The sequence below is a fragment of the Candidatus Methylobacter favarea genome, from assembly GCF_902806695.1.
GTDB classification, from domain to species: Bacteria; Pseudomonadota; Gammaproteobacteria; order Methylococcales; family Methylomonadaceae; genus Methylobacter_B; species Methylobacter_B favarea.
On sequence record NZ_CADCXN010000058.1, the window covers coordinates 1 to 57671 of the forward strand.

The 57671-nt window shown below is 46.4% G+C and carries 45 protein-coding genes, 1 tRNA gene and 1 pseudogene (1 of these 47 running past the window's edge); 22 read left to right on the forward strand and 25 right to left on the reverse strand.

Going from position 1 to position 57671, the window contains the following annotated elements; all coding sequences use genetic code 11:
* Positions 1 to 114, forward strand: a pseudogene (locus HUX64_RS19655) (IS1 family transposase); the annotation flags it as partial.
* Here HUX64_RS19655 and HUX64_RS07990 read toward each other — a convergent pair.
* A complete protein-coding gene (locus HUX64_RS07990) occupies positions 111 to 365 on the reverse strand; it encodes a hypothetical protein (RefSeq protein WP_174625711.1) in 255 nt (84 codons plus the stop codon). The pseudogene HUX64_RS19655 and the gene HUX64_RS07990 overlap by 4 nt on opposite strands.
* A 654-nt stretch (positions 366 to 1019) precedes the next feature.
* Between HUX64_RS07990 and HUX64_RS07995 the strand changes: the two genes are divergently transcribed.
* From HUX64_RS07995 to HUX64_RS08050, 12 genes are all read left to right on the forward strand, one after another.
* The gene (locus HUX64_RS07995; RefSeq protein WP_174625712.1) at positions 1020 to 1991 is read left to right on the forward strand and encodes a glycosyltransferase family 2 protein; all 972 of its coding nucleotides are present in this window, start codon (positions 1020 to 1022) and stop codon (positions 1989 to 1991) included.
* A gap of 318 nt (positions 1992 to 2309) precedes the next feature.
* Positions 2310 to 3743 carry a UbiA family prenyltransferase gene (locus tag HUX64_RS08000; RefSeq protein WP_174625713.1) on the forward strand — a complete coding sequence of 478 codons (1434 nt, stop codon included), beginning with the start codon at positions 2310 to 2312 and terminating at the stop codon, positions 3741 to 3743.
* On the forward strand, positions 3737 to 5035 hold the full coding sequence (locus tag HUX64_RS08005; RefSeq protein WP_174625714.1) for an FAD-binding oxidoreductase: 1299 nt from the start codon (positions 3737 to 3739) through the stop codon (positions 5033 to 5035). The genes HUX64_RS08000 and HUX64_RS08005 overlap by 7 nt, the downstream gene beginning before the upstream one ends.
* 2 nt (positions 5036 to 5037) lie before the next feature.
* Positions 5038 to 5793 carry an SDR family NAD(P)-dependent oxidoreductase gene (locus HUX64_RS08010; protein WP_174625715.1) on the forward strand — a complete coding sequence of 252 codons (756 nt, stop codon included), beginning with the start codon at positions 5038 to 5040 and terminating at the stop codon, positions 5791 to 5793.
* Position 5794: 1 nt separating this feature from the next.
* A complete protein-coding gene (locus HUX64_RS08015; protein WP_174625716.1) occupies positions 5795 to 7945 on the forward strand; it encodes a hypothetical protein in 2151 nt (716 codons plus the stop codon).
* Positions 7946 to 8263: 318 nt separating this feature from the next.
* Positions 8264 to 10264, forward strand: coding sequence for a phospholipid carrier-dependent glycosyltransferase (locus HUX64_RS08020; protein ID WP_174625717.1), 2001 nt, complete (start codon positions 8264 to 8266; stop codon positions 10262 to 10264).
* Complete coding sequence (locus HUX64_RS08025; RefSeq protein WP_174625718.1) at positions 10257 to 11195, forward strand: NAD-dependent epimerase/dehydratase family protein; 939 nt, start codon at positions 10257 to 10259, stop codon at positions 11193 to 11195. Before HUX64_RS08020 ends, HUX64_RS08025 begins: the two co-directional genes overlap by 8 nt.
* A 2-nt stretch (positions 11196 to 11197) precedes the next feature.
* A complete protein-coding gene (locus HUX64_RS08030; protein WP_174625719.1) occupies positions 11198 to 12484 on the forward strand; it encodes an NAD(P)/FAD-dependent oxidoreductase in 1287 nt (428 codons plus the stop codon).
* Positions 12481 to 12882, forward strand: coding sequence for a GtrA family protein (locus tag HUX64_RS08035; protein WP_174625720.1), 402 nt, complete (start codon positions 12481 to 12483; stop codon positions 12880 to 12882). Before HUX64_RS08030 ends, HUX64_RS08035 begins: the two co-directional genes overlap by 4 nt.
* Before the next feature lie 100 nt (positions 12883 to 12982).
* Complete coding sequence (locus HUX64_RS08040; RefSeq protein ID WP_281355261.1) at positions 12983 to 13366, forward strand: GtrA family protein; 384 nt, start codon at positions 12983 to 12985, stop codon at positions 13364 to 13366.
* The gene (locus HUX64_RS08045) at positions 13359 to 14024 is read left to right on the forward strand and encodes a class I SAM-dependent methyltransferase (RefSeq protein WP_174625721.1); all 666 of its coding nucleotides are present in this window, start codon (positions 13359 to 13361) and stop codon (positions 14022 to 14024) included. Before HUX64_RS08040 ends, HUX64_RS08045 begins: the two co-directional genes overlap by 8 nt.
* 203 nt (positions 14025 to 14227) lie before the next feature.
* Positions 14228 to 14587, forward strand: coding sequence for a hypothetical protein (locus tag HUX64_RS08050; protein ID WP_174625722.1), 360 nt, complete (start codon positions 14228 to 14230; stop codon positions 14585 to 14587).
* Positions 14588 to 14698: 111 nt separating this feature from the next.
* Here the strand turns inward: HUX64_RS08050 and HUX64_RS08055 are convergent, their stop codons facing one another.
* Complete coding sequence (locus tag HUX64_RS08055; RefSeq protein ID WP_217426470.1) at positions 14699 to 14947, reverse strand: hypothetical protein; 249 nt, start codon at positions 14945 to 14947, stop codon at positions 14699 to 14701.
* 452 nt (positions 14948 to 15399) lie between these two features.
* Between HUX64_RS08055 and HUX64_RS08060 the strand changes: the two genes are divergently transcribed.
* Genes HUX64_RS08060 through thiE form a run of 3 tightly spaced genes read left to right on the forward strand, consistent with a single transcriptional unit; the run spans position 15400 to position 18439 of the window.
* Complete coding sequence (locus HUX64_RS08060; protein WP_174625723.1) at positions 15400 to 16986, forward strand: peptide chain release factor 3; 1587 nt, start codon at positions 15400 to 15402, stop codon at positions 16984 to 16986.
* Between the two features lie 47 nt (positions 16987 to 17033).
* Complete coding sequence (gene thiD / locus HUX64_RS08065) at positions 17034 to 17825, forward strand: bifunctional hydroxymethylpyrimidine kinase/phosphomethylpyrimidine kinase (protein WP_174625724.1); 792 nt, start codon at positions 17034 to 17036, stop codon at positions 17823 to 17825.
* Positions 17822 to 18439 carry a thiamine phosphate synthase gene (thiE, locus tag HUX64_RS08070; RefSeq protein ID WP_174625725.1) on the forward strand — a complete coding sequence of 206 codons (618 nt, stop codon included), beginning with the start codon at positions 17822 to 17824 and terminating at the stop codon, positions 18437 to 18439. The genes thiD and thiE overlap by 4 nt, the downstream gene beginning before the upstream one ends.
* Positions 18440 to 18472: 33 nt before the next feature.
* Here the strand turns inward: thiE and HUX64_RS08075 are convergent, their stop codons facing one another.
* From HUX64_RS08075 to HUX64_RS20240, 5 genes are all read right to left on the reverse strand, one after another.
* On the reverse strand, positions 18473 to 20209 hold the full coding sequence (locus HUX64_RS08075) for a phosphohexomutase domain-containing protein (RefSeq protein ID WP_174625726.1): 1737 nt from the start codon (positions 20207 to 20209) through the stop codon (positions 18473 to 18475).
* A gap of 253 nt (positions 20210 to 20462) precedes the next feature.
* Complete coding sequence (fcl, locus tag HUX64_RS08080; RefSeq protein WP_281355260.1) at positions 20463 to 21434, reverse strand: GDP-L-fucose synthase; 972 nt, start codon at positions 21432 to 21434, stop codon at positions 20463 to 20465.
* Positions 21435 to 21438: 4 nt separating this feature from the next.
* A complete protein-coding gene (gene gmd, locus HUX64_RS08085) occupies positions 21439 to 22563 on the reverse strand; it encodes a GDP-mannose 4,6-dehydratase (RefSeq protein ID WP_174625727.1) in 1125 nt (374 codons plus the stop codon).
* Between the two features lie 72 nt (positions 22564 to 22635).
* Positions 22636 to 22824, reverse strand: a complete 189-nt coding sequence (locus HUX64_RS08090; RefSeq protein ID WP_174625728.1) for a hypothetical protein — start codon at positions 22822 to 22824, stop codon at positions 22636 to 22638.
* Positions 22825 to 22836: 12 nt separating this feature from the next.
* A complete protein-coding gene (locus HUX64_RS20240; protein WP_343034387.1) occupies positions 22837 to 22959 on the reverse strand; it encodes a hypothetical protein in 123 nt (40 codons plus the stop codon).
* A gap of 1081 nt (positions 22960 to 24040) precedes the next feature.
* Here HUX64_RS20240 and HUX64_RS08100 point away from each other — a divergent pair.
* The 5 genes from HUX64_RS08100 to HUX64_RS08120 all read left to right on the forward strand — a co-directional run bounded on the left by HUX64_RS08100 (position 24041) and on the right by HUX64_RS08120 (position 32877).
* Positions 24041 to 27436: a transglutaminase family protein gene (locus tag HUX64_RS08100; RefSeq protein WP_174625729.1), complete on the forward strand. Its 3396-nt coding sequence runs from the start codon at positions 24041 to 24043 to the stop codon at positions 27434 to 27436.
* 124 nt (positions 27437 to 27560) lie between these two features.
* A complete protein-coding gene (locus HUX64_RS08105; RefSeq protein ID WP_246246958.1) occupies positions 27561 to 30131 on the forward strand; it encodes a circularly permuted type 2 ATP-grasp protein in 2571 nt (856 codons plus the stop codon).
* A complete protein-coding gene (locus HUX64_RS08110) occupies positions 30128 to 31054 on the forward strand; it encodes a transglutaminase family protein (RefSeq protein WP_174625730.1) in 927 nt (308 codons plus the stop codon). Before HUX64_RS08105 ends, HUX64_RS08110 begins: the two co-directional genes overlap by 4 nt.
* An 85-nt stretch (positions 31055 to 31139) precedes the next feature.
* On the forward strand, positions 31140 to 31835 hold the full coding sequence (locus tag HUX64_RS08115) for a P-loop NTPase family protein (RefSeq protein ID WP_174625731.1): 696 nt from the start codon (positions 31140 to 31142) through the stop codon (positions 31833 to 31835).
* Between the two features lie 286 nt (positions 31836 to 32121).
* The gene (locus tag HUX64_RS08120; protein ID WP_174625732.1) at positions 32122 to 32877 is read left to right on the forward strand and encodes a proteasome-type protease; all 756 of its coding nucleotides are present in this window, start codon (positions 32122 to 32124) and stop codon (positions 32875 to 32877) included.
* Positions 32878 to 32939: 62 nt separating this feature from the next.
* On the opposite strand, the gene glk is transcribed toward HUX64_RS08120, so the two are convergent.
* From glk to HUX64_RS08210, 18 genes are all read right to left on the reverse strand, one after another.
* Positions 32940 to 33917: a glucokinase gene (gene glk, locus HUX64_RS08125; protein WP_174625733.1), complete on the reverse strand. Its 978-nt coding sequence runs from the start codon at positions 33915 to 33917 to the stop codon at positions 32940 to 32942.
* The gene (locus tag HUX64_RS08130) at positions 33901 to 37143 is read right to left on the reverse strand and encodes a glycoside hydrolase family 15 protein (protein ID WP_174625734.1); all 3243 of its coding nucleotides are present in this window, start codon (positions 37141 to 37143) and stop codon (positions 33901 to 33903) included. The genes glk and HUX64_RS08130 overlap by 17 nt, the downstream gene beginning before the upstream one ends.
* Before the next feature lie 70 nt (positions 37144 to 37213).
* Complete coding sequence (locus HUX64_RS08135) at positions 37214 to 38161, reverse strand: alpha-E domain-containing protein (RefSeq protein WP_174625735.1); 948 nt, start codon at positions 38159 to 38161, stop codon at positions 37214 to 37216.
* A complete protein-coding gene (locus HUX64_RS08140; RefSeq protein ID WP_174625736.1) occupies positions 38161 to 39612 on the reverse strand; it encodes a circularly permuted type 2 ATP-grasp protein in 1452 nt (483 codons plus the stop codon). Before HUX64_RS08140 ends, HUX64_RS08135 begins: the two co-directional genes overlap by 1 nt.
* 703 nt (positions 39613 to 40315) lie before the next feature.
* The gene (locus tag HUX64_RS08145) at positions 40316 to 41488 is read right to left on the reverse strand and encodes an EAL domain-containing protein (protein WP_174625737.1); all 1173 of its coding nucleotides are present in this window, start codon (positions 41486 to 41488) and stop codon (positions 40316 to 40318) included.
* Positions 41489 to 41875: 387 nt separating this feature from the next.
* Complete coding sequence (fusA, locus tag HUX64_RS08150; RefSeq protein WP_174625738.1) at positions 41876 to 43960, reverse strand: elongation factor G; 2085 nt, start codon at positions 43958 to 43960, stop codon at positions 41876 to 41878.
* Positions 43961 to 44688: 728 nt separating this feature from the next.
* Positions 44689 to 44952, reverse strand: a complete 264-nt coding sequence (locus HUX64_RS08155) for a hypothetical protein (RefSeq protein ID WP_217426471.1) — start codon at positions 44950 to 44952, stop codon at positions 44689 to 44691.
* 38 nt (positions 44953 to 44990) lie between these two features.
* A complete protein-coding gene (locus HUX64_RS08160; RefSeq protein WP_174625740.1) occupies positions 44991 to 48206 on the reverse strand; it encodes a type I restriction endonuclease subunit R in 3216 nt (1071 codons plus the stop codon).
* 97 nt (positions 48207 to 48303) lie between these two features.
* Positions 48304 to 48633: a DUF5615 family PIN-like protein gene (locus HUX64_RS08165; RefSeq protein WP_246246966.1), complete on the reverse strand. Its 330-nt coding sequence runs from the start codon at positions 48631 to 48633 to the stop codon at positions 48304 to 48306.
* A 1-nt stretch (position 48634) separates the two neighbouring features.
* Positions 48635 to 48859 carry a DUF433 domain-containing protein gene (locus tag HUX64_RS08170; RefSeq protein WP_174625742.1) on the reverse strand — a complete coding sequence of 75 codons (225 nt, stop codon included), beginning with the start codon at positions 48857 to 48859 and terminating at the stop codon, positions 48635 to 48637.
* A 94-nt stretch (positions 48860 to 48953) separates the two neighbouring features.
* Entirely contained in the window at positions 48954 to 49175 is a 222-nt protein-coding gene (locus HUX64_RS08175; RefSeq protein ID WP_174625743.1) for a CopG family transcriptional regulator, read from the reverse strand.
* A gap of 99 nt (positions 49176 to 49274) precedes the next feature.
* Positions 49275 to 50351 (reverse strand): restriction endonuclease subunit S, encoded by a 1077-nt coding sequence (locus HUX64_RS08180; RefSeq protein ID WP_174625744.1) that lies wholly within the window; start codon positions 50349 to 50351, stop codon positions 49275 to 49277.
* Positions 50348 to 52420, reverse strand: a complete 2073-nt coding sequence (locus HUX64_RS08185; RefSeq protein ID WP_174625745.1) for a type I restriction-modification system subunit M — start codon at positions 52418 to 52420, stop codon at positions 50348 to 50350. The genes HUX64_RS08180 and HUX64_RS08185 overlap by 4 nt, the downstream gene beginning before the upstream one ends.
* Positions 52421 to 52789: 369 nt before the next feature.
* Positions 52790 to 52867 (reverse strand) — tRNA-Met (locus tag HUX64_RS08190).
* 52 nt (positions 52868 to 52919) lie between these two features.
* Positions 52920 to 54011, reverse strand: a complete 1092-nt coding sequence (ychF, locus tag HUX64_RS08195) for a redox-regulated ATPase YchF (RefSeq protein WP_174625746.1) — start codon at positions 54009 to 54011, stop codon at positions 52920 to 52922.
* 104 nt (positions 54012 to 54115) lie between these two features.
* Positions 54116 to 55306 (reverse strand): sensor domain-containing diguanylate cyclase, encoded by a 1191-nt coding sequence (locus HUX64_RS08200; RefSeq protein WP_174625747.1) that lies wholly within the window; start codon positions 55304 to 55306, stop codon positions 54116 to 54118.
* Positions 55293 to 56171: an HDOD domain-containing protein gene (locus HUX64_RS08205; protein WP_174625748.1), complete on the reverse strand. Its 879-nt coding sequence runs from the start codon at positions 56169 to 56171 to the stop codon at positions 55293 to 55295. The genes HUX64_RS08200 and HUX64_RS08205 overlap by 14 nt, the downstream gene beginning before the upstream one ends.
* Positions 56172 to 56179: 8 nt before the next feature.
* Positions 56180 to 56602, reverse strand: coding sequence for a protein YgfX (locus HUX64_RS08210; protein WP_174625749.1), 423 nt, complete (start codon positions 56600 to 56602; stop codon positions 56180 to 56182).
* A gap of 205 nt (positions 56603 to 56807) precedes the next feature.
* Between HUX64_RS08210 and ygfZ the strand changes: the two genes are divergently transcribed.
* Positions 56808 to 57671, forward strand: partial view of a CAF17-like 4Fe-4S cluster assembly/insertion protein YgfZ gene (gene ygfZ / locus HUX64_RS08215; RefSeq protein ID WP_246246959.1) — the 5' portion only. Its footprint extends 90 nt past the window's final position; 864 of the gene's 954 nt are visible here — the first part of the coding sequence; it begins with the start codon at positions 56808 to 56810; its stop codon lies beyond the right edge, outside the window.

Sequence of the window (57671 nt, forward strand, 5' to 3'; positions counted from 1 at the left end):
TTCCTTGCCAGGTTGCGCCGCAAGTCAAAATGCTACAGCAAGTGCCAAAAGATGTTGGAATATTCCGTAAGGCTTCTGATGGCTAAAAGAAATAATGAGATTATCTATAGTTAATTAGCAATACCTGCCTTATTATTAAGGAATCCCTGATTAAGTCCTTCGACAGGCTTCCTTCGACAGGCTTCCTTCGACAGGCTCAGGACGAACGGTTTGTGTTGATTCGGCTCGTAGCAAGTCTTTTGTCTACGCTCAGAATAGCCCTGTCGAAGCCGTTCGCGGTGAGCCTGTCGAAGCCGTTCGTGGTGAGGCTGTCGAAGCCGTTCGTGGTGAGCCTGTCGAACCATGAGTAGAATCAACTTATTCATAGATTCCTTAAAGGCCTCAGACAGGATAGCCTGGCCTGGCGGATTAGCTGAAACTCCCTGCTAATCAGGAATTGGTATGAGCCGGAGCAAAACAATGGTGCAGCTTTCTTTCGCTGGAGCGGCCCGAATGACTTATCAAGTATTGAATGGCCGATTAGCAGCGAAGAGGGAAGCTTTCTCATGCTGGAACTGTTGCCGCGACAGGGCGATAATTTGCTGGAGTCGCTGACGGTTGAGGTGGATGGACAGTCAGTGCCTTTGGTTAGTGGTAGTAACTGCATAAGTCTCTCAATCCCCTTGAAAAAAACAAAGTAAGTGAAATCAAGAGATTTCATCAGATTTTATTTCACCATAGAAATAACAACTTGCCTGTTAGTGAATCAGGGGATTTGCGTGGCCTTCGCTTTTTGCCTGGGTCTATCAGAGTGGAAAAGCATATAAACAATGATTGAAAAGAAAGAGGATGTAATAATCTTCAGCAATAAAAATGCTCCGATTGAGCAGTCAGCGATGAAATACGGGATCGCATTATGAGCCAATCCAGGAGGGAAAAGCTGGGAACCGAATGCCTATATAATTGATGCGCCTTGGCATTGCCAACACAAAAACAGGTCATATATGCCGCTTGACCCCAAAACCTGATTCTTCGGTCTTTTGAACACGTCTATATCACTGATTATCGTCAACTGGAACTCCTGGGATATGCTATCGCATTGCCTGGAAAAGCTTCAGAACCAGACATTCCGGGATTTCAAGGTGCTGGTCATTGATAATGCCAGCGATCAACCGCCCCTCCTTGATCTATGTGTGCGTTATACGAATGTAACGCTGGTTCAGAATCAGGCTAATCTAGGTTTTGCCGCGGCGAACAACCAGGCCATAAAGTTGCTTGATGAATCTGATTGGGTGGGCTTGCTTAATCCTGATGCTTTCCCCGATCCGGATTGGCTGGAGCAATTAATAAACGCCGTTAAAAACTATCCGGGCTATACGATGTTTGCGAGCCGGCAGTTAATGGAGGGGAACAGTAAGCTTTTGGATGGTGATGGCGATATCTACCATATCAGCGGTTTGGTTTGGCGCAAAGGGCATGGCCAGCCTGTTTATGAGGCCGCACTTGAGCCGCAAGAAGTTTTCTCACCCTGTGCGGCGGCGGCGCTTTATAAAAGAGAAGCACTTCTATCAGTCGGAGGTTTTGACGAGGATTTCTTTTGTTATGTCGAAGATGTTGATTTAAGCTTTCGCTTGCGGTTACTGGGTCATCGCTGTTTGTTAGTGCCTGATGCCGTGGTGCATCATGTCGGATCAGGGACGACGGGCGGCCGGCACAGTGATTTTTCAGTCTATCACGGCCATCGCAATCTGGTCTGGACTTTTGTAAAGAATATGCCGGGCGCCTTGTTCTGGATGCTGCTGCCTCTGCAATTGCTGCTTAACGTAGTCACTATCGTGGTATTCATGGCGCGCGGACAAGGCGGCGTGATTCTGCGCGCCAAGAAGGATGCGGTAAAAGGCTTGCCTCAGGCGTGGGCAAAGCGCCAACAGATCCAGAACAGCCGGAAAGCATCCGTAAGCGAGATTTGGCGGGTGCTGGATAAGCGCCTGTTCCGGAGTATGCGCCGGTAGACTGGCGGGCGCGGATAATTTACGCCGGGTTCGCTTCAAAAATGAGGTAGACTGGATAAATAATACCTTAAGAATGCTTTAGAAAAATTTCATCTGGAGACGGCGGCTGATTTTTGATCCGCTTGCCTGATTATTCTTGGGCCAGGACCTGTTTTTACCGTTTTTGATCCAATTCAGCACTTTAATTAATTAGGGCAAGCAGGAAGGAAGTACCTATTAGGTTTTTAAACAGCGGGGAGTTTTTGCTATGATGGTTTGTGGATTTTATGTAGCGGCAGTCAAAAAGAGTGATATTCACTTGCTATGCGGGAGGGAATTTTGAGCTTGCATCCTCTTGTGGTTGACCTGGATGGAACGCTGATCCACACAGACATGCTGCATGAATCCGCATTGAGAGCCCTGCGCGATAACCCGTTTGACACCTTGCGCATTCCCTTTTGGTTATTGAAAGGCAAGGCATCGCTCAAGAAGAATCTGGCCGACCGCACTGATTTTGACGCGACTTCCCTGCCCTATAATCAGGATTTGTTAGACTGGTTAAAGCAGCAGCGGGCTCACGGTCGAAAGTTGATCTTGTGCACCGCTTCTGATCACTCCATCGCCACTGCAATTGCGGAGCACCTCGGTATTTTTGACGAAGTAATGGCAAGCGATGGCGCCACAAATCTGGCTGGAAAACACAAGGCCGAAACCCTTGAAGAACGTTTTGGCCATGCCGGTTTTGATTATGTGGGCAACTCGCGCGCAGATCTGGCGGTGTGGCAATGCGCCAGAAGGGCAGTGGTCGTCAATGGGTCTGCGAATCTGGCCCGCAAAGCGGGAGGTTACTGTGAGGTGACACACGTGCTCCCTTCGCCTGGCCGTGGCTTTACAACCTGGTGCCGGGTGCTGCGTGTGCACCAGTGGATGAAGAACTTATTGTTGTTCATCCCCTTATTCGCGGCGCATCAATTCACCAGCCCCGATACCTGGCTGACGCTCTTTCTGGCTTTTATCTCATTCAGCTTATGTGCCTCAGCGGTTTATATCGCCAATGACCTGCTGGATCTGGAGAGTGACCGGCAGCATCCGCGCAAATGCAAAAGACCCTTTGCCTCAGGTCTGGTTCCGGCCTGGATAGGCGTGGCCCTGGCGCCCCTGTTACTGCTTGCCAGTCTGACATTGGCTCAACATGCAGGAGGCGACTTTTTACCATGGCTGCTGTTTTATTTTGTCGTGACCTGTGGGTACTCCTGGGGGCTCAAGCGTATAATTCTCGTGGACTGCCTGATTCTGGCGATGCTTTATACCTTGCGCATTGTCGCCGGCGCCGCCGCTGCGGGCATGGGTCTGTCATTCTGGCTGCTTGCGTTTTCGGTTTTTCTGTTTTTATCGCTGGCCTTCGTCAAACGCTATGCAGAGCTGGAGGTGCAGTTGTTGAATGGCAAGCAAAAGACGCACGGACGCGGTTATTACTCCTCAGATGCCCCGCTGGTGCAGACGCTGGGCATCGCTTCCGGCTACGCCGCCGTACTGGTGCTGGCGCTTTATCTTAATAGCGATGCTGTCGTGAAGCTGTATCGAGCCCCGGAATTCGTATGGGGCGCGGTGCCTGTCATGCTGTTCTGGGTGAGCTGGATGTGGATGCGGGCCCATCGGGGCGAAATGCATGATGATCCCCTGGTCTTTGCCGTAAAAGACAAAGCCAGCCTGCTGGCAGGAATAGTGTTTGCAGGCGTCTTGGCAATCGGTACGGTCGGTTGGCCATGGTAGCGGTTTCGTCGTGGGGACGATTGAGCAAGCGGCAGCACGAGGTTGTGGCTCTATCTGATCGCGATCATGTAATTCAGCAACTGAAAAGCAGCCGGTCAGGTATTGCTCACGGCATGGGGCGCAGCTATGGCGACGTCTGCCTGAATCCGGATGGCGTTTTGTGGAATACCACTGGATTAGATCGCTTTATCAGCTTTGATGAGAGCACGGGCCTGCTTGCGTGTGAAGCAGGCGTGCTGTTGCGTGACATTCAACGATTAGTCATGCCGCAAGGCTGGACTCTTCCGGTTACTCCGGGAACGCAACTAGTAACAGTGGGCGGCGCCATCGCCAACGATGTGCACGGCAAGAATCATCATGTTTTAGGTAGCTTTGGCGATCACGTTCAACGGATCAAGCTGATCCGTACCAACGGTGCAGCCACTGAATGCGGACCTGATCTTCTGCCCGACTGGTTTTCCGCTACCGTAGGCGGTCTCGGTCTGACCGGCGTCATCACTGAAGCCGAAATTCAACTGCGCCGGGTGCCGGGCCCCTGGCTGGCTACCGAAACCGTGCCGTATGGGAATCTGGACGAGTTTTTCCGTCTGGCTGACGATTCAGAAGCTGACTGGGAACATACTGTTTCCTGGGTAGACTGCATTTCTGGAGAAGTTGGACGCGGGATCTTCATGCGCGGCAATCCCGCCCATGTAGATCATCGCCCGGAGCCAAAAAACCGCAAGCTGACTATGCCTTTGGTGCCGCCGATATCCCTGGTTAATAGGCTTTCCCTGCGGCCTTTCAACATGGCCTATTTCAATCTGAAAAAAAGGCAAGCGGGCAGCGGCATCGCTCATTACGAATCCTTCTTTTACCCGCTCGACAACCTCTTGGAATGGAATCGAATGTATGGCCCCAAGGGCTTCTTTCAGTACCAGAGTGTTGTCCCTCGTGAGGTTGGACGCGAAGCGGTGCGGGCTATGCTGGGCGAAATCGCCCGTTCCGGCGAGGGGTCATTCCTGGCCGTGCTGAAAACCTTCGGTAATCGTCAGGCTGTGGGCATGATGAGCTTTCCGCAGCTTGGCGTGACTCTGGCCCTGGACTTTCCAAACCAGGGTGAGCGAACGCTGAAGCTTTTCGAGCGGCTGGACGCCATCGTCCGTGAGGCCCGGGGGCGGATATACCCGGCCAAGGACGCGCGTATGCCGCGCGACCTTTTTGAGTCAGGCTATCCTCGCCTAAAAGAATTTATTCAATACCGTGACCCGGGCATTAGCTCAGCCTTCTCAAGGCGCTTGATGGAAAACTAAACATGACAGACAATAAAAAAAAAATCGTCATCGCGGGCGCAACCTCGGCCATTGCTGAGCACTGCGCGCGTTTATGGGTGAGTGAAGCAGCAGTAGATCTGACGCTAATCGGTCGAAATTCAGACAGAACAGAGCGAGTGGCAGCCGATCTGCGCGTACGCAGTCCGCAATCCGTTTTTCGTATACTTGAAGCAGACTTCATTGATCCGCTCGCCATTCGCCAACTGGTTGATGGCATTGTTGCCGAAGGGTCCGTAGACATCGTACTAATCGCCCATGGTTCATTGCCTGATCAGGCTGTTTGCCAGCAGGACTTGACTGCATGCCATGAGGCGCTGACCGTGAATGGAATCTCTCCCGTACTATTTGCCGAAGCATTTGCCGGACATATGCAAAAAGCCAATCGTGGAACCTTGGCGATGATCGGCTCGGTGGCGGGTGACAGAGGGCGCAAGTCAAATTATGTCTATGGCGCAGCCAAGGGCTTGGTTACACGCTACGCGCAGGGGCTGCAGCACCGTCTGGCAAATACCGGCGTTAAGGTAGTTCTCATCAAGCCTGGGCCGACAGATACGCCAATGACCGCGCATTTAAAACAGCAAGGCGCCCGTCTTGCCAGTGTAGAGAATGTTGCTCAGTTAATTGTTAAAGGAATCACTCAAGGCAAACCGGTTGTGTATGTACCGGCTAAATGGGCATTGATCATGATGGTAATTCGTCACCTGCCCCGCTTTGTTTTCAATAAACTGGAAATCTGAGATGCCTGCGCCTGACGCAATAATGAATAAATTCAGCTCAGGAAAATTAGACTCAACAGTTAACGCCATTTTATGGCTGGTGTTACTGCTTACAATCATTGCTGTATTTGTGCCATTTTCTCCTCTAATGTCGGCGGCCGGTTTTGATCCGTCGTGGGTATTGGGAATGAATCAGGCAACGGCTCAGCGGCTTTCCTTTGGCAAGGAAATCATCTATACCTTTGGCCCCTATGCGTCTATTTTCACGAAGTCATACCACCCCTCCACTGATTTTATGATGGTTAGCGGAACTTTGTATTTGGCTTTGTCCTACTGGGCCTGTATTGTTCTGTTGATGAAAAAGGTTCAATGGCGCTGGGTACTGGCTTTTTGCGCCGTCTTAGTATTGATGGACTCAAGAGACCAGAGAGACTCTTTGCTATTTTCATATCCCCTTCTTGTTGCATTAGCCAGCTTCAAGATGATGCATCCAGAAGATACTATGGCGGCCGTAAGGAAATATTCTCCACTTGTGGCGGCATTACTGTTTGCACCATTCGGTTTGCTTACCCTGGTCAAAGGATCAGTCCTTACTTTGTGCGCTGCTATCGCTGTACTATGTTCTGTATTTTTTATCCTCAGCAAAAGAAAATTTCTTGCATTAATTTGCCTCGCATCCCCTGTGATGTCCATGCTTCTATTGTGGATAGCCTCTGGGCAGTCTGCAGCAACCCTGCCAGATTATTTTATTAATATGAAGCCCATAATCTCGGGCTACACCGAAGCTATGGGCACTGAAGGCTTCATTCATGAAGTGTTTCTGTACCTGGTCATAACTTCTCTGCTTTTGTTAGCGGTATTTAATGAGAGAAAAATAAACAGCATTTCAAGACTGTTTTTACTCTGCGCTTTTTCTGTTTTTTTATTTATTGCTTTTAAGGCGGGATATGTACGCCACGGGGATCATGGATTAATTGCGTCTAATGCATTACTTTTTGGTTCGTTATTTCTACTTTTTTTTGCAGAAAGCGAGGACTGGAACACTAAAAAGACCTTTTCCATTGCGGTAATCAGCGTCTTTTTTTACCTGCTTACAAATTTAACATATAGCATCCCAGGTGTATTTTTCCAGGATAAATTAATTGAGAAAAAATTAGATATTAATACTCCAGGATCGCTCAGCAGATACAGCCAAGCTCTCCAGATTTATAATGTCATTGGACTGGAAAGTTTTATTCAGCTTTTAATTGCTTCTCAAAACATTCACCTTCCTTATTCCCCAGCATGGCACGGCATTAAAAACAGACTGGAAAACAAAAACTGGCCAAGGCTTGATTACGATGCCGCAGTAACCTCCCTTCGGGAGCAGGCATCCTTTCCTGTTTTGCCAGGCACTACCGATATCTACTCCTTCAACCAAGCCTATTTGATTGCTTCGGGAAACACGTGGTCGCCTCGCCCCATATTTCAGAGTTTAGGCGCTTATACACCCGCATTGGCTGAGATAAATAGACAGCATCTCTTGGGGAACCGGGCACCAGATAATATTATTTTTAGAGTGGAACCGATTGATGGAAGACTTCCTTCAATTGAAGACGGGGCAAGCTGGCCAATACTGGTGATTAATTATCAGCCATCCTTCATGGAAAATAATTTTTTATTCCTCCGAAAAAAAGAAAGCATCGACGAAATTGAAGAACCATTGAATCTCACAAGTGAAAAACATGTTTTTGGAGAAAGTGTTAATTTACCGCACTCAAGCCAACCCATATTTGCTCAGATCGAGATTAAATCAACTATTCTGGGGCGTTTAGCTAGTATTTTTTTCAAGCCAAGTCAACTGCAAATAGAAATTGAACTGAAAAATGGTCTGATAAAACAGTACCGGATCATTGCCGGTATGGCGAAATCGGGTTTTTTAATATCGCCGCTCATCGAAAATACCGCCGAGTTTCTCAAGTTATATGGCGAAAAAGGATTTCTGGCTGGCAAGCTGGTTAAGGCGATAGCAATTGTGCCGCGTGATGGCAGAACCAGCCTTTGGAACGATGAATATACTGTTACATTCAATCAAATCAAACGTCCTGCTCCAATCGATATCTCTAAAATCTATAAACTTGATGGATTTGATGACGAGTTGCCTGCTTCCAGGATAACAATGGCAGAAAAATGAGACGGCTCTATTGATGCAGTTAACAATATGTCGGCCGTCCCTAAGCAATTTTCAGTATCAAATTTGTTAGAAGTTAATGACTGGCTCGCTGCTTCTGTGGATAAGGCAACTCTGCCCGAGGCTGTCTATAAGGCAAATATACTCTCGGTCTTGCTATAAAAATGTCCGGCGAGCTACAAATTTGCCCGCAATTTAAAATTCCGGTAACTATTACAAGATAAATTGGAAAACAAAACATTAATATTGTCCCGGCATCTGGAAAAAGTAGTTTTAAGTGCTACACGAATCGTTCCGTAAATATAAACTTAGGATATTCATATGAAGCCACATGAATTTTTCTTATCGATGAATACAATATATAAATTAAAAAACATCTCTGCGAGCGAGATATTGATAGTTTTGCTTGCCATATTTTGTTTTTCATACTCGCTATACGTCGCCATCAACTATGCGACCCAGATTCCTCTCGACTTACATTCTTTTAGACAAACGCAGACAGCGCTGACTGCGTATTGGCTTGTAAAAAACGGTTTTAGTTTTGCATATGAAACCCCGGTAGCAGGCCCGCCCTGGAGCATCCCCTTTGAGTTCCCCCTCTATCAGTACATAGTTGCGTTGGCATCCCAGATAACGAAGTATTCATTAAACGCCACAGGGCGTGTTGTAAGCTTTTTATTTTTAGCTCTCTGCCTTATTCCAGCCCGATCCATTACAAAAAATCTGAATCTTTCTCAATGGGTTTTTTATATTTTTGCAGCACTGCTCTTTTCCAGTCCCTTATATCTTTATTGGGGACGTACTTTTATGATCGAAACAGCGGCAGTCTTTTTCTCCATAGCCGCCATAAAATATTTTATTGATATAGTTCAAGCAAAAAATACATTAAAGAATTCCTTTCTCTTTTTGGGCTTTATTTCGTTGAGCATTCTGCAGAAAGCAACAACCGGCTTGCCTGTATTGGCTTTACTGAGTTTTGCTTATGTACTCTTAAACATTAAAGACGCCGAATCCTTAAAGGCTTTTTTACTGTCAAAAAAAATCATGTTGGCATTGGTTTATTTTGGCATCCCGCTGCTTATTGGAATTGCTTGGACCTTATATACCGACCAGATCAAGTCACTGAATGATCTTGGTATAGAATTGACTTCCAGCGCGCTCACCACGTGGAATTGGGGCAGCATGAGCCAAAGGCTGTCAACTAGCCTTTACAGCGAAGTTATCGGGAAAAGATTATTTGAGCGGAATTTATCCGGAGCGCTGGGCATAGCGATTCTGATGATTGCACTGTTTTCACATGCCAAAAAATCAGTAAAATCAATAATTGCAATTTCAATTCTAATGGGGTTACTTCCTTTATTTCTATTCACTAATCTTCATATTGTCCATACCTACTATCAAACAGGAAATTTAATATTTATCATATATGCGGTCTCAGTAGCTATAGGCCACATATTAATGAGTTATTTTGAAAAGAAAATCATCTTATTTATACTAGCCGCAATCATGGTAGCGTCCAATTATTTCTGGTTTTCCAAGGACTATCTGGCCATTATTAAAACAGAATTTAATAAAGCGAATTCGCGCGATTATGCCGTTTCGGAAATATTAAAGAGAGAAATACCTGAAGAAAAATATTTTGTTGCTTTCGGCAATAGGTGGAGCTCGTCATTTGCTTACCTTGCAGAACGAAAATCTTTTACCGTACCGGAATCCTTTAAGCAATATGAAAAGATATCCCTTAATCCAGAATACTTCATCAAAGAAACACAACTGGGCGGCATTGTTGTATGTCTTACGGGTGTGGCCCCAAATCTTCTTGATACCCTCATACAAAATCTTGATAGCCTCATACAGTGGTCGTCAAACAATAGGCATTGGAAAATCGGACAGACTCATGGTTGTTTTCTGGCGTTTCCTGAAGCAGTAGCATTAAATCCATCTTTAAAGCTTTCATCTACAAAATGTGAAGGCAGTATTGATGTTGCCGGTGAGTCACAGGCTGGCAAACGTAACTATTTAAATATTGCCGGTTGGACGACCATATCAGGAAAGCAAGGAATTCTCTCCGAAAAAGTTTACGTCACATTAACAAAAAATAGCGAACCTGTTTTTTTTGAGACAGTGCAAGTAAATCGTCCTGATGTCAATACCCATTTCGGCCGACCCAATTTAGATTACAGCGGATTTTCAAGAATAATAAATACGAATTCTCTTGCTGGTGAATATGTTGTAGGTGTCGCCAGATTAAACCAAGGTTTTCTGGAGCAATGCCAGTTTCAAAAGAAAGTTTCATTAAACAATAAAGGCTTCAATGAATAAGAAAAGAATCATCCTCCCCGGCGGCGCCGGCCTTGTTGGACAAAATCTTGTGGCCCGTTTAAAGGCCAAAGGCTATAAAAATATAGTTGTTCTCGACAAGCATCGAACCAATCTGGCCGTCCTGAAACAGGTTCAGCCGGATATCACGGTTGAGTATGCCGACTTGGCCGAGCCCGGTGACTGGCAGCGGCATTTTATTGATGCTGAAGTTGTAGTGATGTTGCAGGCTCAAATCGGCGGCAATGATTATCAGGAATTTGTCCGCAACAATCTGGATTCTACTCGTTTAATTCTTGATGCCGTCAAAATCAACAAGGCGCCCTACTTGGTTCATATCAGTTCTTCGGTAGTGGAATCGGTCGCCGATGATTTCTACACCAATACCAAGAAGGAGCAGGAGCGCAGGGTGCTGGAAAGCGGCATTTCTTGCCCGATATTGCGCCCGACCTTGATGTTCGGCTGGTTTGATCGCAAGCATCTGGGCTGGCTTTCCCGTTTCATGAAGAAGGCGCCGGTCTTCCCGATACCGGGGCACGGCCGCTATATGCGCCAGCCGCTTTATGTTGGAGACTTTTGCAACATCATCATCAGCTGCATTGAAAATAGAATTGCCGGCGGCATTTACAATATTTCCGGCCATGAGAAGGTTGATTACATCGATATTATTCGCGAGATAAAGCATGCGACTGGTGCAAGGGCTCTGATTGCCAAGATTCCCTATAGCCTGTTTTATACGTTGCTTTGGATTTGGGGGCTTTTTGACAAAAATCCGCCGTTCACTACCCAACAACTTGCCGCGCTCGGCGCCAAAGATGAATTTGAAGTAATCGACTGGCCCGGTATTTTTGGCGTGCCTTATACGCCTTTCGCCAAAGCCATCGATGAAACTTTTAACGATCCGACTTACGGCAAAGTGGTCCTGGAGTTTTGAATATGAAGCAGCGTATTGCCGTACTTGGCGCAGGGCCCATGGGCCTGGCTGTAGCGTACCAATTGGCCCGCGATGGCCATCAGCCGATTGTCTTTGAAGCCGATGACAGGGTGGGAGGAATGACCGCTGCGTTTGATTTTTCCGGCTTGACTATCGAACGCTATTACCATTTTCATTGCATCTCCGACCATGCTTTCCTGGCCGTACTGGACGAATTGGCCTTGGCCGGCAAGATGCGCTGGGTAGAAACGAAGATGGGTTACTGGTATCAGGGCCAACTGCAGCCTTGGGGCAATCCCATCGCTCTCCTCAAGTTCCGGGGGTTAAGTCTTATTGCCAAACTCCGCTATGGTCTTCATGCTTTTATGTCGACCAAACGCAATGACTGGAAGCCGCTGGATTATGTCGAAGCTGTTGGCTGGATCAAGCGCTGGGTGGGCAAGGAGGCTTACGAGGTCATGTGGCGCCGGTTGTTCGACTACAAGTTTTACGAATACACTGACAATCTGTCAGCGGCCTGGATATGGAGCCGGATTCGGCGCATCGGGCGGTCGCGCTACAGTCTGTTCCGCGAGAAACTGGGCTATCTGGAAGGCGGTTCGGAAACCCTGCTTCAAGCCATGCGCGCCGATATTGAAGCGCATGGCGGCGAAATTCGCCTCAAATCTCCGGTTAGCAAAGTTGTCATCGATGAAGGCAAAGTACAGGGCGTGGAAATGGCAGGACAAGTCGAAATTTTCGACAAGGTGATCAGTACTATTCCCCTGCCCTATGTATCCCGGCTGATGCCCGATTTGCCGGTCGACGTTCTGCAGCGTTTTCAGGCTATCAAGAATATCGCGGTGGTCTGTGTGATCGTCAAATTGCGCAAGGCCGTGACCGGGAACTTCTGGTTGAACACCAATGACCCGGAGATGGATATTCCCGGCCTCGTGGAGTACACCAATTTGCGGCCGCTCGATCAGCACATCGTCTATGTGCCATTTTACATGCCGGGCGAGCACCCGAAATTTGCTGAACCGGATCAAGCCTTCCTCGACAAGGTGCGCCGCTACTTGAAGAAGATCAATCCTGATCTATGCGATGAAGATTTCATCGACCTGCGCGCCAGCCGTTACCGCTATGCGCAGCCGATTTGCGATCCTGGCTATCTGGATAAACTGCCTCCGGTTGCGCTGCCCGTTAAAGGCTTATGGGTGGCTGATACCTCTTATTACTATCCTGAGGATAGAGGAATATCCGAGAGTATTGGCTTTGGTCGAGGATTGGCTAGGGAAGCGGTGGTATGATTCGGCAATTTATATCGCGGCAGTTTCTGTTTTTTTTGCTGACTGGGGGGACTGCCGCAGCAGTCAATTTTGGCTCCAGAATTATGTACAGTCAGTGGCTGAATTTTTCTACTTCCGTGCTTCTTGCCTTTATCACAGGGATGATTACCGCCTTCGTACTGGCCAAGCTTTTTGTATTCAAGGCGAGCCAACAATCAATACGTCGTTCTGCTGCTTTTTTTATTCTGGTGAATCTGGTTGCAGTACTGCAAACTTGGATCATCAGCATGGGCTTGGCGTATTATCTCTTGCCATCGCTGGAGGTAAAGTTATTCGTGCCAGAAATCGCCCATGCGGTCGGTGTAGTTGTACCCGTGTTCACCAGTTACATTGGCCACAAGCGTTGGTCGTTCCGATAAGGCCCTGTTAATGAAAATCAGGCATGCTCTATGGGCTTTGGTCGAAGGCTAGCGAAGACAGGCGATTTTATGATCAAGTATTTTTTTTACCAGACAGTTTCTGGGATTTCTTGCTGTAAGAGGTCTGGCTGCGCTTCTACATTGGCTGGCGCGCATGTTCTTGAGCATTTGGATGCCTTTTTCCTGGGCGGTTATTAGTGCCTATATTGTTGGAATGACGGTGGCCTTTCTGTTAAACAGCGTCTTTATATTTCCAAAATCAGAAAAAGCAATGCACACACAAGCTCGAGATTTTGTTTTGGTGAATTTATCGTTTTTCCCATTGATCTGGCTGGTTTCAGTAAAAGTTAATAATTGGCTGAAAACTGTTGGAATGACAAGTCATTCTGAAGGATTGGCACATGCTATTGCTATTTCATTGCCTATGCTTGCCACGTTTCTGATATATAAATTTTTTGCTTTCAAGGAGAGGCGTTATGAATAGCACTGAGTTGTCTGAGCTGTATAAAATACGCTTTGCCCAGGATCAATTGCCGCGCAAAAAAGCGATCTGGCAAGTGATATGTCGAAGCTTTCTTCAGCGTTTTATAAAAGCATCGGATACCGTTGTAGATGTAGCATGCGGTTATGGCGAGTTCCTTAACAATATCTCGGCAAATAAAAAAATTGCTGTGGACTTGAATGCTGATGCCTTGAAGTTTTTGGACGCCGATATCGAATTTCATCAGTGCAAAGCTACAAGTTTGGGCTCGGTAATCGCAGGGAGAGCGGATGCTGTATTCACCTCTAATTTTTTAGAGCATTTGCCAGATAAGAAAACCTTGGACGAATTTCTGGATCAAGTGATGATTGCTCTCAAACCGGGTGGAAAATATCTTGTCCTGGGGCCTAATTTGCGGTATTTGCCCGGTCAATACTGGGATTTCTATGACCACCATTTGGGGCTGACTCATCTATCATTAAGTGAAGCTTTGCAGCTAAAAGGGTTTAACATACGCCTCTGTATTGATCGCTTTTTGCCCTTTACCACTCAAGGCGCCCTGCCAACCCACCCCTGGTTGGTTTGGCTTTACCTAAAAATGCCTTTCGCCTGGAGATTTCTGGGCAAGCAGTTTTTTATTGTCGCTCAAAAACCCTTCTGATTGATTGGCGCAATCACGACCTTTTATTTAATCCCGATGCAAGCTCGGATCTTCAATAGAAGCTGCCAATCAGGACTACAAAGCGGAAGTAAGCCAGGCATTCGGCTCTTTCCGTTACCTTGCCCTACCTGCTCCATTTAATATAAAGTTAAGAGTGTATTTTGCTATAGTGAAGCTTATTGATTGGCAGTGAGGTTTGGAAGATGGCATTGGCTCAGGAAGATATCGAACAGATTCAGGACTTGATCAAAAAGGTGATGGCCCAGGCGCCTGAAGCCGTGAATGCCAATGTGCGCTATGAGCTGGAGGTGCGGGAACGGGTCATTCGCGTGGAAGAAGAGCTCAAGCACCAGCGCGAGTTGATGAGTGAAGGCTTCCGGCAAATGGAAAAGCGTTTTGAGCAGGTCGACAAGCGCTTTGAACAGGTCGACAAGCGCTTTGAACAGATGCATCAGGAAATCTTGGGTGTGCATCAGGAAATCAGGCAGTTAATACGCTGGAGCTTCGGTACATTGCTGGCTATCGGCGGTCTGATTGTGGCGGTTCTGCGTTTGGTTGCCTAGCCCCGATGCTTGCCAGGAAAGATGGCGGGAAAAGCTCCAAAGCCAAAGGGTCAGAAATTTCAAAGGGCGGCTGGCAGCTAATGCCAGCGATCAACTTCCTGAATCAGGCGTTTATTCCCCATCGTCAGTTACGGATTTCACGGCTTCCTTTGTGCCTTTTCCTATCGCCTTGACAGTATCCCGAGTGCCATGACCAATCGTTCGGGTTACATCTCGCGTGCCATGGCCGATTTCTCTCGCGACATTTCGCGTCGTATGACCAATTGTTTTTCCCGCATCCTTGACTTCAGCGCAAGCGCACAATAGCGCAAGATATAACAAAGCCAATAACGCCAAAAATTTCCTGGTTAATTTCATCATGTTGGTATTATTTTAAAGGTCTTGGCTTAAGGTAAGTGATAGGCAAAATCAGGAGGGGCGGATTGCATAATAGTTCAGCCAGCTGATGAAAGTCTAGCATGGGTCCGGCAACTACCAGCAATATCGATGAAAGCAATTTTAATAGCCAATAAAATACAGGACATCTTCAACCTATTGTTAAATGGAAGTGTCTGAGGCTTACTTAATGTTTATAAATTAGGTAAAATCATAAGCTTTATATTTAACGTCTATAAGATTTAAAAAATCCACCACTTAACATGATACAGGCGTATTTAAAGTTGGGTTTGCCGATGCTGTAGAATTATTCGCTATATTTTTCTTTATCTGCCTCTGCAAAAATAATAAACAAAGCTTCGTTCATTCATTTATCCCCGTTTAGCGGGCATTCTTTTTGTTATGTACCTGTTAGTGTACATATTTATTTATAAAACATGTCAAGCACTGAAATAGCCGCGGAAATAAAACGCCGCCGAACTTTTGCCATTATTTCTCATCCTGACGCAGGAAAAACCACGCTTACCGAAAAACTCCTGCTGTTCGGCGGCGCGATTCAGCTTGCCGGCTCGGTAAAGGGGCGTAAGGCCGCGCGTCATGCGACCTCCGACTGGATGGAAATGGAAAAGGAGCGGGGTATATCGGTGACGACTTCAGTGATGCAGTTTGAGCATAAAGACTGCCTGATTAATCTGCTCGATACGCCGGGGCATGAGGATTTTTCCGAGGATACGTATCGAACATTAACCGCAGTCGATTCCGCGCTGATGGTAATTGACGTCGCCAAGGGCGTTGAAGAAAGGACGATTAATTTAATGGAAGTCTGCCGTTTGCGCACTACCCCTATTCTTACTTTCATTAATAAGCTGGACAGGGAAGGCAGGGAGCCGATCGAGCTGATGGATGAGGTCGAGGCTGTCCTGAAAATTAAATGCGCGCCCATGACCTGGCCAATCGGCATGGGCAAGCGCTTTAAGGGTGTTTATCATTTATATAAAGATGAAATTCATTTGTTCAGTGCGCAGCATGGCGGGAAAATAGCAGCTGCTGAGATTATCCGCGGATTGAATAACCCAAAGCTGGATGAATTGCTAAAAGACCAGGCTGAAGAATTAAGGGATGAGATTGAATTAGTCAAAGGCGCCAGCCATGAATTTGATCTTGACGACTATCTGGCCGGCAATTTAACGCCGGTTTTCTTTGGTTCGGCGATTAACAATTTCGGGATTATTGAATTGCTTGATGCTTTTGCTGAATATGCGCCTTCGCCAAGACCCAGGCAGGCAGAACAGCGCACGGTATTGCCCGAGGAAGATAAATTTTCCGGTTTTGTGTTTAAGGTTCAGGCCAATATGGATCCGGCGCATAGAGACCGGGTGGCGTTTTTACGCATTTGTTCGGGCAAATTTGATAAAGGCATGAAAATCTATCAGGTGCGCATCGGCAAGAATACCCAGGTCGCCAATGCGATCACTTTTCAGGCCGACACGAGAAAAAACGTGGAAGAAGCCTACCCCGGCGATATTATCGGCTTGCACAATCATGGCACGATTCAGGTAGGCGATACTTTCACGCAGGGCGAAACGCTTAAATACGGCGGCATTCCTTATTTTGCCCCGGAACTATTCCGCCGGGTGGTATTAAAAGATCCGTTAAGGTCCAAAGCGTTGCAAAAAGGTCTGGTGCAACTGACCGAGGAAGGCGCGACGCAGTTATTCCGGCCGCTGAAGAATAATGATCTTATACTGGGCGCGGTAGGCGTTCTGCAGTTTGATGTCACTGCCTTCCGGCTTAAAGGGGAATATAATGTTGAATGCGTTTATGATACTGTTCCCATTTCAACGGTGCGCTGGGTGAGCTCGGACAAACCGGCCAAACTTGAAGAATTCAGGAAAAGAGCCTTTGATAATCTGGCTGAGGATGGCGGCGGCTATCTGGTTTATCTGCCCAATAGCCGGGTGAACCTGCAACTGACCGAAGAACGCTGGCCGGATATTAAATTCAGCGCGACGCGGGAACTGTAAGTAATAGAATATCAGGCAGGCTGACTGCCATAGAAAGGTAATATACGATGATCCGCCCCCGCCCTGCCGTTCTCTCATTCTCAGGCCATGATCCCAGCGGCGGCGCCGGCGTGCAGGCGGATATTGAGACTCTGGCCAGCCATCACTGTCATGCCGCGAGCGTTATTACTGCATTAACGGAACAGGATACGCGGAATGTAAAAAAACTCATTCCTCAACATCCGGAAGACATCGTCAGTCAGGCGAACACCCTATTAAATGATTTGCAGGTCAGCGCTTTCAAGATCGGTTTAATCGGGCATGATGAAACCGCAATAGCCATTCATTCCCTATTAAAACAATACCCCCTTATTCCGGTGATTCTGGATCCGGTTCTGGCTGCGGGCGGCGGCGCCGAGCTTTCAAATGACCGGCTTATTGCTGCTATTATTGACCTGCTTTTGCCCTGTACGACCGTGTTAACGCCGAACAGTGAAGAAGCCCGTAAACTTGCAGGCTTTGATGACTTGAATGAATGCGGCCTGGCATTGCTGGAAAAAGGCTGTAATTACGTGCTGATTAGCGGTACTCATGAAACGACACCCGCCGTCAGCAACCGGCTCTTCCATGATCATCGCTGCCTGGAAACATTCACCTGGGACAGGCTGCCGGCCAGTTATCATGGTTCCGGCTGTACGCTGGCCGCCAGTATTGCGGCTTTAATTGCGCATGGGCTGGAGCCTTTTCAAGCAGTTACCGAAGCTCAGGAATATACCTGGAATTCCTTAAACAGCGCTTTTCAGCCGGGCAAAGGCCAACATATTCCCAATCGTTTTTTCTGGATGGAGGAAGACCCATGAAATTTCCAGCCCGCGGCTTGTATGCAATCACCCAGACTGAAAATAAATCCGGCGATACTATAATTGATGAAGTTGCATCTGCCGTTCGGGGCGGGGCAGTCATAGTGCAGTACCGCGATAAAAATCCCACTGACGCGCCCTTTATTGCCAGAGAGTTAATTAAAATCTGTCATCAAACGAATGTCCCGCTAATTATTAATGACGATATCGAGCTGGCTGCAAACACAGGCGCTGACGGCGTGCATATCGGCAGAGGAGACGTAGATACTGCTCAGGCAAGAAAGTTTTTAGGCGCTGGCGCTATCATCGGCGTTTCCTGCTATAACTTTATCGAACTGGCTGTAGAGGCGCAAGCGCGCGGCGCAAGCTATATTGCGTTCGGGCGTTTCTTTCCTTCTTCCTCAAAACCCATGGCTGCACCTGCCCATATTGAAACGCTGAAAAAAGCTAAACTTGCGCTAAAGATTCCGATTGTCGCCATAGGCGGAATTCTGCCGACTAACGGGGCGCCATTAATTGCCGCAGGAGCAGATTTTTTAGCGGTTATCGGAGGAATATTTGACGCTCAGCCCGAGCAATCGGCCCGGGCTTATCAGGCATTGTTTATATCGTAGATTCTTGCTTGGCTTTTGACCGACGCGGCATATTTAGCGAACATAAGCTGCCAGGCGCCGCAAAAGTCCGTCAGGTTCGGCGATAGCCATGGCGGCGATTTTATCGGCGCGACCCTGAGTATCCGCGACTGCATAAATTCTCAGTTCGTCAGCATTGCCTGAAGGGCGCAAATGCGCCAAGTCGCCGTTACTGAAGTACATCCGCACGCCATCGACATAATTAATGCGTTCTATCTTTCCGAAGCCGAGCTCCGGCGAGAAAAAAACTTCCAGCTCTTGCCTGATCGTCTCTAAAGCTTTTTTTTGCACGGTATCCGCTGCTATTTCCTTATTATTTTCATTCATGAAAACGATTTTATCATCGGACAAAAAAGCTGCCGTCTGAATAGCTTCATCAGACGGGGAAAAGCGTTTCACGATCTCCAGGCCCAGTGTTCTTGGAAACTGCTTGATAAGCGCCGCCCGGCTATAGCGCTTCGGCAAACGCGTAAAGATTTCAGTCAAGGGCGCACCATCCCGCCGGGCAATAAACAGCACGGCCAAAATGGGCAGAACCGCATCACGCGTGGGCAGGGCGGTTAATACTTGGCCATTCAGGAATATATCGGAACCGGTGAGAAAGCCGCCGTTAGCCTCCCAGCCGCAAACCGCTTTTTTACCCCGAGCCAACGCCTTTTCCATGCCGGCAATCACATAGGGCGAACCGATTCGCGTTTTGGCTTCGATAATATCTTTCAGCTTGCCGCGATCAATGCCGTCATTGCTGCTTATCGGCACTACCACGGCATCGGCGCCTAATAGTTCCGCTGTCAGCATGCCTATCAGGTCGCCGCCAAAAAAATGTACGGTAGCCGTTTCAGCTTCCACGCCGAGTATCAGCGGACGATCGCTGTCGCCGTCCGTGGAAACAACGGCATCAAACTGGCCGTATTGAGCAGCCTCCTCATCGTACAATTTCTGAATGACGGCAAGCTGCCCTGCGTCCATGTTTTCGGTATCGATAGGCACGAAGGTTTCGCTGCGCCCGGCAATAACGACTTCTGCTCCCAAGGCGCGGAGAATATCAACCAGCATATCGCGCCCGACTGCTGAATGCTGATAGGTTAACAGCCGCATTCCGGCCAGCGCTTGTTTTCCGAAAAAATCGACATAGCGCTGGATATAAGCCGAAGCCGCTTCACGGCGTTCAACAGATAATGCCCTTGAACCGGTTTTAAAAAGCCCGTCTGCCCCGAATAGCGAATCATCGAACGGCTGCTCGTAAAACCTCTGCCTGACTTCTTTAACTTTTTCGTTGACGGGTCTTTCATGCTGCTTGAGCAATTCGCCCCGCGACGTATTGGTTTTATAACCGTTGCGGTCAAACGGAATATGACTCCCCGTCACCATCATGCTGCCCTTGCCCTGCGCCAGGGCATAATGGGTAAGCGCGGGGGTCGGAATCATGCCTTCATTTACCGGTATCATTCCCGCATAGAGAATGGCCTGCTCAATGGCCTGGGCCAGTTCGCCCCGCCCCTGCTGTTCGGCAACATAAGCGCTGGAACTGGGCCGCAAATCACGGGCGTAAAAGAATTCCTCACCCCGCGCTATGCCGCCTTCGGCTTTAGACAGCGATTGAAGAAACTCCAGTTCTGCCACTGCATTGATAAAGACTTCCAGTTGCGTTAAATGAACAACTTCTCCCCTTCGGCCGCTGGTTCCAAATTGTAATTCCCGAGGTTCATAGGCAAGACATTGGCGTAGAGACTTTTGTTGGTTTGGGCGCATTGGCATAAGTGTTAACTTTGCTCTGTCAGAGTGGTGAAAAATAATCAGGCATTGCCCGGTTTTTGCTCCATTGCCTGAGCTAATACTTATAACTTGAGGGCAGTCTTACAAGGTAAGGCAGGTTGCGGCGGTCCGGCTGGAATATATCAGCAAGGCCTTTCGAGGTAAGGCGCCGCTCTTCAAGTTTGACCAACGGAAAAGAGGTATACTTTATAAAAATCGCCCCGGAGCGCTATTACTGTATGCTGGAAAGTTAAGCTCTAAATTCATTCTGGTGTTCAACAAACCACCGGTAAGTGCTGGATAGACCTTCCTTTAATGGTATTTGCGGACGCCAGCCAAGCGATTTAAGCTTTGAGACATCCATTAATTTTCTGGGCGTACCATCGGGCTTGCTGCTATCCCAAATGATTTTGCCTTGATAGCCGACCACGTCCTGTATGGTTTCTGCGAGTTCCGAGATAGTTACATCTTCGCCTGTTCCCACATTCAGGTGGGAAAGCATCGGTTCGGTGCAGGCTTGATAATGTTCTTTTGATAATCCCATCACATGCAGGCAGGCGGCGGCCATATCATCGACATGCAAAAATTCGCGCATCGCCTTGCCGCTGCCCCACACAGTAACCGTGGGTGAGTTTTCTGTTTTGGCTTGATGAAATTTCCTTATTAAGGCCGGTATAACATGGCTGTTTTCCAGATGGAAATTATCATTCCGGCCATACAGGTTGGTTGGCATGACAGAACGGAAATCCGTGCCATATTGGCGGTTGTAGGATTCGCACAGCTTGATGCCGGCAATTTTTGCAATGGCATACGGTTCGTTGGTTGATTCCAGTGTCCCGGTCAGCAAGGCCTTTTCACTCATGGGCTGTGCTGCCAGTTTTGGATAAATGCAGGAGCTGCCCAGAAAAAGCAGTTGATTACAACCGGAAGCCCATGCCTGATGAATCACATTGGCTTCAATCAACAGGTTCTGGTAAATAAACTCTGCGGGATATTCATTGTTGGCATGAATCCCCCCTACTTTAGCTGCTGCCAGAATCACATAAGCGGGCTTTTCGCTCTGCATAAATTGCCGTACTGCCGCCTGGTCGGTGAGGTCCAGTTCGGCATGCGTGCGCACTACAATATTTTCAAAGCCGGCATTATTCAGCTGCCGCATTATGGCTGAACCCACCATGCCGCGATGTCCGGCCAGATAGATTTTAGTCTGTTTTTCCAGCATACTATTATTCCCGCGTAATTGAAACGTTATACCCCTGTTTTTTAAGAAGGGCATGTTTTTTGGACTGCTCAAGATCATGAGCGACCATTTCAACAATCATTTCCTGCAAGGTTATCTGCGGCGTCCAGCCCAGCTTTTCTTTAGCGTAACCGGGATCGCCCAGCAGGGTTTCCACTTCTGACGGCCGAAAATAGCGCGGATCAATGGCGATTATATTCTGGCCGATTTTCAGGCCGGGCGCCTTGTTACCTTCTATTGCTTCAACATAGCCCTTTTCATTAACGCCTGAGCCTTCCCAGCGCAGCGTTAGGCCCAGTTCCCTGGCCGACATTTCTATAAACTGCCGTACTGAATACTGCACGCCGGTGGCAATAACGAAATCTTCGGCTTGCTCCTGTTGCAGCATCATCCATTGCATGCGCACATAATCCTTGGCATGCCCCCAGTCTCTGAGTGAATCCATATTACCCATGAACAAACAGGGTTCCAGTCCCAGGGCTATATTGCAAAGGCCGCGAGTTATTTTGCGGGTTACGAAGGTTTCGCCGCGGCGCGGGGATTCATGGTTAAAAAGAATGCCGTTGCAGGCATACATGCCATAGGCCTCCCGGTAATTCACTGTAATCCAGTAAGCATACAGCTTGGCTGCCGCATAGGGTGAACGCGGATAAAACGGCGTGGTTTCCTTTTGCGGTATTTCCTGCACCAATCCATAGAGTTCCGAAGTAGAGGCCTGATAAAACCGGGTTTTCTTCTCCATCTTCAGAAATCTTATCGCCTCCAGCAGGCGCAGAGTACCGAGCCCATCAACATCGGCCGTGTATTCGGGCGATTCAAAAGAAACCGCCACATGGCTCATGGCGCCGAGATTGTAGACTTCATCAGGCTGAGTTTCGCTCAAAATGCGGGTTAAATTCGAACTATCGGAGAGATCGCCGTAATGTAAATAAAATGCCGCGCTGGTTATGTGCGGATCCTGATAAATATGATCAACCCGTTCAGTATTGAAAAGGGAGGAGCGCCGTTTGATGCCGTGTACTTCATAGCCTTTTTGCAATAAAAATTCAGCAAGGTAAGAGCCATCCTGCCCTGTTATGCCGGTTATTAATGCTCTTTTTCTCTCTGCCATTCCAGCTCCATTTTATTTGGGGTTTTAGAAGTGTTGATTAATATTCAAGCTCAGTTAGAAGCGGGTTTATTATTACATTAAGATTGTAAAATTTCTTATTTTCAGCAGGAAGGAAGAAAATCTTTGCGTATCCGGAATAATTTTTATCGGGCTTGAAAATATTGCAATGCCATAGATCCAGCGCTTATTAACAGCAAAACCATAACTAGCGGTTTGGTATGAACTATCCCGGCTGTCCCTTGCTTTACGAGAGCTGTTCATTTCTCAGGGATTTTAATCAGATGGCCTCGCGTTGCAGAGGTAAAAATAGAAGCGCCCTACCGCCAGTCCGGCATAGGCTTCTTGCCAAGGGATCGAAGCGCCGGTGGCATCCATCACCTTGACGGCCTCGTCCATATTGGCCGGCTCAATCCCATCGCCTTTTGGCAGTGTAACTAGGTGCAGTTATGGCTACATACCCCAAGATCAGCTTTTTAAGGCAAAAAAAAGCGCATTAACCCGCCGAAAGGGTAATGCGCCGGTGCTTATATTAAAGCAGGTATGTCACACGAGGAGGTCAAACACGCCGGTATTGCGTTTACTATAAGTGAAGCATTTACAGGGCCAACTAATGTTAAATATATAAATTAATTTAAAATTTATTTAATATCAGTCAGTTATATTATTATTGTCGTTAAGGCTAAGCAAGCGGCATGGCTAATTAAGCCATTATGTGCACCAAATAAAATCAAAATTACCAAATTATTCCCTATAGTTGTGCATATTAAGCAAAAAAGTTGTAATTACACAACGTATTTATTGGTAAGTCTGATTTTTTGACATTATTGAATGCACTGTTAAGGTGCATAAAAATAAATGCTTTAAGATTATTATAAATAAAAAGTAAATTTAAATGTATGCCAAAATAAAAAATCTTATAATTTACAATAGCTTGTTAGTTATGAGATTTTAATGTGATTTTGGTGTGCTACTTGCTTGTCTATTTAAAGAACTTTTACAATATCTTATGAACTTTACTTATCCTTATTTTCCCGCCTGGGCAAAAAAGAGCAGTTATTCGCCTTTAGCGAATAGATGGTTAAACTGCCTGAAGACTGCGGTATCCTATGGCAATCTCTCAAAGCCTTCTCCCGCGCTGCCTGCTGTTGTTGCTCATATTGTGAAAGTTCCGGGAGTTAACGTAAAAATCCCGAGGATCAGGCCGCCTGTGACACCGTGCCCGATGCCGGGGCAGCAGAAATGGTTAGGTGCAATGCTTTGTACGGATTTTGGGGCTTTTTCCAATAAAAAATACAGCGGAATTAACTCATGAAGAAAAGGATTCACTAAAAGTGACAAGAATGCAGACTGAAGTAAAGAAAACTGTTAAGGTTTAATTACCCGGGCTAACTAGGTATTCATGAAGACCAGGAAATTTGCAGCAAGCTGAACTGCGGCAAATAAGACTCACAAACAAACGGCAACAGGTATAATTATTATGACAATTCGTGTGGCACTTCGTCACCAAACTGTATACAACTTCGATAGACCGGTAACCCTGTCGCCTCATGTCTTTCGCTTGCGTCCTGCGGTCCATAGTCGGACGCCGATTAAAAGCTATGCATTGCGCATTGAGCCGAAAAATCATTTCATCAACTGGCAGCAGGATCCGTTTGGCAATATTCTTGCCCGCGTGGTATTTCCTGAAAAATGCCAAAAACTCAGCGTTGAGGTTGAAGTGATTGCCGATTTGACTGTAATCAACCCCTTTGATTTTTTTGTTGAGGAGTATGCGGAAAAATATCCATTTAAATATGATTCGCAAACACTCAAGGAACTGCAACCCTATCTGGAAATTACTGAAAACGACCCCTTATTAAAAAGATGGATTAAAAATCTTGATATCAGCGAGCGTACTATTAATGACTTTCTGGTAGATGTTAATCGCCAGGTCTTTGAAGACATTGGCTATAATATCCGCATGGAAGTGGGCATTCAAAGCTGCGCGGAAACCTTGCAAAAACGCAGCGGGTCGTGTCGTGATTCGGCCTGGCTGCTGGTACAAATACTTCGTCATCTGGGGCTGGCCGCGCGTTTCGTTTCCGGCTATCTCGTGCAACTGTCTGCAGATATAAAGTCGCTGGACGGACCTTCAGGGCCGGAACAGGACTTTACTGATTTGCATGCCTGGGCCGAAGTTTACATTCCCGGCGCCGGCTGGATAGGTTTGGATCCAACATCGGGCCTGCTTGCCGGCGAAGGCCATATTCCACTGGCTTGTACGCCGAATCCGGCCAGTGCGGCTCCGGTTACCGGCAGCACCGACAAATGCGAGGTAGAATTTGAATTTAGCAATACCGTGGAACGACTGCATGAAGATCCGCGCGTCACTAAACCTTATACCGATGAGCAATGGTATTATATTGATGCCCTGGGACAGCAAATCGACAAGCAGTTAATTGAGGATGATGTCCGGTTAACCATGGGCGGCGAGCCTACCTTTGTGTCCGTCGATGACATGGAGGGCGAGGAATGGAATACCGATGCTGACGGCCAGCATAAACGCGATCGTGCGCAGGCATTGACCAAACGCCTGCGTGACGTATTTGCAGCAGGCGCCATGCTGCACTATGGCCAAGGCAAATGGTACCCTGGCGAGCCCTTGCCGCGCTGGCAATACGGCATTTTCTGGCGCAAGGATAATATTCCCGTTTGGCGGAATCCGAAACTGCTGGCTGAAATTACTCAGGATTATGGCTATACCGTTAACCATGCGCACCAATTTATCAATCAGGTCACCCATAGGTTAGGCATTCCGCTTCGGCATGTCACTACCGCCTTTGAAGACAGCTTTTATTATTTATGGCAGGAAGGCACGTTACCGGAAAATCTGGATCCTCTAAAAGCCAATCTGAAAGATTCAATTGAGCGCAAAACGCTTGCCCAATTATTGGATGCCAATTTAGGTCAGCCGGCCGGATTTGCACTGCCGGTCAAGTGGAACTGGTCAGAGCAATGCTGGCAAAGCGGCCCCTGGAATTTTCGCCGCGGCCAGATGTTTCTGATTCCCGGCAATTCACCCATGGGTATGCGCCTGCCGCTGGGCAGCCTGCCCTGGATTGCACCCGATAAAATCGATATAGAGGAACCTCAAAGCCTGTTTGAAGAGCTTCCCGAACTCGGCGAATATTATGGTGAAGTGGCGCGCCGTTATAGTCATTTTGAAAAAAATCCCGAAGAGCATTCGGAAATTTTCACCCAGGAGCCGGGCGATGAAACAATACAGGTTGAAGTGCCGCATACGGCGCTGTGCATAGAAGCCCGAGATGGCCGTCTGCATATTTTTATGCCGCCCCTTACACTGCTGGAGCATTATCTTGAACTGATTGCCGTCATTGAAGCAACGGCAGAAAACCTCGCAATGACAGTGGTGCTTGAAGGCTACGAACCTCCGCGCGATTATCGTATGGAACGGCTGATGGTTACGCCGGACCCCGGCGTCATTGAAGTTAATATTCATCCGTCCAAAAGCTGGCCGGAGCTGGTAGAAAAAACCACCATCCTCTATGAACAGGCGCATCAGGTCAGACTGGGTACGGAAAAATTCATGCTGGACGGCCGCCATACCGGCACCGGCGGGGGCAACCATATCACTATGGGCGCTGATACGCCGATCAACAGCCCGTTGTTACGCCGTCCAGATTTGCTGCGCAGTTTGATCACTTACTGGCAGCATCATCCCGGTTTGTCCTATTTATTTTCCGGCATGTTTATCGGCCCTACCAGCCAGGCGCCGCGCGTCGATGAAGGCAGAGATGAAAAACTTTATGAGCTGGAAATCGCTTTTCAGCAAGTGCCCGAAGGCGAAGTGCCCGAACCCTGGCTGGTTGATCGTTTGCTGCGCCATTTATTGACCGATGTTACAGGCAATACGCATCGATCCGAGTTTTGCATCGACAAGCTGTATTCGCCGGACAGTTCGGCAGGAAGGCTGGGTCTATTGGAACTCAGAGCCTTTGAAATGCCGCCGCATGCGCGTATGGCTCTGGTGCAAACCTTATTGCTGCGCTCACTGATAGCCTGGTTTTGGCGGGAACCGTATAAACACGATCTGGTGCGCTGGGGAACGGAATTGCATGATCGTTTCATGCTGCCGCATTATGTGCGGGAAGATATGAAGGACGTCATCAAAGATCTGCGCCGAGCCGGTTATGACTTTGAACTGGAATGGCTGGAGCCGTTTTTTGAATTCCGCTTTCCGCGTTACGGCAATACGCTGGTTGACGGCATTGATCTGGAACTGCGCTTTGCTATTGAACCCTGGCATGTACTGGGTGAGGAAGTAAGCAGTACCGGTACCGCCCGGTATGTGGATTCTTCAGTAGAGCGCTTGCAGGTTAAAGTGAGCGGATTTACTGAAGGCCGCTATGTAATAACTTGCAACAACCGGCGTCTGCCATTGCGGGCTACCGGCCGCAAAGGTGAGTTTGTTGCCGGTGTGCGGTATCGCGCCTGGCAGCCCCCTTCGGCCTTGCACCCGACCATTAGCCCGCATGTGCCTTTAGTAATTGATGTGATCGATACCTGGAACGGACATTCCGTGGGCGGCTGTACTTATTATGTAGCTCATCCAGGCGGCCGCAGTTATGATGCTTTTCCAGTGAACAGTTTCGAAGCGGAAGCGCGGCGCATTACCCGGTTTTGGGATTATGGACATACCCCGGGTCCTGTAAGTCGTGCTCCCATTGCACCGTCTCCCGTGTCGCCTTCCGATAACCCGGCCGTGGCAAAATTTATTGTAAAGGACGAAGCGCCACGCCCTATGGCGCCTCCGGCAGAAGAATTGAGCGAAGAATATCCTTTTACCCTGGATTTGCGGCATCGCCGTCATTAATAGCTTATTCGGGCAGACAGCGCAAAGACATGAAAAAATTCCTGTGCTGTGAGTGGTTTTGCGCTTATTGGAATATTAACCATGTCAACGCCATCATCAAATGAATAGCTTTAAGGACTGACTTGTGCGCAATACAGAGGCATCCACCAGCGATATTGGCGTGCAGTATTATGCGACACAACTCGGCACATATGATGAGATGTATGCGACCGAAGATAAAGTTCTGCCGTATTGGGAGCGCTTTCTCAGCGCGCTCGAAAGTATGGGCAGTGAAGAACTTGAGCTTCGGCGCAGGGAAGCCCAGCGTTTGCTGCGCGAAAATGGGGTTACCTATAATGTTTATGGGGATTTGCAAAAATTAGCCAGACCCTGGAAGCTTGATCCTGTTCCCTTACTGATCAGCAACGAACAATGGACTGTTATCGAAGCCGGCCTTAAGCAGCGAGCCAGGCTGCTCGATCTGATCTTGAAAGATGTTTATGATCAACAAATACTGCTGAAAAAAGGCTTGTTGCCGGTTGAGCTGGTTTATGGCCATGAAGGTTTCCTGCATCCGTGTGTCGGGGCATTGCCAGAACAGCAGCGGCAACTGATTATTTATTCAACGAATCTTGCTCGCGGCCCAAACGGCCGCATGTGGGTACTGGATGATCGCACCCAGGCGCCTTCCGGCTCGGGATATGCCTTGGAAAACCGGACAGTGATGACCCGGGTCTTGCCCGATATCTTTGCTGCCACTCAGGTGCATCGGCTATCGGGCTTTTTCAAGGCCTTGCGCAGAGGCCTTGCTGATATTGCGCCGCATAACAAGGAAGATCCCTGCATTGTTGTGCTGACGCCGGGTTCGCTTAATGAAACTTATTTTGAACATGCCTACCTGGCCTCCTACCTTGGCTATACCCTGGTTCAGGGCGGGGATTTGACTGTTCGGGACGGCCGTGTATGGCTCAAATCCTTGCAAGGTTTGCAACAGATCGATGTTATTTTGCGCCGCGTCGATGATTCTTTTTGCGATCCGCTGGAATTGCGCAGCGGTTCCAGGCTGGGCATTGCGGGCCTCCTTGAAGCTGTACGGCGCGGCAATGTGGCTATCGCCAATCCGTTGGGCAGCAGTATTCTGGAAAATCCCGCACTTCTTGCTTTTTTGCCCCGACTGGCCCGCTATTTTTTAAATCAGGAGCTGATTCTGCCTTCGGTTGCAACCTGGTGGTGCGGGCAACGGCGCGAACGCGAGTTTGTCCTGCTCAACCTTGAGCGTCTGATTATTAAGCCGATCAACCGTAGCCAGGCCAATGAAGTCGTGTTTGGCAACCTGCTTAACAGTAAAGAAAAAGAATTGTTGCGTGCAAAAATTATTGCCAAACCGCATTTATATGTAGGACAGGAACAGGTCAGTTTTTCTACGGTGCCGGCATTTATTGATCAGCATATAGAACCGCGGAACGCAGTCTTGCGTAACTTTATTGTCGCTGGAAGAGATGATTATGAAGTGATGCCGGGCGGCCTGACGCGTATTGCCCGCGAGAAAGATAACTTTGTAGTGTCGAATCAGGCGGGCGGCATCAGTAAAGATACGTGGGTATTAGCTAGCGAACCTGAAAAACATGTGAGTTTATGGTCACAGACGGGGCGCAATTTTGTCAGCGAGGCAGTCAGTGAGTCGCTTCCAAGCCGCGCGGCTGACAACTTGTTTTGGGTCGGGCGTCATCTTGAGCGCATGGAAGCGGCAACACGGCTGTTGCGAACGGTGTTATTGAAATTAAGGGAAACACTTGAATTTAAAACTCCTGTTGATACCGAGTGCCTGGCAGTATTGTTGCGTTCCATCACTCATGTAACCGGCACCTATCCGGGCTTTGTCAGAGGCAACCTGCAAAACCTGAAAGCCTCTCAGAGCGAACTGTTATCGCTGGCTAAAGATATTAACCGCTCAGGCTCGCTGGCAGCAAATATACAGGCCTTTTCTCAAGCCGCATTCAACATACGCGATTTGTGGTCTCTGGATATTTGGCGCAGCATCGATAATATACAGCGAAGATGGCAGCAGCGCGTCATTAATCATGACTGTAATATCGATCAGTTACAGAATAGTCTTGACGAATTGATTACCCATATTGTCGCCTTTACAGGCTTGACCAGCGAGAGCATGACCCGTGAAGCGGGGTGGTTAATGCTGGATTGCGGACGCAGGCTGGAGCGCGCGCTGGCGCTTATTGCATTGCTCCGCTCAACACTGGTGTTAAAACACGAGAACGCTTTACAGAATCAGGTGCTTGAGGCAGTTTTGTTTGCAACTGACAGCTTGAGCATTTATCAAAAACGCTATCGTTCATTTATCCAGCTGCCGATGGTGCTGCAATTATTGCTGATGGATGAAACCCATCCGCGTTCGCTCGCTTACCAGCTTCATCAATTATCCCGGCATCTCGGCGCCTTGCCTAAAGGCAAAAGCACGGGCCCTTTAAGTGAGGAAGATCGGTTAATTTTAAAAGCTTATACTGATCTACGAGTCATCAAGGTGCTTGAATTAACCCAACTCAATGACAATGCCGCTATTTATACTGATCTTGACAGGCTGCTTGCAAATACAGCTGATTTGTTAAAACAAATTTCAGAAGTGATAGGACAGGCCTATTTTAGTCATTCTCAGGTGTCACAGATCATGACGCCTATTGCAGTTGAGGATGAATTGTGAAATACCGGATTACCCATACGACTATTTATAATTACAGCCAGGCGGTAGGTCTGTGCCAAAATGAAGCAAAGCTGCAACCGCGTGATTTCTGGCGCCAGCAATGTCAATCCAGTCGCTTTGAAATTACGCCCACGCCTGCGGATTTCCGCGAGCGCACTGATTTTTTCGGCAACCGGTTAGCTTATTTTGCTATTCAGCAGCCGCATAAGCAGCTGACTGTAACTGCCATTAGTGAAGTAATGCTCTTCCCCAGGCAAAATACGATGGATTTGGATAATCAGGTAGCTTGGGAACAAGTGCGCGATATGTTACAGGAGTCGCCGAATCAAATCCAGACTCAGGCCCAGAGCCAATTCCAGAGTCAGAACCTGGGTGTGGAATTACTTGATGCCCGGCAATATATTTTTGATTCCCCGATGGCGACGACTAGCCCGGAGCTTGCAGACTATGCCAAGAATTCATTCCTGCCGAATCGTCCCCTGGTTGAAGTCGTGCGCGATTTAATGCAGCGTATTTACACCGATTTTATTTATGATCCAACCTTTACTACTATCGCTACGCCGCTGTCTGACGTTTTGGCTCACCGGCGCGGCGTTTGTCAGGATTTTGCGCATCTGGCTATCGCCGGCCTGCGCGCTTACGGCATCGCATCCCGTTATATCAGCGGCTATATTGAAACGGCAACTCAGCCCGGCAAGCTGCGTCTGGTGGGAGCAGACGCTTCGCATGCCTGGTTTGCGGTTTATCTTCCGGGAAGCGGCTGGCTGGAGTTTGATCCAACCAATAATAAATTGCCGCATGATCAGCATATCACGCTGGCCTGGGGGCGGGATTATTCAGATGTCACCCCTCTTAAAGGCATAGCTTTCGGCGGCGGCCAGCATACCTTGTCCGTATCGGTTGATGTGCTAAGGCTTGCATGACTTAATAAATTGCACCAAGAGCACAAAGTTTTTTCGCGCCCTGTGGGGCGTTCTTTTAAATTTAGTACCTTAAAACTGGAGTTGTATGACTACTATTCATTTTATTGGCGGCGAGAAAGGCGGAGTCGGTAAATCCGTCGTTGCGCGGGTGTTGGCTCAATATATGATTGACAATGAAATACCGTTTACCGGTTTTGATACGGATCGCTCGCACGGCGCGCTGCTGCGTTTTTACTCGGACTATGCATCGCCTACCATTATCGATAATTACCAAAGTCTGGATGCCATTATGGAAACGGCTTCAGCGAACCCTGAACAGCGCATCCTGGTTGACCTTGCGGCTCAAACGCATCATCCCTTGGAGCAATGGATAGATGAGTCGGGCGTACTGGAACTGGCTGATGAACTGGGGATTTCCTTATGCTATTGGAATGTGATGGATTCGGGCAAGGATTGCGTGGATTTGCTCAACAAATTGCTCGACCAATATGGCACAAATTTCAATTATATAGTGGTCCGGAACCAGCTTCGCGATGATAATTTTACTATCCTGGAAACCTCGGGTGTAAAGGACCGCGCCCTGGCTTTTGGTGCCAAAATTATTACCTTAAAGAAGCTGCATGCCCCGGTAATGACGAAAATTGACGGTAACAGTTCGAGTTTCTGGGCGGCAAAAAATAAAGATACAGACAATCTCAACGCCTTGGGTTTGCTGGAACGGCAACGCGTGAAAATCTGGCTGAGACACGCTTATAGTGAGATTGAATCCGTAGGTTTGTAATGATTTTCCTGTTAAGCACAAATTTATCTTCACCTTCCTGGGTTGAATAAATCCCCCGGGCCGCACCTGCTTGCAACAGCTGGGTTTAATGCTGCTGCTTTAAAGGCTGATCTGACCGTTTTTAACACTCTGGACGGTCGGGTCAATTTACCGGATAATTATAAAATTATCCCTTGAATAAATTAACCTTAAAAAAGTTTATTGTTTACCGCTATGGTTGTATTTCTGGATCAGAAAGATGAGGTGGGATAAGATATTGTAAATTTTTGCCTTGCTTTTTTAATTTATGACTTATTGTATTGCCGCCTCTATAAATGAAGGACTGATACTGGTTTCTGATTCACGGACCAATGCAGGCATTGATAATGTCAGCACGCATGGCAAAATGCATGCCTTTAATACCACGAGCGATCGTAAGATTGTTTTATTATGCGCAGGCAATCTCGCCACTACTCAGGCAGTTTTAGAGCAATTGCACCGCGATAAACTCAAAAATACACCCATCAATTTTAATACTGTCGACTGCTTGTCGGCAGCGGCGGCTTATTTAGGTCATGTCAGTGTTGAAAAGCAAAAGCAGCATATAAATGCCGAGGGACAATCCGCATTTAACCCGTCGGCGAGCTTTATATTAGCGGGGCAAATCGGTGATGAACCTCATGGCGCTTTCATGGTTTACGCCGAAGGCAACAGTATAACTACTTCTGCTAATACGCCTTTTTTACAGATCGGCGAGAGCAAGTACGGCAAACCGATACTGGATCGTTTTCTCAGGCTTGGCAATTCAATAGACGAGGCGGCGCGATGCTGCCTGGTTTCAATGGACTCTACCATTCGCAGTAATGCCAGTGTCGGGCCGCCGGTAGAATTGCTGATTTACCGTAAGGACAGCTTTAGCCTTGACGAGTATTACTCTTTTGAAGGCGATGATGATTATATGTTGCAGCTGCGGCGCTGCTGGGAAAATAAGTTGCGCGAGGCGATTGCCGCCTTACCTGATTTAGATAAGGAATCAGCTAAATCTATGCAGATTGATCTATAAGCATACTGCCGTGTCTTCAGGACATGAAAATTTTCAGGTTTGGGCCTCCTGGAACAGAAGCTTTATAAATTAAAATAATTTATGGCGCCTATCAACGGCGTGCGGGGGTTTAAGCATAGTTTAACCGGGACTTTATCAAGCAAGGGAAGAAGTCGGCCTTTGGCTTTAAAGACCTGCATAAATTTACCGTCAGCCATTGCCGGCAGGATCTTTGGCGCTATACCTCCGCCGATAAACACCCCGCCGATAGCCAATGCTTTCAAGGCCAAATTGCCCGCTTCAGCCCCGTAAATTTCCACAAAAATTCTTACTGCTTCGGCGCATAATGGATCTTCCCCGGAAATACCCAACCGGGAAATAACGGCATTTCTATCGATATCGCTATTTACAGAAGGAACGGCAAGGCATGCAGGCGCAAATTTATGTGCACAGAGGAAATCATAAAGATGACCTAAGCCGTCGCCGGATAAAATGCGTTCATAACTGATATGATCAGAGTACTTTTTCCTAAGATAGGCCACTAATAAATCCTGGTCGGCATTTTGAGCGGCGAAGTCGCAGTGGCCCCCTTCAGTAGCCATAAGATGATGTTTAGCGCCATCCCAATACAGAATGGCTTCGCCAAGCCCGGTGCCGGCAGCGATAACGGCGATATTTCCTGGCTGAATTTCTGCGTTGGTATTTAGCTCTACCAGATCCTTTTCAGACAAATACAACATGCCCAGCGCCATGGCTTCAAGATCATTTAAAAGTTTTACTTTATCGGCTATTCCCAGTTTGATTTTGAGCTCTTCAGAATCGAGAAACCAGGGCAGGTTGGTCGTTTGAACACGTTGTTTTACGACCGGCCCGGCAACGCCAAAACAGGCTGAATCAAGGCTAGCGCCGCTGGGCAAAAAAATGGCCAATATCTCATCAAATTCCTTATATTCGCGGCTTGCGAAAGAGTGTTCCCGAGTGCAAATAAATGAGCCGTCAACCCCCTTGTCCCACAGAGATAAAACTGTTTTTGTTCCTCCTATATCACCTGCCAGAATCATAGGCTATTTCCTTGTTTTGAGGTTTGTTATTATCAAGCAGATGTAATAAGGCATCCAGTATAGCGGCGGCCACATTATAGGGGGGCAGGTGATAGAAGGCTTGCCATGCCAGGGCCGTATTTTCATCGTAATTTTCCCTGTATTCCGGATGAGACTGAAGCCAGCAAATTTTTACTGCATGACCAATAATTATATCAGTCACCAATGTGTCATCTATATGCAATGATGAACTGCTGCGAAAAATAGAAGCTATTGCTTTTAGAGTTTCTACGGTTAACTGTCGATAGACAGGCGCTTGAATCTTATTGAGCAAGTGGTTGACCAGCAATTTGAAGCTTTGTTCGCCAGAAGTCATTTGAGAAAGCGTGGCTTCGCTATCCAGACGTCTGTTACTGTCGAGTTTTTCACCTATCGTTAATCCCCGGCAGTGATGCAGAATATCCCAGACACAGGCAAAAAAGGCAGTATTTTCTCTGCCCACACTGCCTTTTTGCTCGCGCCATTCATACCAGTCCATCGTCTCTTCGCTCGCCATGGGCTCCAGGGTTTTTGGCGACCATGTTTTCGCCAGTTTCTGGTAGTCGCCTTCAAAGTGTAGTGTTTCTGCCAGATCCAGCTGGCTTTCCGTATTACTGTAGTCTTCCAGGGTTTCCTGGACTTTTTTGGATAATTGATAAGGCGGTAAAGACATAATCAGGGTAAAGGCCTGATCCAGCGTGCAGCTTGCTTCCCGCTTTTGTCTGACTATGATTAACTGAAGTATGTGACCTACTCTTACGGTATACATATCCGCGAACAGTTCGGGTTTTGATTTGATTAACAGGCCCAGGTAAATGATCAATTCCTGAATAATGATGCGTTCACTGGCATCGTTATTGTTGTAGGTACGGATGGTTTGAAGAATCTCCGAAGAATCAGCCGGACGCCTTAAGGTAGCTCGGCCGCTGTAAGCCCGGCCCACCGTCAAGGCATGCTGCCGAATCAGTATCTCATTAGCCGTCTGTTCCAGATTTATATCGTATTTGCCCAGTAAACCGGCACAGCGCCTGACTATGTACCAGGCATGCTGATCTCCTGCCCGCTCATAAATTTCTTCCAGCAGGTCGCGCACGGTGCAGATTTTTCCATCAGCTGTTACTAAACCGGTGTCATACTCCAAACCATGACGATTACTCAGCAGATTTAGTGCTTCGAGCTGGGCATAAAGATTGGAATTATTTTTCAGTTGCTCAATGAGTAGAGCATCTTCACTGATTTCCCATTCAGTCAGTAACCGGGGACTCAATGGTATGGATATGGCATTACTGACAGGCAAGGCCTGAAAACAGGGTCGCTGAGTTTCTTGCCAGGATGCTTTGGAGAACTTAAAGTCATGCAAATAGTTGATTTTTTCATAACTTGAGCTTGCTTCGAAATCGGCAAGCTTTCCGACTTGCAAGGAAATACCTTGAGCGGTGCCTTGCTGCAGTTCCTTGATAAATTCAATAAGAATTTCCCGATTATGGCTGCCCAGCATATTATGTTTTATGGTCATGATTAACAATGGGTTACCCCGCCTATCCCAATGTTTGTAAAGATATGCAAATTCGAGGCGCAGACGCTGTATCAGTAAACGGTTGTCCATCGCCAGATAAAAGCCTTTCTGATTGAGACATTGCGGTAAAAAAAGCAGACGCTCACCCGCCAGTATATACATCTTGGAGGTTGCCAGGGTTCTAAGCTGCCGCAACGGGCGGCCTGTCAAGCCGATACGGTCATTTCTGCCTACATGCGTATAGGCCTCGGCGAGTTCATTGGCTTCCCTTATTTGAACAGGGGCTATTTCAGCCAGGATCTGAGTGCAAATGCCGTCTTCCCTCAGGCTGGATTGTACGGCTTCATCCTGCGCCAGCAACAAAACTTGCAGTGTGCAATCCGGGTTTTGCTTGATAATCTTGTGTCGTCCCAAGGGGTCTATGTCATCACAACTCAGCAAACCATCCTGAATAAGACTAGCCAATATAAAAAGGCTTTGCGCCCAAACCAAAGGGATATTGTCATTGGGAACACGTTCCTGGCTATGAGGCCTGGCTTTTTCTGCGTCAATCGAAGCTATTGGAACACTATACAGTTCCGGTAATAATTGCTGACCATTTTGTTCAATGACTAGGCTTTCCAGTTTACTGTGGTAGTGCAAAGCGGCTTCGTTATCGCCTTTGAACAGATTGGCAAGCAGTAAATAGGTAAAAAACAATGGCCATTCACATTCAATATCGGTGAATTGTTTTAATTCATAGGGATCGTAATAATGGCGATAATGGTCTTCTATTGCTGTTTGATGACCGTCTAGCAAGAAGCGTTTGCAGCCATACCGGCCTTCCAGTTTTTCGCAAATAATCGCTTCTGTTTCTGCCCGAATGGCCTGATTATCAACCGCGAAAGCGGGAAATCCGGTGATGCTCAAAAGGGCTGAATCCGTCTCTTTGGAAATGGATTCTCTGGGCAAAAGGGATTCCAGGGTAATCCGCGTCCTGGCGACATCATCACTGATAACATGGACAACAGACGCTTGACCGCCTTCCTGTCCAAATAAATTAAAACCGGACAAGGCTTCCAATGCCGCTTTTGCCATGCCGATCGAACTGGCGTTTAACTCGGCGATGCCATGATTGGTTTTATGGCCGCGCTCCCAGATGCCGTAGTCAGGGGTGCGATAGGTACGACTGATATAATGCACCAGATTTTGCACAAAATTGACTTCATCAATGGTAAAGACAATACGCAGACCCGAGGCGATCATTTGCGCCAGCATCAGCAGAAATAAAGAGGTTGCGTCGAGTTGCAAGTGCCCCCACTCCTGATCGCCAACGACGCAAGCTCCCGATTTTGTATCGTATTTTGCATGCAAGGCGTCCAGCGGATTCTGGGTATGCTTGAATTTTTCAACTTTAGGCGCCTGCCGCATCATAGCTGTCAGCAGGCCGCGCATCAATTTAACAACGCTTTGCTCCAGAAGATAAGTTCGTCCGTTCGCCTCGCCGTCGCGTCGATAAGCCAGGGCTAAACCCCACGCCGCCAGAATGCTGTAGACATTATCCCTTACCCAGGCATCGTTATAATTGCCATGCACGTTGACAGCTGTACTCGCGGGAAGCAAACCGCTTACCCAATCCTGTCTGTTGAGAATGATTTCCTGCACCTGCCGGTAATAATTTTCCAGCTTGTCATGTGGGCTGTTCAGTTTCATATTCAGGCAAAGTTTAGGTGTTAGGGATTTATTGGCTCTAGTTAAAATACCCTGGCTAATTAACTTGAGTCTATACTGGTTCCTCGGCCACTGCACTTAAAAACCAGTTGGCGGTAATCTGAATATGCAGCTCGCCCAATTTATTTTGTAAATCATCGAGTATGGCTCGTAATTGCAGTTGCGTAGCCCGCCGGGTATCTATTGCCTGTACATACGTTTTCAGTTCCATAAGTTTTTCCGGCAAAAGATCATGGTTGGGCAGTCTGTTAATACAATCTGCTATTTCAACAATACAACATGCTACCGAACGCGGCAGGTTGGTATCAAGGAGAAGAAAATTCAGGACATCATCGCCATTAACACGGCTTCGAAAATGCAGTCGATACATTAACAAGGCATTCAGGGATTTTAGAATATTCATCCATAAAATGGTCTCGTACTGACGCATTTCAGCGCTGCGCGATTCTGCTAGCAGTAAGGAAGCCAAATCAAGAATCCGACTGGTCATATCGGCACGTTCAAGGTTTCTTCCCAGCCGGATAAACCGGTAGGGATGATTATGGCTCATATACCCTGATAATAAGCCGGTGAAACGCTGACAGCCTTTTAAAATCTCATTTACAAACAAGACCCTGCTGTGGCGGCTGGCGATGGCATCGAGATTATTTTTGGCGAACAGGTACATTTCGTTGACCTGCTCCCAGGCTTCATCGGGCAATAGTTCCCGCGATGTGCGAATATTTTCTCTGGCGGAGCTTAATGATGAGATTAGTGAGCCCGGATAGCTTAAATCGGTTAGCAGAAAACGCGTTACATTGCGCTCGTTTACAAGTTTATTTCTTTCATTAAAATCTCTTTCCGAAGCATTAATGCGGATCAGTTGCTGCCAGCCCATTTCAACACCTCTGGGTAGGTCCAAAAGTAAATTCATGTGCACACTGACCAGTCTGGCGATGTTTTCAGTACGTTCCAGATAGCGCGCCAACCAATACAGGCGTTCCGCAGAACGCGATAACATCAAGCGTTCTCCATATTAATAATCCAGGTATCCTTACTGCCGCCGCCCTGTGATGAATTAACGACTAATGAACCTTTTTTCAGCGCCACGCGGGTTAAGCCGCCGGCGGTCACAAAGGTATTAGCGCCTTGCAAAATGAAGGGCCGCAGGTCTATATGCCGGGGCTCCAGCCGGCCTTTGCACAAGGTGGGAGAAGTCGAAATTGCCAAGGTCGGCTGAGCGATATAATTGCGGGGATTTGCTTGAATGACCTTGCGGAACGCCGCTATTTCCTTTGCCAACGCATGAGGCCCTACCAGCATTCCGTAACCGCCCGACTCATTCGCCGGTTTAATGACCAGTTCGGCGATATGTTCAAGAACATAGGCGAGATGGTCTTCATTACTGCACAAGTATGTCGGCACATTTGGAATAATCGGCTCTTCATTCAAATAGTAGCGGATCATTTCCGGTACATAGGCATACACGACTTTATCATCTGCCACGCCTGCGCCCGGCGCATTAGCCAGGGCGACATTGCCAGCTTTCCATGCGCGCATCAAACCGCGCACTCCCAATGCAGAATCTTTACGAAATACCTCCGGATCAAGAAAATCATCGTCTATGCGCCGGTAAATAACATCAACCTGCTCCAGCCCTTCAATCGTGCGCATATAGACGCGGTCATCGTCATTGACTATGAGGTCGCTGCCTTCGACAAGTTGAGCGCCCATTTGCTGAGCCAAATAGGCGTGCTCAAAATAAGCGGAATTGTAGATGCCGGGTGTTAGCACAACAACATGCGGATTATGGTTCTGGTTATAGGCTATTGATGAGAGCATGTCATGCAGTTGAGTGGGGTAATCATCAATGGGCAGAATATCGGTGTCCTGCAGCAGTTCCGGAAAAACCCGCTTGGTAATAACCCGGTTTTCAAGCATATAGGAAACGCCCGAAGGCACGCGCAGGTTGTCTTCCAAAACATACATGACACCGTCTACATCGCGCACCAGATCCGTGCCGCAAATGTTGGCCCAGGCATTATGGCGTGGCTTCATGCCCACGCATTCCTTGCGAAAGTTTTTCGAGCTGTTAATGATCTCGCCCGGAATCTTGCCTTCCTTGATAAAGGCTTGTTCGCCATACACATCATTGATAAAACAGTTTAAAGCGGTTAACCGCTGTTTTAGCCCTTTCTCTATGACCCGCCATTCTCTAGCGTCAATAATGCGCGGAATGATGTCGAAAGGCCAGGCTCTATCTATATTGCCTTCATCACTATAAATAGTGAAGCTGATGCCCATTTCCATAATTGCCAGCTCAGCCGCGATTTTACGCTTATCTATATCATTCTTATTAAGGGAATTTAAATACTGGCACAAGCCGTGACTAACCCGGCGCGGTTGAAATTCTGAGTGCATGAGCTCATCGTACGCGCCCTCTGTTTTATATTTTTCCCAGATTGATTTCATAGCATTTCGGTTTTATATTAAATTTATAATGCACCAGCATAAATAATGCCATTCTTGAGAAATTTTCTTTAATAGAATACTTCGTTTCTATTTTATAAAATAACATAACCCGCTTTATCTAATGTAGAAAAGACGGGGGGTGTTTAAAATTTTCATAAAATTATTTTTGTACCCGGCCATTAGGAAATAGCACTATGTAATCTTTCCAGCGAAATTACCAAGTGAATATAATTTATTGGAAATGCCCTATTTTGGGGTGTCACGCATTAAATTGGTGCAAAAAGGAAGCGCTAATTTCTGAAGTTATTTAGGTCAGGGTAATTAAATTGATTTAATTATATAATTATTTCCTGCTCATTATGCTCACTATTAAGACCTTAGTAGAAAGTCCCTAAATTAATTTTAGATACGGAAAGCGGCAACAGAAGGAAGATAAGGCATTGCAGCGCTGCAATGTGGTGATAACTCCCAAAAGCAAGCTTGGATGTGTCAAAAATAAAACGGATAAAGCAGGGAGAACCAGATAGTTTTTAATAGTAATATTTTTATTATTTATCAAGAATCAGCTAACTAAATCAGAAAAATATTCATATTTTCTATCACCCTTATATTTAATGCCATGATTGCCTAAACATGAATAAAAAGCGCAAAAATTCTTCCCATTCGATATTCTCGCCATACGGCAAATTAACCTTAAGCTGAGCTAAGTCCATTCCGCCATGATATCAATCAGCAAGATACGTTCGCCGTCGAGTCTGAGCGCCAGCGTTTTGCAAAGCAGATCCGTGTTAAAGTCCCTATAGCGTTCAGAAGTCACGAGGCGATAGCAATCCTGGGTATCTTCAAGCGCCAGCAGTTGGTAAAAATAAGGCCGCCATGACCAGTTAAAACCGATTGTCCTGGGTTCTTCGAACCATTCCCCGCCGGCAAAATTAAAGTTTGAGGAAATTTGTTCGCCCTTGTTGTTGCATAAGTAAAATCTTAGCACCCCGCTTTTTTCAAAGGGATGAGCAGACAGTTCATTTAAATTGAAGTCCGTTTCGAGGGCTTTCTGTAGCAGTCCAATCAAGCCCTTAACTTTGCCGATATATTGAATTTTATCGCGTTCCTTAAGCAGGGTTTTTTGCAGAAATCTATTTCTTAATAGGTTAATACGCCCTCGATAATATGTTGAATCCTTGAAGTCGGCTTCGGCCGGCGCAAACAGGTAGCCTTGCATATACTGGGCTCCGCAGTTTAATCCAAAAAGAAATTCATTATCTGTTTCCACCCCTTCACAAACAACACGACAGCCGGTGCGTTTGCCCAAACGGGTTAATAGATGCACTATATCACTGGCAATGCCGCCTTCGGTTGCCTTTTGAAATAACTGCATATCCAGCTTGATGATGTCCGGACGTATGGCCATGACTCTTTCCAGCTGTGAAAAGCCCGCGCCAAAATCATCAATGGCTACTTTCAAGCCATGTTTCCGGTATATCCGGACCACTTTCGTCAGCTTGTCCAGATCGCCTTTTGATTCAGTTATTTCAATGATAATGCGGTCTCTATCGATGTTAAGCTCATCGATCATTCGTATGGTTGGCAATGAATTGATATCCGAAACATAGTCAATCCATGCCGCCGATATATTAAGGTTTAAATAACCGCTGTAATTTAACCGGCTGAATCGCTGCAGCGCCTGACGCCGGATAATGCGGTCCCATTCAATCAATTGTTCAGCAGGAAGCTCTCGGGAAGAAAATAATTTGCCGGCAGAGATAATCTGGCCCATTTCATTATATTGCCGGGCTAACGCTTCATAGCCGATAACATAGCCGCTGGCAACGCAAACTATGGGCTGAAAATAAGGAAACAGTTTTTTTTCCGGGTTCATATCAGAATGTTATTGAAGGGGTTCTGATATACATGCAATATTTTTGCCATTGACGGGAGAGCAAGACAGCGCTGCTTTGCCTGTTTTTGAAAGTCCAGGCTAAGGACTATTTTCTCTAAAGATAAAAGCTTTATCTAAAAAGCTCGCCTTCAGGTCTAGCGGTTCGCGCTCTTAGAGTCAAACCGGTGGATTGGGCCAACTTGGCAGCTTTCGCCCCATAAAAGGGCGTCTTCTGAGTATTGCCGGTTAGCCGTCAGCAATTTATAAATGGGGGGAACCTGGAGTAAAAGCCCTTTTCTGGCTAATTGCCTGTTTGAGGAATATGAAAATTTTGGCGCTAATGGAAATGTATGCCGGGCAAAAAGTTCGGCCCGGCATACATTCAAATTACTTCTTTTTATTGCGTTCCGTCACTTCCTTGATGACTTCTTCAGCTACATTTTTCGGGCATGGCAAATAGTGCGAAAATTCCATGGAGAACTGGCCGCGACCTGAGGTCATGGTGCGCAGGTCGCCAATGTAGCCGAACATTTCGCTCAACGGAACATCTGCCTTGACACGAACGCCGGTAACACCTGGCTCCTGGGATTTAATCAGGCCGCGACGCCGGTTAAGATCGCCGATCACATCGCCGACATGGGCTTCCGGAGTAAAAGTGTCAACCTTCATGATCGGTTCAATCAATTGCGGGCCTGCCTTTGGGATCGACTGGCGGAACGCCGCTTTTGCAGCAATTTCGAAAGCGATAGCGGATGAGTCAACTGCGTGGAAAGCGCCGTCTGTCAGAATGACTTTAAAGTCCAGACACGGGAAGCCGGCCAAAACGCCTTTATCCAGCATGCTTCTGAAACCTTTTTCGACCGCAGGCCAGTATTCCCTGGGCACATTACCCCCGGTGACCGCCGATTCAAAGGCAAAGCCGCTGCCGGGTTCGCCGGGCTCGATAATATAGTTGATTTTACCGTATTGGCCTGAACCGCCTGATTGCTTCTTGTGGGTATATTCGTCTTCAACGCGTTGGGTGATGGTTTCACGGTAGGCAACCTGCGGCTTGCCCACAATTACATCAACGCCATGCGTACGTCTGAGAATATCAACCTTAATGTCAAGATGCAGCTCGCCCATGCCCTTAAGAATGGTTTCACCGCTGTCTTCATCGGTTTCAACATGGAAGGAAGGATCTTCCTGGATCATTTTACCCAGGGCGATGCCCATTTTTTCAGACGCGCCCTTGTCTTTAGGCGTAATAGCCAGTGAGATAACCGGATCCGGGAATACCATCGGTTCCAGGGTAGCGGGGAATTTTGGATCGCACAGCGTATGACCAGTCTGTACATTCTTCATGCCGAGAACCGCCACGATATCACCTGCCTGTGCAGAATCCAGTTCATTACGGGCATCGGCATGCATTTCCACAATACGGCCGATACGCTCGGTCTTGCCGGTAAAGGTATTCAATACTGATGTGCCTTTTTCCAGCTTGCCGGAATAAAGGCGCAAGAAGGTCAGGGCGCCAAAGCGGTCGTCCATAATTTTAAAGGCCAGAGCGCGTAGCGGTTTATCCGCATCGACTATAGCGAACTTACCTGTTGGATGGCCTTCCAGATCAACTTCCGGCTGCGGTTTGACTTCCGTAGGGTTAGGCAAATAATCCACCACGCCATCAAGCACCAGTTGCACGCCCTTGTTTTTGAAGGATGAACCGCAGTAAGTCGGGAAGAAATTCAGATTAATCGTACCCTTGCGTATGCAGCGCTTGAGGGTGTCAATATCGGGCTCTTCGCCGTCAAGGTATTTTTCCATGACATCGTCATATTGATCAGCGACTTCATCAATTAGTTTTTCGCGCCATTTTTCCACATCCGCCGCCATATCGGCGGGCACGTCTTCTATTTTATAATTCATCGGATCGCCGGAATCATCCCATATCCAGGCTTTGCGGGTCAGTATATCAACGACGCCGGAGAAGCGGTCTTCAGTACCAATGGGCAGCGTCATCACCAGCGGTTTGGCGCCCAGCACCTCTTCAACCTGTTTCACGACGCGATAAAAATCGGCGCCGACGCGATCCAGTTTGTTAACATAGATAACCCTGGCAACTTCAGAATCGTTGGCGTAGCGCCAGTTGGTTTCTGATTGGGGCTCAACGCCGCCTGAACCGCAGAAAACGCCGATGCCGCCGTCAAGAACTTTAAGCGAACGATAAACTTCGATGGTAAAATCAACGTGTCCGGGCGTATCAATAATATTAAAACGATAGTTTTTCCAGAAACAGGTGGTTGCAGCCGATTGAATGGTAATGCCGCGCTCCTGCTCCTGTTCCATGAAGTCAGTCGTCGCCGCGCCGTCATGTACTTCGCCAATTTTATGAATTTTACCGGTAAGTTTTAATATCCGCTCGGTAGTCGTGGTTTTGCCGGCATCAACGTGGGCAAATATACCGATGTTTCTGTAAAGGGTTAAATCTGTCATGTTTGTACTCTAAAGTTAGGCATAAAAAACTTTTCAGGTAACCATGTCTGAGAAACTCAGGCATGGTTCGCCGGGGCACAGGGCTACAGACAACCAGCCGCAGTCACCCATCTAAGACCGCAGGAGCTGATAAGCCATCGGTTTGAATGAACTACGTCGGGATAGGCAGGTAGCTCAAAGCCAAGCGAGCCAAAGTACGTTTAAAATACCATCGCTTCTCACTTCTCCAGCTTTAACCCGCCATTTTACCTCATAAACGGGTAAAAAATACAGGAAGTTGATTAATTTCTATGGAATAACTTAAAAATGCTGAAATTAAAGGAAAGAGAGAAATTAAAACCATATAAAATTCTGAATTTGACCTGATATGTATATAGATTTGGTTTAAATCCAACTGATGCTACGAACTTAATTTGCGGATTGACCGACAAGCCCTGCAACAAGCCGGCCAAAACCCAGTGACACGTCAGTGTCACAAAAGCCCTGGAATTTTATTTTGATTCAAGCCAAGTGCTTGATTTTTATGGTGGCGATGGGTGGGAGCGAACCACCGACCTTGGGATATATAACCCCAATAATTATAATATTAAGTTATTGTATTTATTTATTTTTTATTTATAAAGATTCTGATATGGAACACTCAAGGGGCAGTTGAAAACAAAAACCGCTTAAATGGCTATTTTTTAGCCCGACAAAGGAATTGTTGTTTGAAGGTGAATGTTTTAAATTTATCTGTTTTCACTGGTAAAAGTGTTCCAGGGCACAGCATTCATCAAACACTTCCCCTCAATAAACGCCTTAATCTTATCGGCCACCCGTTCAATAATTGACTTACGTTGCAGCATTTTCGGTTTAAAGCTGAGTGCGCTAACAATCTCTTGCTCGCGGGGTAAGCGGTTGGCAAGGTACCGGGCAAGGCCGAAAAACACCGAACTTTCGGTATTTTGAAGGCATTGGCTGAGCTGGACTTTATTCAAACTTGCGAGGTTCAATTTGTGCTGTTTCTAATTGTGTTTACACAACGAATTGGCTAATACCGGCCGTAAACACTCATTCCTCCACCATAATATTGATGTTTTAAATGCTCATATACCATGTTCGTCTTTAAATCAATGTCGGCTTTTTGATAAGTCGGGTAAGGCAAATCTTCAAAGAGCGTCTTATCAACATAATTAAAAACCGCTGCTGCCGTTAATGTCTTTTCTGCCCAATGCTGAACTTTTAATTTTTCTTCTTTCAGTTCTTGAAGTAACTCAACCGCTATTTTCTTTATCTCATTCTTCTCTTTTTCTTCCAGTACTTTACCTTGCCTTAAAATGTCAAAGATTGCTTTCTGCTCGTCTGTAAGTCCTTCTCGTTTGGTGTCGGCTTCTTCTTGTGTAAGGGAATTAACCAGTTCAAGTAATTTTCTGAAAGTCTCTTTAATGGTCACTTCGTCTTTGCCCCGATTGTATTCCTCAATGATTTCCTGATAGCGTTTGTAAAAATCAACGGTTAAGGGATTGCGTTCAACCATTTGTTTGAGTCGCTTTTCAACTTTATCTTTCAGTGACTGTACGGCAGCATTCTTATTTTGGGTCTTCATAAAATACTGCACAAGCAGCTCAAAGTTTAGCCCGCTTAAATCAATGGCCTTGCCTGCATTGTGGCTCGGTTCAGAAACCGTATTTTCAATGGAGCCGTCAACCACGCTCTGGATTTTCATCATGATGTCCGCCACATCAGCACTTTCTACTTTATCTTCAATGGCTGTGTAAATGACATCAATCGCATTTTTTCTCGCCTCATATTGCCTTAATGCTTTGTCTGGCTGTAAGGCTTTGAATTTTTTGAAAACCTCCCTGGCTAAAATTTGATACTTCCGCCTGGTTTCGTCATTGGTGTAAACTGCATTTATCGCTTTTTCCATTGCCGATAATTTATGCAAGCCCTCAGCTTTGATTAATTCCTGCAAATCGAAATTTACTTCGTCTTGCAAAAATATTTCAGTAGCCTCCAAAGTTTCTTCTAACAGGCTAATCAGTTCTTCCTTGGGTTTTACGGGGGGTTCAGGCTTATCGCCTCCGTTTCCACCCGTCCCATAAATTGCCAAAGCCTCTAATAATGCGGTGTACGTTTCAATATAATCAACTATCAAGCCATTATTTTTGCCTTCACTAATACGGTTTGCTCTGGCAATGGCTTGCATAAGCGTATGGGATTTCAAAGGCTTGTCTATATACATAGTTGAAAGTGAAGGCACATCAAATCCGGTAATCCACATGGCGCAAACAATGACAAAACGGAAAGGGTCATCTTCATCCTTAAACCGTGTTTCAAGGTCTTGGTTGTTCATTTTTTCCCGGTGCGGCTCAATGTCTAAAGCCCATTTCTGAAACTTCTGGATTTCATTTTGCTCCGAACTGACCACTACACAGATTTCTGTTTCCTTTATCCATTGCAGTTCCCGGCTTTTTTCCAATAATTCCTGGTCGCCGAATTTTCCTTTCGCAATGTCTTTTTCTAAATGCTCAACCGTCAGCTTCTTATGATGGGAGATCAAATCATACATTTTGACGGCGGTGAGCTTATCCAGGGCGATAAACATGCCTTTGCCTTTGTAGCCGCGATTGCAGAAATGCCAAACGGCATCTTTGGCAATGGCGTCTAATCTTTTCCTGGCAGTCAGTATTGGATATTCCCTTGCGAAAAGCTGTTCAACCTTGCTGCGTTGGTCGGTATCCAAATCTTCACTTTCAGCATCAATAATGGCTCTTATCTGTTCATTGATAACGGGGTTTTTTAAGCCCAGATATTCGCCTCGGTTTTCGTAATAAAGCGGCACCGTTGCGCCGTCATCAACGCTGCGTTTAAAGTCGTAACGGGAGACATAATCACCGAAAATCCGTTTGGTGATTTCATCATCTTTAAACAGCGGTGTTCCTGTAAACCCTATAAAAGAAGCATGGGGCAAGGCATTGCGTAAATTCATCGCCAAACTACCGCCTTGAGTCCGGTGGGCTTCATCTGAAATAACGATGATGTTTTCACGCGGTGTAATGACGTCTGCAAAATTGAATTTATGAATGAGTGTAAACAAATACCGGTGTTCCGCACTCAACAACTCCTTTAAATGTTTGCCGCTATTGGCTTTCAAAGACTTTTTTGCTCCGGCTTTTACTTGCGGCACAGCGCCTACGCCGCTAAACGCGCCATAAATCTGCGTGTCTAATTCGTTGCGGTCGGTAACGACTAAAAACGTATAGCTGCCTGTAAACTTGTGGTGAATCTTTTGGCAAAAGAACACCATGGAATACGACTTTCCGCTGCCTTGGGTATGCCAAAACACCCCAAGCTTTTGCTTTTCTTCCAGGCTGATTTTGCCCAGCTTATACAATTGATCTTTGTGGCGGATATTTTCAATGGCTTTGTTTACGCCAATGAATTGATGGTTTCGGGCAATCAGTTTTACGACTTTGCCCAGGGAGTTATCAAACAGAATGAAGTTTTCAAACAAATCTAAAAAACGGTTCTTTTCACAAACGCCTACAATAATTCTATCCAGAGCAACAATGCCGTCGTCTTCTTCTGTGATGCGTTTCCATTCATGAAAGTGCTGATACTGGCCGGTCACGCTGCCAATGCGGCTTTCAATGCCGTTGCTTAATAACACAAAAGCGTTGTAATAAAACAGCTTCGGGATAACGTCTTTGTAATCGGTGAAATTATCGTTATAGGCGTTTTCCAATTTGCGGTGGGCGGCTTTCAGCTCAATAAACAGCAGAGGAACACCGTTTACAAAACCGATAATATCGGGACGGCGTTCCCGATTGCTTTTGCCTTGCAGCCAAAGCTGGCGCACGGCTAAAAAGTTATTATTGTCTGCTTTATCAAAGTCAAAAATCTTCAGGGTTTTGTTTTTTACCGGCTCGCCTTTGTCATTGATAAAGTCAACAGCAATGCCGTTTCTGAGGAGTTGATATTTCTCATAATTGATTTCAGCCAACGACTTGGCGCTGCTTTCTTCGATGAGTTTGTCGTAGGCTTGCCTGTAGGCCTGGTCGGGTAAGCCGGGATTAAACTGTTTAAGTTTCGCCAGGACTGTTTTTTTAAGAATCACTTCTTTTTTGTTGAGTCTGCCTAACGTGCTGTCTTCGCCAAAGCCTTCATTGTTGTAAGCCAGCAGCGTATCCCAACCCAGTTGATTAAAAAACAGATCAATCGCGGTTTGCTCAATCAAATTATCTTCTGAATATTCCCTGGTCATGATTTTAACTAACGCTGATTTTTAGATTCAATGCGGCTTGCTTTAATATATTGACTTTGCTCATCAGGCACTTTTAAATGATTAATCAATAACTTGGCTAGATTAGTTCGAGCAGCCGTTCTCCGGCCAATATTTTTTCTTCAATAAGCGGTAGCAATCGTTCAAACCACTCCAGTAAATCTTTACGGCGAGTATTGCCCACTCTTATCCAGCAAAGTACGCAAGGATTGTCGTCAGCGTTATGTAAAATGACAAAATCTTCGTCTTTACTAATGATGACGCTTTGATTTTGTTTGGCCCATGCGTAAATTTCCCTGTCTGGAGTCTGCATCATTTTTAAATCGTCCACATGGAAAGATTCGTGACCCTGTTGCTGCAACATACGAGCTAAACCAATGGGTAATTGCGCATCGACTAAAAAACGCACGCTAGGCAACGCTTAATACGGGATGATCAATTGAGTGTGCAGCATAGGCAAGAGAGGCGGTAATATCTTCCGGTTCAAGATAGGGATAATCTTCCAGGATTTCTGCGGCGCCGGCGCCCGACGCCAATAAATCAAGTATATCTTTTACTCTAATCCGCATATTACGAATACAGGGGCGTCCACCGCATATTTGCGGATCAATGGTGATTCTGTTTAATGTATTCATGGGTAATAATGGTTTTTTTAAAAGTAACAGCGTAAGGCGAGTTTAGCATAACCCCTTAGCGCACTATGTGGATAAAAGTCAGGTTAAAAGATTGTTAATAGGTCTTCTCCCGGCCTTCGCCGGAGCGTAACTCTTCTGCAAAAGGCACATCTTGCCATGAACCCGCTAACGCTTTAACCGAATCAGGCCATGAGCTGACGGTTTTTTCATCAATAATGCGCTTTAACCATTGCTGAGCAGAAAGCCCTGCTGTTTTGGCGGCTATGATAATTCTGGCTTCAGTCGTTTCGTCTATTTCTACAATAAGTTGTTTCATTTTTACCTCTGTATTAATCGACAAGAAAAATTACTTTTCTTCTTTATAAAACTCTCATTATTATCAAACCGGATATATGAGGTGATTTTATTGGCCATTTTAGACTTCAATTTGTCCGTTCATTAGCTTGGGCAATAAAATATCCCGCGCTTCTCGGAGTTTGGTGTTTTGTTTTTGTAAAATTAATATCATTTTGAAAGGTGCTTCAAACTCACCCGCAAATTCATTTAATACTTTTTTATTGGGAACAAGCACTTCCATATTTTCAAATTTATTCTTATTTACATTTGTGAAAGTTGAACCATTGCTTCCTAAAGCATCAAGTTGTTCTTTCATTTTCGACATCAATGCATAAAAGTAATAAACGTTTCTCGGTTCAAAGAAAACGATTGAATTGAGTTGCTGATTTGTTTGGCTTGGTCTTGAAGTTATTCCTACAACACCAGCAGTTCCAATACAACTAACACATAAACTCAATGGTGGTAGAAATTTTTTCTCTTGCGATTTTGCACCCAATTCACTTAAGTTTTGAACTGTATTCTCAATAAAAATTTGATTGTGCATATCTGGAGTTTTTATAAAGGGAACATCATCGCCAAAATAATCTAAGACAATAGTAGATGGAGTTTTTCCAGTTATAATCTCTCCAAAGTTAGACAAGATATTTTTCTCCAACTTCTCACTTCGCACAATCTCTGAATACTTCAAAAACGCCGACTCCTCCAACAACTTTATCCGCTTCAAATTGTTTTCTATCAAATCATCATAAGCCGATAAGATGGAGGCGATTTTGCGTTGAGTGGGGAGTGGGGGAAGTTGAAATGGTAAAGGTTTTAAAACTGTTTGAGTAATTAGAGGTTGTGCTGCACCTCCTGCATAATTATTAAGCGGGAAATTTTTCAATAAATAGTAAAGGAAAATTAAATCTGCATTGGATTTAGGTTTCACTACAATAGTATTGTCTGAAGCCCAAAAATTTGTTTTAGAAATTTCTACTGCTCCACAATAAGCTCCAACTCTTCCAAGAATAATCCCATCGGTATAAAGAAAATTTTCTGAGTATCCTATTAAGCCATTTGAACCAAAAGCAGGATATTCCCCAATTCCATGAGGCTTAATTGATTTCCCATTAAAAAAATCTACAAAATTTCCTAAGTCAACTCTCTCCCAGTTCATATCAGAACCGTTTTAAAATTCTCAGCAATAGCATTTGCCAAAGCAATCGCTTCTTCATTCAATCCTTCCAGCTCAATATGTATTTCATTAAGCCGCTCTTCGTAATCAAAATTATCATCGGCGGCGGTATCAACGCCGACATACCTGCCTGGGCTAAGGCTCCAGTCTTTGGCTGCAATTTCTTGCTTATTGACGACTTTGCATAAGCCTTTCACATCGTTATAAATACCATCGGGGAAGCGGCTTTGCAGCCAGTGGGCTTGTTTCAAGAAATATTCGGTTTCGTGCAGCAGGCCGGGTTCGCCTTCATTGGGGTTGCCGCTGAGTTGTTGTTGCAGGGCCTTCAGTCGGTCGAGCTGTTTTTTCAGGTTAAGGTCTTTCCAGTCTTTGTTTTTGTTGAGCTGGTATTCCTTGGCGGCAGCGGCTATGACATCCAGCAATTGCTTAATGAGTTTGTCTTGGGGTTTGCGTAAGGCTTTGCACAAATGGGCAATGCTTTCCAAACCCTCACTATGGGCGATTGCATTGCCGGCATCGGCTATCAGTGTGTTTTGCTGCTCGACAACACTGGCGATTTCTTCAATGTTCAAGGCATCGGCAAACACGACGGCTGCCTTGTTTTCCTGCGCATACTGAGCGGCAAAATGGCTGACAGTTTTATGCGCTTTCTGAAATAGCTTTTGCAGTTCTGCAGCGGCCTCGGCGGTTTCTTTGGCTAAGGCGGCCGACCTTTCCAGATAGCTGTTTACAGCGGCTGCAAACTTTGCGGTATTGCCTCTATACAGATTGACGATGCAAATCAGGTTTTGCAATTGTTCGGGGCTAAAGTCGTTCACCTTGCTGGTCACCTTGCGGTAAATTTTTCGGGCATCCAGCATCAAAACCTTATCGCTTTGGCTTGCGTCCTGTTCCTTGGCGCGATCAAAAAACCATAAAGTGCAAGGCAATGAACGGGTATAGAAAAAGTTGTTGCCAATCGCCATCATGACATCAACCGAGCCTGTTTTTACCAGTTTTTCCCGAATGTCTTTTTCGCTGTGTCCGGCATCGCTGGCAGACGAAGCCATGACAAAACCTGCTCTACCGCTTGGTTTCAGGTAATTGTAGAAATACTGTATCCATAAATAATTGGCGTTGTCGTTTTTCGGAAGGTTGACTTTGCCGTCAAGCATCAAACGAGGGTCTTTTTTTACAGCATCTTTCGCTTTGTCCACGCCGTCGACATTAAAGGGCGGATTCGCCATGACAAAATCAGCGCCGCCGACAAGGTTATGTTTGTCTTCGTAAAAAGTGTTGCCTTCTTTTATATTGCCTTCCAATCCGTGAACGGCGAGGTTCATTTTGGCTAACCTGGTATTGATCTCTGCTTTTTCTTGTCCGTAAAAAGTCACTTTCTCGGCAGGCTTCAAGCCTTCGCTTTCTATAAAATAACCGGTTTGCACAAACATTCCGGCACTGCCGCAGGCAGGGTCAAAGACAATGCCATGGTCAGGTTCAATCACATTGACGATGGTTTGCACCAGGCTCATCGGCGTAAAAAATTCGCCGCCTTCCTGGGCGCCGGTCATGGCAAATTTGCCAAGAAAGTATTCGTAAATCTTGCCGAACAAATCGCCTTCGGCTTTTTGCAGCACTTCTTTATTGAAAATACGCAGTAATTCCCGCAACAAGTCTTTACTGAAAATGGAAAAGTTTTTCGGCAATACCCCTTTGAGGTTATCGTACTCGTCCTCAATAAGTTTCATTGCGTTATCAATGGCTTCGCCTATGTCGGCGCTTTCCGGCAATGCCGCCGAATAATCAAACTGTGCTTCATCGGGCAGGAACATGGCGTTCTGTTCTTCAAAATCCTTTTTGGTCAACGCCCGTCTGCCTCGTTGCGGGTGAGAAGGCAAGGTAAGTTCAACTTCGGCTTTTACTTTCTGAAAGCGATTGTAAGCGTGTCGTAAAAATATCAAGCCCAGCACCGGCATTGAGTATTCTGATGCAGTCAGTTTACTGTTTGCCCGTAACTGGTCTGCTGCTCTCCAAAGTTCAGCTTCTAATTTTCTAAGTTGTATTCCTTGCATGTATGTCTAATGTCCTGGTGTAATTGTTTTATTCAATGAGCTGCTGGTGAAATTGAAAACCAAAGCTTTTATATCAAAAGAACGCTTTTAACTGTGTGGCATTTAAACGAATAATGCGTTAGCCCCATCTTGATGCGCAAAGTGTCGGCTATATTCGAAAGCGGTTGCAGTAATTGTCGGCGTTGCTCTTCTGACATTTATTCCCTAACGTTTAAAAGTCCGATTATTACAATAAAAATTGTAGTAAGGCGCTGAATAATTTTTGGATTTTTGTTGCGATTTGTTGTGATGAGTTATTTTGAAGTGTCCCGCCAGTGTCCCTCAGGCATAAAAAAAGCACTTCAATTTCTCGTAAGTGCTTGATTTATTTGGTGGCGATGGGTGGGATCGAACCACCGACCTTGGGGTTATGAATCCCACGCTCTAACCGGACTGAGCTACATCGCCTTTAGGCAGTTCTTTGAAGAGCAGGAATTATAAGTACCGGCCCCCCGCTTTGTCAAACGTTGAATCTAAAATGCATGACATCGCCGTCCTTGACTATGTAATCCTTGCCTTCCAGCCGCCATTTTCCGGCATCCTTGGCGCCCTGCTCGCCTTTATGGGCAATAAAATCCTGGTATGAAATGACTTCAGCGCGAATAAATCCTCTTTCAAAATCGGTATGAATAACGCCGGCAGCCTCGGGAGCGGTAGCGCCAAGGGGAATAGTCCAGGCTCTGACTTCCTTTACGCCGGCGGTAAAATAGGTGGCCAGATTCAATAAGGTGTAACCTGCCCTTACTACGCGATTAAGTCCGGGCTCCTCCAGCCCAAGGTCATCAAGAAACTCCTTTTTTTCATCGTCTTCCAACTGGGCTATTTCAGCTTCTATTGCCGCGCATATAGGCACCACAATTGCCCCTTCCTTATCGGCAAGCGCCTGTACTTTATCGAGCAAGGGATTATTGTCAAAACCGTCATCCTGAACATTGGCAATGTACATGGTCGGCTTGATCGTTAACAGGCAAAGCTCCTTAATCAAGGCTTTTTCATCGTCTGTCAAAGCCAGTGCCCGCACCGGCTCGCCTTTATCAAGCTGCTGGAAAACTTTTTCCAGCAGCTGTTTTTTCGCCAATTCCTCTTTATTGCCGGATTTGGATGCCTTTGCCGCTCTCATTAAGGCTTTTTCAACAGAAGCCATATCGGCAAGCGCCAATTCAGTATTGATGACTTCAATATCCGATACAGGATCGATTTTCCCGGCGACGTGAATGACGTTATCATCCTGAAAGCAACGCACAACATGAGCTATCGCATCGGTTTCCCGTATATTGCCCAGAAACTGATTGCCCAATCCTTCGCCTTTTGAGGCGCCGGCGACAAGGCCGGCTATATCGACAAATTCTATTGTCGTTGGCAAGACGCGTTCAGGTTTTACAATTTCAGCCAGCTTTTCCAAGCGAATGTCAGGGACAGGGACTACGCCGACATTCGGATCTATAGTGCAGAACGGATAATTTTCGGCGGCAATTTTCGCACGGGTTAAGGCGTTAAACAGGGTTGATTTTCCAACATTGGGTAAACCAACGATTCCACAATACAGGGCCATAGTGTTCTTTTGAAAATTTCAAGGTAAAAGGTTCAGCCTGCCGGCCGAAATAAGAAAGGGATTATACAAGCTATGGCTTTAATCTAAAAAGCAGGATTAATATTTTATTGTCCGTGCATTTCAGCTGAAAAAAACACCACCCTGTTTCTACCGGCTGCTTTTGCAGCATAAAGAGCCTGATCCGCATAATGAAGGAACGTATCAATATCAAACTCGGGTTGCTCAAGCGCTTCGCCATACAAACAATAAACACCGATACTGGCAGTTATTTTGACCTCTCGCTCCTCAACTTTCAAGGCTAACGAGGCAATTCTTTGCCGGATACGCTCAGCAAATAATTTGCCTTTGGCGCTTTCAATATCGGTGAATACGATGACGAATTCTTCACCGCCAAAACGCACACAAATGTCGGATTCACGAATTTCTTCCCTGATTGAGCCAGCTACATCCCTGAGCACAATGTCGCCAAAGCCATGCCCGTAAGTATCGTTGATTAGCTTGAAATTATCCAGATCCAGCACCAGCAGGCAAAGCGGCTGATTGTAGCGTTTCGCACGCGCCAGGGCCGCTTCAATTTGCGTATAAAAGTAGCGGCGATTGTAAGAGGCGGTCAATTCATCCCGCATGGACATGCTTTCATGATATTCTTTCAATTTTCTTATATCGTCCAGCGCTGCTTCAAGATTTTTTGTCCTGACGGCAATTTGTTCTTCCATTTTTTTAAGCAGCCGGTAATTAGTAATCAATTCCCCCATCATGTTTTTATAGATATGCAATAAACGAATATGCCATTCGGAAAAGTAGGCAGCCTCAGGATGAGAAATATTTATGACGCCTATTAATTCCTTAGCCGCTATAACCGGCACACTAATCAGCGATCCTGGCAAAGAGTCAAGAGAATGCTGAAGGTTATTATTTATAAATCGCGCATCTGTCTTGCAATTTTTGCAATACTGTATTTCCCCGGTTAGCGCCGCCAAACCAATAATGCCCTGGCCGATTTTAAATGTTAAAGACTTCTTTTTTATTCTTTCCGCGCCAAAAAGCTCGCTAGTGCTTAGTCCGGTTAAATTAACCAGATCCTTATCTTCATTCAATATAAAAAAGGAGCATCGCTCCATATCCTGATTTTGAATCAAGACCGACAAGGCTTTGGAAATGAGTTCTTTTTCATTCCCTGCCTGAGGATTTAACTCGGAAAGCGCTCTTACGGCGGACAGCGAATTCAGTAACTCTATAATAATGTCCTGTATGTTGAATGGCTGTGCGCCGCCCTTTATGTCAGCCTTTGGCATGGCTATTTCTCGTAATGGCAAGCGCGGCTGCATAGATATTGTCTTTTCTGGCCAAAATCCGCTTGATAACAGGCTTCACCACAGATGCAGAAAGTCCGAATGATTTCAGCTTTGTTATTAATGGCGGCAGTTCCTCATGCCGGTCAGAGAGAATTTTTTTTGCCAACGCAAAACATAGCGCCAATAAATCAATCATTTTCTTTTCCTCGCCGCAGTAGGCGCTATTTTTAAACTCCTTAATTGCTGTCACATAGGTTGAAGGTAAATGCCAATGCGCCAGTAATAATCCACCCAGTTCATATTGATTTTTTCCTAGCAGGCAAGTCATTTCCGTGGCTACTGAGGTTGAATTTTTCCGGCTGTTTAACAGGACTCTATTGGCATCTTCCGGCAGCAGGTAAACAGCCGCTATCAAGCCGATGTTTAACAATAAACCGGCTGTATGCAATGTTGACGGAGCCAGGGCCTCATCATGGAGAAGCGTGCTGAATTGCTGGCTTAAGGTCGCGGTTAACAGCGCATCCATCCAAAACCTCTCGCTGTTAAACTCACTGCATTTACGCGTATCCAGCGCCAGGTTCAAGACTACTCCCATAGCCAGGCTTTTAACGAGGTCAAGCCCCAGCACGCGTATGATGGCAATGCGCAAGTCGCTGATGTTGCCGGCACAACCGAAATAGGCGGAATTGGCCAGGCCTAATAATCGACCCACCAGCACAGGCGAAACGGAAATGGCAGCTGTCAGGTTATTAATTGAAATATCCGGATCATTCATCGCCTCAATAATTTTCAGATTGGCGGCCGGCAGGTCAGGCAGATTTTTTATCGTTGAAATTTTAAGATTAATTCTATCCACAGGCGTCATGCTTGCCTCTATTCGGTAATGGATGTTTTCAGCATAACGATAAGACGCCGATAATCATCCTCGCTCAACGCATCGTTTAAAACAAGAATAGCCTGTTTATCTGCATTTTGCCTTTTAATATGCAGCCATATGGCAAATATTGTAATGACCGTTGAATTCAGAATAATGACAGGGTTAAAGTCTTTTCCTACCGATATTTCCCAGCCGAACGCTTCAGTATGCCGGATTTTATACCGCTCGGTTTTTAAACAATTCAGAACAAACCCCAGATGCAGGACAATGCCTGCAAGCAGGCCAAACCTGACAGTAAGAGGCAAGTCATTCATTATACAAGCGCCTAAGGCCAGCACATGCGCAAAAGCCATCAGCTGTCCTAATCGTCTCGGAGGTTTAAGTTCCAGTATAAACTCGGGTTCGTGTTTTTTTGCCAAGAAAACTCTGCCAGATTAATAGTGGAATGCCGATGACATACGCTTCAATAAAGCCCCAGGTATTTTTATTGCGGTATTTATTAAGCACCCTGTGTTCTTGCCTTTGCCAAAAGCGCGATATAATTTAAAACTGTCTTACACTTATTTGTTATGTTTATTTATGAATCAGCACTGGAAAAACTTTCTGCTCTCCGGAACTGCAATATTGGGAAAAGACGATTGCATTGTCTTTCCAGAACCCCTGATTGAAAGTAACAAGAATATTTATGCAATTTCACAGCTGGCTGTTTTGGAAATTTCCGGAAAAGATGCTGCGGCATTATTGCAGGGGCAAATCACCTGTAATATCAATGATATTACTGAGAGTAAAAGCAGTCCAGGCGCTCTGTGCAATCCCAAAGGTAGAGCAATAGCGACTTTTTTACTGATAAAAAAAATGGACGCTTTTCTTTTGGTTCTGCCTGCACAACTGGTGACACCTGTTAAAAAAAGACTGCAAATGTATATTCTGCGATCCGATGTAGATTTAACTGACAGCAGCAATAAACTTTGCCTGATCGGATTATACCATCCGGATTCGCAGTTAAGCGGACTCCATCCACCCGAAAATTTATTTGCCACAACTCAGAACGACTATATTTCCGTCGATTTTTCGTCAATGCAGACTCCGAATCGCTATCTGATTATCGCTGAAGCAGACAAAGCTATCGCAATCTGGTCGGAACGAGTAGGCAATCAGGGTTTTCAGCCTGAAAATTCAGAGCAATGGCGGTATCTTGATATTATCTCCGGCATACCCTGGCTTACTGCGGAAACGTCGGAAGAGTTCATTCCGCAAATGCTCAATCTTGACAAGCTGGGCGGCATCAGTTTCAACAAGGGCTGTTACACGGGCCAGGAAATTGTCGCCCGCACCCATTATCTCGGCACCGCCAAAAGGGCAATGTTTCTTGCCGAATGCGTTACAGAAGCTGCGCCTGAACCCGGTTCCGCCATCATCGATTGTAATACCGGCCAAACGGCAGGCAAAGTATTGCTGGCCCAAAACCAAGGGTCTATTTGTAAAATG

Coding starts and splice junctions, on each gene's coding strand:
- HUX64_RS07990 (WP_174625711.1), bottom strand. CDS start 365: ATGAATAAGTTGATTCTACTCATGGTTCGACAGGCTCACCACGAACGG.
- HUX64_RS08005 (WP_174625714.1), top strand. CDS start 3,737: ATGGTAGCGGTTTCGTCGTGGGGACGATTGAGCAAGCGGCAGCACGAG.
- HUX64_RS08010 (WP_174625715.1), top strand. CDS start 5,038: ATGACAGACAATAAAAAAAAAATCGTCATCGCGGGCGCAACCTCGGCC.
- HUX64_RS08015 (WP_174625716.1), top strand. CDS start 5,795: ATGCCTGCGCCTGACGCAATAATGAATAAATTCAGCTCAGGAAAATTA.
- HUX64_RS08020 (WP_174625717.1), top strand. CDS start 8,264: ATGAAGCCACATGAATTTTTCTTATCGATGAATACAATATATAAATTA.
- HUX64_RS08025 (WP_174625718.1), top strand. CDS start 10,257: ATGAATAAGAAAAGAATCATCCTCCCCGGCGGCGCCGGCCTTGTTGGA.
- HUX64_RS08030 (WP_174625719.1), top strand. CDS start 11,198: ATGAAGCAGCGTATTGCCGTACTTGGCGCAGGGCCCATGGGCCTGGCT.
- HUX64_RS08035 (WP_174625720.1), top strand. CDS start 12,481: ATGATTCGGCAATTTATATCGCGGCAGTTTCTGTTTTTTTTGCTGACT.
- HUX64_RS08045 (WP_174625721.1), top strand. CDS start 13,359: ATGAATAGCACTGAGTTGTCTGAGCTGTATAAAATACGCTTTGCCCAG.
- HUX64_RS08050 (WP_174625722.1), top strand. CDS start 14,228: ATGGCATTGGCTCAGGAAGATATCGAACAGATTCAGGACTTGATCAAA.
- HUX64_RS08055 (WP_217426470.1), bottom strand. CDS start 14,947: ATGATGAAATTAACCAGGAAATTTTTGGCGTTATTGGCTTTGTTATAT.
- HUX64_RS08060 (WP_174625723.1), top strand. CDS start 15,400: ATGTCAAGCACTGAAATAGCCGCGGAAATAAAACGCCGCCGAACTTTT.
- thiD (WP_174625724.1), top strand. CDS start 17,034: ATGATCCGCCCCCGCCCTGCCGTTCTCTCATTCTCAGGCCATGATCCC.
- thiE (WP_174625725.1), top strand. CDS start 17,822: ATGAAATTTCCAGCCCGCGGCTTGTATGCAATCACCCAGACTGAAAAT.
- HUX64_RS08075 (WP_174625726.1), bottom strand. CDS start 20,209: ATGCGCCCAAACCAACAAAAGTCTCTACGCCAATGTCTTGCCTATGAA.
- fcl (WP_281355260.1), bottom strand. CDS start 21,434: ATGCTGGAAAAACAGACTAAAATCTATCTGGCCGGACATCGCGGCATG.
- gmd (WP_174625727.1), bottom strand. CDS start 22,563: ATGGCAGAGAGAAAAAGAGCATTAATAACCGGCATAACAGGGCAGGAT.
- HUX64_RS08090 (WP_174625728.1), bottom strand. CDS start 22,824: ATGAACAGCTCTCGTAAAGCAAGGGACAGCCGGGATAGTTCATACCAA.
- HUX64_RS20240 (WP_343034387.1), bottom strand. CDS start 22,959: ATGGACGAGGCCGTCAAGGTGATGGATGCCACCGGCGCTTCGATCCCT.
- HUX64_RS08100 (WP_174625729.1), top strand. CDS start 24,041: ATGACAATTCGTGTGGCACTTCGTCACCAAACTGTATACAACTTCGAT.
- HUX64_RS08115 (WP_174625731.1), top strand. CDS start 31,140: ATGACTACTATTCATTTTATTGGCGGCGAGAAAGGCGGAGTCGGTAAA.
- HUX64_RS08120 (WP_174625732.1), top strand. CDS start 32,122: ATGACTTATTGTATTGCCGCCTCTATAAATGAAGGACTGATACTGGTT.
- glk (WP_174625733.1), bottom strand. CDS start 33,917: ATGATTCTGGCAGGTGATATAGGAGGAACAAAAACAGTTTTATCTCTG.
- HUX64_RS08130 (WP_174625734.1), bottom strand. CDS start 37,143: ATGAAACTGAACAGCCCACATGACAAGCTGGAAAATTATTACCGGCAG.
- HUX64_RS08135 (WP_174625735.1), bottom strand. CDS start 38,161: ATGTTATCGCGTTCTGCGGAACGCCTGTATTGGTTGGCGCGCTATCTG.
- HUX64_RS08140 (WP_174625736.1), bottom strand. CDS start 39,612: ATGAAATCAATCTGGGAAAAATATAAAACAGAGGGCGCGTACGATGAG.
- HUX64_RS08145 (WP_174625737.1), bottom strand. CDS start 41,488: ATGAACCCGGAAAAAAAACTGTTTCCTTATTTTCAGCCCATAGTTTGC.
- fusA (WP_174625738.1), bottom strand. CDS start 43,960: ATGACAGATTTAACCCTTTACAGAAACATCGGTATATTTGCCCACGTT.
- HUX64_RS08160 (WP_174625740.1), bottom strand. CDS start 48,206: ATGACCAGGGAATATTCAGAAGATAATTTGATTGAGCAAACCGCGATT.
- HUX64_RS08170 (WP_174625742.1), bottom strand. CDS start 48,859: ATGAATACATTAAACAGAATCACCATTGATCCGCAAATATGCGGTGGA.
- HUX64_RS08175 (WP_174625743.1), bottom strand. CDS start 49,175: ATGAAACAACTTATTGTAGAAATAGACGAAACGACTGAAGCCAGAATT.
- HUX64_RS08180 (WP_174625744.1), bottom strand. CDS start 50,351: ATGAACTGGGAGAGAGTTGACTTAGGAAATTTTGTAGATTTTTTTAAT.
- HUX64_RS08185 (WP_174625745.1), bottom strand. CDS start 52,420: ATGCAAGGAATACAACTTAGAAAATTAGAAGCTGAACTTTGGAGAGCA.
- ychF (WP_174625746.1), bottom strand. CDS start 54,011: ATGGCCCTGTATTGTGGAATCGTTGGTTTACCCAATGTTGGAAAATCA.
- HUX64_RS08200 (WP_174625747.1), bottom strand. CDS start 55,306: ATGCCAAAGGCTGACATAAAGGGCGGCGCACAGCCATTCAACATACAG.
- HUX64_RS08205 (WP_174625748.1), bottom strand. CDS start 56,171: ATGACGCCTGTGGATAGAATTAATCTTAAAATTTCAACGATAAAAAAT.